Here is a 55,076-nt window from a genome sequence, read left to right on the forward strand (position 1 = left end):
TCATGGTCGCTGACGGGGAACACCAGACGTCCGACAACGGCGTATCAGTGTATATGGTGACTACGAAAACAGGTGACAACATCGTTTTCGCCTTCGCGGAAGACACTTCTGCGGAACTGAAACACGTGATCGATATCGACGGCATCTCCGTTGAGTGGACCGGGCCAGTCTACGCATACATCCAATCCAGTACTTAGTGACAAGACAGGTGCGTCGATCGCACCGGGAGGACCAGAAATGCCTGCTACGCCAAATCAGTCGGATTTGTTCATGAACAGCCCCGCCAGCGATGCTGAAGATATCGGGAACGGCATGCGCCGAAAGATTCTCGGCTATGACAACAACCTGATGCTGGTGAAGGTGTGGTTCGAGAAGGGCGCTGTCGGTCCTGTCCACGCTCACCCTCACACGCAGACGGCGTATGTCGTCGAAGGGAAGTTCGAAGTCTTCGTCGATGGCGAGACACAGGTATTGGAAGCAGGAGGCTGCTTTTTCGTCCCGTCGGGTGCTGGACATGGTGCTATGTGCCTGGAGGCCGGCATTCTGCTCGACATCTTCAGCCCCGCTCGGGAAGACTTCCTCAATGGCGAGGGATACTCGTCATGAAACTTTCGGGCCTAAGATGGTGGGTTGTTGGACTCGTCGCGTTTGCGACTGTTATCAACTATATTGACCGGCAGACATTGAGTGTTCTTTGGCCAGACATCGCAGCGGAGCTGTATCCGGAGAAATCGACAGCACAAGTTGACCAGATTTACGGCTTCATCTCCGTGGTTTTCATATTCTCCTATGCCTTCGGCCAGGCGATCTTCGGCAAGATTTTTGACTGGATCGGCACGCGTCTCGGTTTTGCTTTGTCAATCGGCGTCTGGTCTGTTGCGACAGTGATGCACGCTTTTGCGCGCGGTGTGGTTTCGTTCAGCATTTTCCGCTCCATTCTCGGTATCGCTGAGGCAGGCAACTGGCCTGGCGCGGCCAAAGCCAATGCAGAATGGTTTCCAACCAGGGAAAGGGCTTTTGCCCAAGGCATTTTCAACTCCGGAGCGGCGATCGGCGGGTTGATTTCAATCCCTATTATTGGCTTCCTTTCGATCCACTTCAGCTGGCACATCATCTTTGTTCTTGTCGGCGTGCTGGGCTTCCTTTGGCTCATCCCTTGGTGGGTGCTCGTCAAGTCTCCCCCCAAGAACCACCCTTGGCTGAATGAAAACGAACGCGAATACATCCTGACCGGTCAACTCAATCAGGATATCGACCAGGATGGCGAGCCGGATGACGGTTATGCACCGGGCACCGGAGAAATCCTGAGCCGGAAACAGAGCTGGGGCGTGATCATCGCGTCTGCCGCGATTGATCCGATCTGGTGGCTCTTTATTGTCTGGATTCCGCTTTACCTGAACCGTGTCTATGACATGGAGGTCAAGGAACTCGCGCTCTATGCGTGGGTCCCATATTTCGGCGCCATGCTGGGTGCCTGGTTTGGGGGACTTCTGGCCCAGAACCGCATCCAAGCGGGCTGGACTGTCGATGCCACCCGCAAAATGGTCATTTCCCTCGGGTGCCTAATCATGCTTCCGTCTCTTATGATGCTCGCGGATCCGACGCTGATAGCCTCAGTGTTTGGGATGACCGATCCTGCGACGACGACGCTTGCGACCATCTCAGTCATCATCATGGCGACCATTCTGTTCGGCTTCCAGACTGCTATTGGCAATGTCCAGACACTGCCGAGCGATTTTTACAGCGGTAGGTCCGTGGGCACGCTCTCGGGCTTTGCAGGCATGGCCGCAAAGCTCGGTGCGGCCGGGCTGACCTTCCTGGTTCCAGTCATCACGCAGGGCGACAATTACGCGCCCGTCTTCATCATCGGCGCCGGACTCGCTTTGCTGGCGTTGTTCGCAGTGTGGATTCTCTGTGGACGGATTGAACCGCTCAAGCCACGCGGCGCGCTAACGCGCTAACTTATTATCTAAATATTTCTGGAATTAGGAGTCATGAATATGTCAAAACCCGTCATTGGTTTCATCGGTCTTGGGCTGATGGGCGGCAATATGGTCGAAAACCTGCAGAAGCGGGGTTTCGAAGTCATCGTGATGGATCTCAACAAGGATGCCGTCGCTGCTGTTCTGGCGAGAGGAAATGCGACCGAAGCCAGCTCGCCCAAGGAACTGGCTGAAAAAAGCGACATCGTTGAGCTCTGCGTGACGACGTCCGAAGTGGTCGAGAAACTCGTCTACGGTGCCGATGGTATCCTAGAAGGCATCAAGGATGGCTCTGTCCTCATCGATTTCGGCACGTCCATTCCAGCATCCTCCCAGAAAATCGGCGCGGACCTCGGCAAGAAAGGCGTGGGCATGATTGATGCGCCCCTCGGTCGTACGCCTGCGCACGCCAAGGACGGGCTGCTGAATATCATGGCTGGCGGTGACAAGGCGACGTTCGACAAGTACGAGCCGGTCCTCAAGGAACAGGGCGAAAACGTCTTTTATCTCGGCCCGCTCGGTGCCGGCCACACGACAAAGCTGATCAACAACTTCATGGGCATGACAACCGTCTGCGCCATGTCGCAGGCTTTCGCTGCGGCAAAACTGGCCGGCGTAGACCGCGGTCAGCTCTACGACATAATGTCATCTGGTCCGTCCAATTCGCCGTTCATGAAGTTCTGCAAGAACTACGCGGTCGACGGTGTGAGCGACCTTGGGTTCTCCATCAACAATGCAAACAAGGATCTGCGTTACTTTAACCAGATGGTCTCGGATCTCGGTTCTCGCTCCCTGATTGCCGAAGGCACCTCAAGTAATCTCTCAGCAGCCGTCGAAGCCGGAATGGGCTCAGGTAATGTGCCGGAAATCTTCGACTACTTCGTTGATTTGAAAAGGTAAGCGATTACGAGTTCTGTCCGTTCCAAGATTGTTTTTTGTTTACATCTACACCACACAAGCCGATTTTCGGCAGAACCGCGCATCGAAAGGCATCGACCATGTCAAAGACCATCGTCACACTTGGCGAACTCATGATGCGCTTGAAGCCCCCCGGCAAGTTGCGTCTGCGCCAGGCGCAGGCCTTCGAGGTCTGCCACGGGGGCGCCGAGGCCAATGTCGCCGTATCGCTTGCAGAGTTTGGTCTCGCCTCTCGCTTGGTCACGGGGCTTCCGGAAGGTGAACTCGGAGCGCAAGCGCTCCGGTTCCTCCGGGCCCACGATGTCGATACGAGTCAGGTCATTCGGCGTCCTGGCCGGCTGGGACTTTACTTTATGGAAGAAGGTGCCGATTTTCGCTCCGGGTGCGTGGTGTATGACCGGGCCGGCAGTGTGTTTTCCGAGTTATCCCCCGATGATATTGACTGGAACGCAGCCTTTGACGGAGCAGATTGGTTTCATATCAGCGGCATTACGCCCGCGCTTTCAGATGAGACCCGCCAACTTGCGACTTTTGCCATGGAGGAAGCCCGGAGACGGAATATACATGTTTCGCTCGACCTGAACTATCGCGAACGGTTGTGGGAATATGGTCGATCGGCCATTGAGGTGATGCCAGCTCTTGCTTCGCTGGCCGATACATTGATCGCCGGAAGAGGCGACTGCACCCATTGTCTCGGTGTGGACGGCGAAGGTGAGAATGGCAGTCAGGTGTGGGCGGAATCCCTGACCGAGCAGCTGTTCAGACGGTTCAGCCAGTTAACAAATGCGTCGATCACGCTAAGAAATTCAAAGTCGGCAGAAAATCATAGTTGGAGCGCGCACCTGCGCACGCAGGCTGGCTCCTATTTTTCGCGCACGTACGAAATGACAGCCATCCTAGACCGCGTCGGAACCGGCGACGCTTTTTGTGCCGGGCTGATTTATGGACTGGTCGACGCCCGAAAGCCCAGTGAAGCCCTGGAGTTTGGCGCCGCCGCCAACTGCCTAAAACACTCGATACACGGAGACAGCAACGCAGTCTCTGTCAGTGAAGTCGATGCTCTCGTCTCCACGACACGCTTCGGGCAATTGCGTCGCTGATGGGGTGGTGTCAGTTTAATGCGAACCAGTGCGAACGAGCAGGTCCTAGGCTGCTCTACGGACTCCTGAGAGCGCAGTCGACGCGAAGGAGAGAAGTCTTAGGGATCGCCGCCTTCCCCCACCCCGGTGCATTCAATATCGCCGGCTCAAACCGTCGAGAAATACCCGTACCGCGAACCCGATCGAATGGCGGTGAACCAGTACGTTGGAAGGTCGGTCGTGTTGTCATCTTCCAACGGCCACACCCTGTCGAACGGGGCCGACGTGAATATTACATTTAGCTCTTTGGTGGTGTAGGCTCTTCTGCTCGGTCTGGTAACTGAGCTGGATTCGGTGACCCCCACCGCAGGATTGCTCACTAAGTGTCCTCGAATTACGGCCAGCTGAAGAACAACTTGGATTTGCCTGAGCCGGTCTTTAATGGTTCCTGGGTCAACTTGGCATAATTACTGCCATTGCGGGCTTTTTCGAGCTTCTCCGGAAAACTTAACCGTCTGAGCTCAGATATGGAACCCGACCTGGCTGGTGCTCTTTTCAGGGCATCTCGATACGCCCAGATGTGAGATTTTTGCACCTTAAATATCGGAAGAGACGAACCGGTGAGTTCATGAAACTCAGTCCACGCAACCCGTCTACGCTCCAAAGTCTTTGCTTTCACAGGTGTCGACGAATCCTGTTTGACCTGTTCGTAGACCTCCCAATATTGCTCCAGAGATTTACGCCCCTCCGGCGTTAAAGGTGTATTATCTCCAAGTGCGGGCAATACTGTTGGCTCAGCCTTCAAAAATGGAGACTTTGGTTGAGGAGGTCTTGCTAAGCCGCGAATTTCAGCCAAACCGTGGGTGTACGCATCCGACAGCACACCGGCTGCAGCTTTGAGCATCGCATTGCGAATGGGTGTATCCCTTGGAACGGACGCACTTTTGCTGGTGGTCACATCCAAATAGTGATCGACGAGCCACCCAACTAGCGCTTCAAGTTGCTCGGTATCGGTAGTTGTCAGGGCGCTCCGAAGATCCCCTCAGCGTTGATCGAGGCGACCGCTCTTGCCTGTCTCCGTGCTCAGGAAGCTTTTCGTGATGATTGCAGTTTCCTGTTCATAAGCCACTCGGCAAAAAGCTTTGAAATCATTGGAAGCGACGCCTTCTCTCAGAACGGAAAACGCACCTTCAAACTCCTTGATGCAATCAATGGCTGCTTTGTTGGCATCGTTCTGATCCCGCGTCGAAAGTGACTTGATAATATGAGTTCTGAACCGCTTGCTATTTGGTTTTGGAAAGTAGCTCACGACATCTGAAGGGATCGGATACCTGATCTCAAAGAGTCCATTGGATCTCTCATAAACATAACTCATAGATCGATACCTTCTAGCACGCATAATGAACCCTTCCGACGATCAAGTGACCCCCGGGGAAATGCGTTCTAGCGACACTGAATCGTGTTGAAAAGTGTGTTGAAAATCAGCGATTTTGCATCGCGTAACACATTGTTTTTCAATGGAATTCAAGCCGTGGCAGTCCCTAGGGGAATCGAACCCCTCTTTCCAGGTTGAAAACCTGGCGTCCTAACCGATAGACGAAGGGACCGCACCGGCTCGAAGACAGGCGATATAGCTGCTCATTTCTGACTCGTAAAGCGCTTTGAGGCGGGTTTCTGCAGATAAATCATGCCTCAGCTGCATCACTGACATCCAGCTGTACCCGCCGACGGCCATTCCACTCATCCGCCTTCAATTTTCCAACAACATGGAGCCGCGCATTCGGACGAATTACTTCCCCCAAAGGCTGGTCAGCGCTACGCCAAGCGATGCAATCAAGACGCCCACTGGAGTCTTCGGCGGTGAACTTCAGATGATTTAAGCCAACCTGTCGCACGCCCGTGACATGTACAGATTGCAGCGCGAAAACAGGCTCAGGGGATCCGACACCAAACGGGCCAATACCGGCGATCTGATCAACCAGCGCAGGAGATGCTGCGCCCGGAGACAGGATCGCATCCACGGGCAGTTCCAGTGCCGCAGCACGCTCTGCCGTAAACTTCGCCATATGGCCGACCATCCATGCGTCGAAGGCTGGAATTTGCTCAGGCTCAAGGCTCAGGCCACCCGCCATCGCATGGCCGCCCCCTGACAAGATGACTCCTTCACGCGCCGCAGCTGCAATCGCATCACCAATGTTCACACCGGTTACCGATCGCCCCGATCCCTTAGCGACGGGCCCCAGCCCCTGTCCCCAGCCAATGACTATGCAGGGAAGGTGGAACCGTTCCTTCAGGCGTCCGGCCACGATGCCGATCACGCCGGGATGCCAGCCTTCGCCACCGGCGACCAGGATACCCCGGTCTGGATTACGCTTCAGCGCCTGCTCAGCCTGTGCGGTGGCCTGATCGAGAATCGCCGCTTCGACGGCCTTACGTTCGTCATTAAGTGCGTGCAGCCGCTCGGCCAGCGCAATTGCCTCTGACCGGTCATCCGTAGCCAGAAGTTTCGCGGCGATCCACGGATCACCCACACGACCGCCTGCGTTAAGCCGTGGCCCCAGCATGAATGTAGCGTGGTACACACTGTCCACTTTGCTGATCCCGGATACTTCGGCCAGCGCGCGCAGGCCTTCATTTTGACCGCGGGACAGAATGCTGAGCCCTTGTCGCACGAAGGCTCGGTTTACACCGCGTAGGGGTGACATGTCGCAAAGCGTCCCAAGTGCTGCGAGGTCAAGAAACGACATGATGTCCGGTAGACCTTCCGGAGGCGCAATGCCTCGTTCCCGCGCCAATCGGTTCAATGCGGCAGCAAAAACAAAAACGACGCCCGCCGCAGCGAGATGACCACAACCAGAGTTGCAGTCGGGCCGGTTCGGATTGACCAGTGCAGCCGCTGGAGGGTTATGCCCGGCCATCAAATGGTGATCGATGACGACAATGGGCAGACCGATAGACTCCGCCTCTTCCAGCGCATTGACCGCAGCTGCGCCGCAATCGACGGTAATGACGAGTTCCGCGCCTTTTTCCTTCAAGTGTCGAAAAGCTTCGGGCGAAGGACCATACCCCTCTTCCAGGCGATCCGGCACGTAAAGCCCGAGGTCTTCGCCCCATGCCCGGAAATATCGCGCGAGAATTGCTGAGCTGGTACCGCCATCGACGTCATAGTCAGCAAAGACCGTGACGCGCTTCTTTGCGAGAATCGCGTCGAGCACAATCTCGGCCGCCTTGTCCATGTCTGAGAAACTCGACGGATCAGGAAATGTCTCCCTTAAGGTCGGGGACAGATAAGTCGCCGCTTCGTCTGGCGTCACATCTCTGGTGGCGAGCAACCTGGCCAACAAATCGGATCCACCGACGCTCGGCTGGAGCCGCCGCACCAATGCCTCATCCACAGACGCAAGCGTCCAGAACCGGCCCGTGGCCGATCTCTGCACATCGAATAGCGTCGTATCTTGCTTTAGGGCTGGGTCAGCCATGGGTTCTCCGGGAATCGCTTCCCGGAGATTCTAACGCATCTAGGCTGTCACGGGAAACGCCCGGCTCAGACCTTATGATCGGAGCGCACATAGCGCACCATGCCGTCGAGTGATGTCATGACGAGCGTGTGAGTGTGCACACGACCGTCTGCGGATTTGACGCCGCTGAGCATCGATCCATCGGTCACGCCTGTCGCACAGAATACTGTGTCACCCGAGGCGAGTTCATTCAGGGAGTAAGTGCGGTCGAAGTCGGTAATGCCCGTGCGTTCAGCACGTTTGCGCTCATCATCATTGCGGAACACGAGGCGTCCCAGCATCTGGCCGCCAACACATTTGAGGGCCGCTGCTGCAAGTACGCCTTCGGGCGCGCCACCTTGACCGACGTAGAGATCAATTCCGGTGTGTGGGTTGGTCGTCGCGATTACGCCGGCCACATCGCCATCCGTGATCAGGGCCACGCGCGCGCCAACCGAGCGCAGGCTCTCAATGATGCCTTCATGACGCGGGCGGTCCAGCACACAAGCGGTCATGTCGGTGACATCCATGCCCTTGTGCTTGGCCAGCGCCTGAATGTTCTCGGCAGGTGTCGCATCCAGACTGATAATGCCTTCCGGATAGCCAGGGCCTACAGCAATCTTGTCCATATAGGTGTCTGGCGCATACAGCAGGCCGCCACGCGGCGCGATGGCCAGCACGGCCAGCGCATTGGCCATGGCTTTTGCGGTTAGTGTGGTGCCTTCCAGCGGATCAAGGGCGATGTCGATCTCGGCTCCTTTACCAGTGCCGACTTCTTCCCCGATGTACAGCATGGGCGCTTCGTCGCGTTCACCTTCGCCGATGACCACGCGACCCTGGAAATCAACCTCGTTGAATGCCGTGCGCATCGCATCCACAGCGGCTGCATCGGCTTTCTTCTCATCTCCACGGCCAACCAGTTTGGCGGCGGCTATGGCAGCAGATTCCGTAACACGGACCATGGAATCGGCAAGGCTGGGCGTCAGAACGCTATTTTTCATGAATTCTCAATTCTCCGAACGCGCAAAACATAAAGGCTCTGCGCCTATCTAAAGCAATTAGCTTGCCGACTCGATCCTGATCAGGCGCGGCGGATCAACAGCAATTGCAAATTTTTCCAATCGCGCCAAGGCCGCGTCCATATTTGATCGTTCGCATCGGTGTGTGACAATCGCAATCGGGCTTGCACCAGTATCATCTGCTGAATCTTGAAGCAGCTTGTCGACGGATACGCCTTCAGCGGCCAAAGACTCCGAAAGTGCCGCCAGCGCGCCCGGCTTGTCAGCCAGTCGTACCCGCAGGAAGAACTGGGCCACCTCATCCTTGCGCCCAGTTGTGAAGGGCCGCGCCATGTGGTGTTCTGCGCGTCCAAAGGCCGGACGGATCGCCGGGCGGAACAGCTTTGCGACATCTCCCATCACGGCGCTTGCGGTGGGGCCAGCGCCCGCGCCAGGGCCCGTCAAGGTGACGGCACCCACAGGATCACCTTCGATACGCACCGTGTTCAGGGAGCCATCAATGCGGGCAAGCGGATGCGACACAGGCAAGGCCATTGGCTCAACCCGGCACACAACGCCTTCATCGGTCAAAACACCCTCTGCTATCAACTTGATCCGTAACCCCAGGCGATCGGCTAGGCGCAAATCGAGCAGCTCGACCCCATCTACTCCAGAGACTTCCACCTTGGAGAAGTCGAGGTCAGCAGAGAACGCAATGGCAGAGAGAATCGCTGCCTTGTGCGCGGCATCCATGCCAGAAACATCCAGCGTAGGATCAGCTTCGGCATATCCAAGCTTCTGGGCTTCGGCGAGCACTTCGTCATAAGCGCGGCCCGTTGCCAGCATTTCAGTTGTCAGGAAGTTGCAGGTACCGTTCAGGATACCCGCCACGCGTTTGATTTCGACCCCTGCCAGACTGTCGCGTAACACGCGCACGACTGGAATACCCCCAGCGACAGCGGCCTCGAACAACAGATCGACCTGCTTTTCTTCAGCCAGCTTGGCCAGCGCCATGCCATGCTTGGCCATCAGGGCCTTGTTGGCGGTGACCACCGGCTTACCTGCCTTAAGGGCCTCTTCGACCGCAAACTTCGCCGGGCCGTCAGATCCTCCGATCAATTCAACGAATACGTCGACTTCCGGGTCTTCAGCCAGGGTCGCAGCGTCATCGAACCAGCGATACTTGCTTGTATCGACGGGCCGGTTGCGAGACTGGCTACGCGCGCTCACACCTGCAATCTCAATCTTACCCGGAATGCGCAGGCGCTCCTGCCGCTCAACCAGTTCGATGAGACCACATCCGACGTGGCCCAAACCCGCAATACCTATTCTCAACGGCCCCAATTGGTCACCCTTTCAGTTTGAGTGTCTGACTTTCAGGGGCAGCGCATAGCGGGTTTGGTCGAATGCGTCGAGGGCGCGCGCTACTCTGCCGCGGCGGGCTGGATATCCTTGATCCCGCGGGACTGCAGGAATTTGCGAATATTGCGCGCTGCCTGCCGGATACGCTGCTCATTCTCGACCAGCGCAATCCGGACATGCCCATCGCCTTGCTCCCCAAATCCGGCACCCGGCGCGACGGCCACATGTGCTTCATTGATCAGCTGTAGCGAGAATTCGAGACTACCCATTTCCTTGAGGGGCTCAGGGATCGGAGCCCAGGCAAACATCGAGGCTTTCGGCGACGGGATGGGCCAGCCGGCCCGCGTGAAGCTCTCCACCAGCACGTCGCGGCGTGACCGATAGATCTGGCGAAATTCGTCGACACAATCCTGAGGGCCATCCAGCGCAGCTGCCGCCGCGACCTGGATCGGCGTGTATGCACCGTAGTCGAGATAGGATTTCACGCGCCCCAGTGCGCCAACAAGCTTCTCGTTGCCGGCCACGAAGCCGATCCGCCATCCAGCCATGGAATAGGTCTTCGACATGGTGGTGAATTCAACGGCGATGTCCTTTGCACCATCCACCTGAAGGATCGAAGGGGTCGGCTCGTCAAAATAGATTTCGTTGTAAGCAAGATCGGACAAGACGATCAAATCGTGCTTGCGCGCAAACTTCACGGCTTCCTTGTAGAAGTCGAGATCGCAAACTTCAGCCGTGGGGTTGGAAGGAAAACACAACACCATCGCTGTCGGCGGTGGCACACAATATTTTACGGCCTTGCTGAGATTGGACAGGTACTCTTCCGGCGTGTGCGCAGGAACGCTGCGAATGGATGCCCCGGCGATTATGAATCCGAACGAATGCAGCGGATAGGACGGGTCGGGAGAAAGAATGACATCGCCCGGCGCCGAGATGGCCTGAGCGAGGTTCGCAAACCCCTCCTTGGATCCGAGCGTCACGATGACTTCCCGGTCCATATCGAGGGACACATCGAAGCGACGCTGGTAGTAATTGGTCACAGCGCGGCGCAGGCCCTTGATACCGCGCGAAGCAGAGTAGCCATTCACGTCAGGGCGACGGGCCGTCTCGCACAGTTTGTCGACTATATGCTCTGGCGTTGGCATGTCGGGATTGCCCATACCCAGATCGATAATATCCGCACCTTGCGCGCGCAGCGCCGCCTTGGTGCGGTTCACTTGTTCGAAAACGTATGGGGGAAGTCGGCGGATCTTGTGGAAATCTGTATTCATCTGTTGGCGGCCCGTAGGCCCCTCGTAACTCGTGGAACATCAAAAGCGGATCGTATGGCCTCAATCTCCTCATCCGTCAGGAAGTTGGAGTTGGCCTCAAAGCCCGCAAATCCGCGCCGAACCGATTCCCTGAGGTCTTCGATCTCGGCGGCGGCATTTGCGGGCGCGACCGCTCGCGCGTTTTCCGCAAATACTGCGCGCAACTCAGCGCCGCGCGCTTTCGATGTTTCGAGTGTTTGCCCCGGTGTATTCCCCTTTTCAATTGTCGGAATATCGACAATCTCGGGATAGCCTTCGCCACGAATTTCCACACGGCGCGCATCATACCAGTCCGGTGCCTGGTCGATGGCGGTCCGAACCTTCGAAAACGACCCCGTACATGCTGCCAATAGCAGGCAACATACACTTGTCAGGGGAATCGCCGTGTTTTTCATGGTTAAACTCATTAAATCACAATTATTCCGTAGAATAGTTAGAGGCGGCTAAACAAGGCGATATTGGGACGAATGGTCGACCGCAAGAACAATAAAGACAGCCAGCCACTGCTCGCCGAGATTCTCGCCCAGCAAAACCCCATGCAAATGCAGTCCCTGCTGACCACGCTGGCGCTGGCCAATACCGAATCTCACGCCCTGTTGCTAGATGTCCTGTCAGGATCCGGGCCACTCGGCACTGTGACGAATGGCGACCCTATGGGTGTGGGCGAAGCTTTCCAAGCCGTGGGCCAGGGCTTCGCGAAGAACCCCGTTGCATTGATGAACGCCAACATGCAACTCATGCAGGGTTGGATGGAGCTGTGGCAGGAAATGGCACTGGAAGGCATGACCGGCGCCGCCAATGCGGTCCGGGACAAACGTTTTTCCGACCTTGAATGGGATCGCAATCCCGGCTTCAAATTTATCCGCAAAGCCTATGACCTCAATGCCAAATGGCTGATGGGCTTGGCCGATCATGTGAAAGACGACCTGCCGGACAATATTCACTTGCGCGCAAAATTCTTCAGCCAGCAATTGGCCGACAGTCTCGCGCCGACCAATCATCTCGGCAGCAATCCGCAGGCCCTGCGCACCTTCTTCGAAAGTGGCGGTGAGAGCGTGCTGGCAGGCATCCGGATGGCTCGCGACGATGTAAAAAGGGGCAATGGCAAACTCTACATCACCCAAACTGACGAGACGCCGTTCAAACTCGGCGAGAACATCGCGACGGCGCCCGGTGAAGTTGTTTTCAGGAATGATTTGATCGAACTGATCCAGTACAAACCAACTGGCGAGCAGACCCATGCGCGTCCGTTGCTGATCTTCCCGCCCTGGATCAACAAATTCTACATCCTCGATTTGCGCGAAGAAAACTCGATGATCCGCTGGCTGCTAGACAAGGGCCTGTCAGTCTTTGTCGTCTCGTGGCGCTCGGCCGACGAAGTGACCCGCGACTACACGTGGAACGACTATGTGAAGAATGGCATCTATGCCGCCGTCGAAGCCACGCTTCAGGCGACTGGGCAGAAGGGCCTCAATACAGTCGGGTATTGTATCGGGGGCACCCTACTCTCTTCAGCCCTCGGCCACATGGCTGCCAGCGGCGACGACCGTATCAAGTCAGCCACCTTCTTTGCATCCCAGTCCGATTTCAGCCTAGCCGGAGACCTGAAAGTCTTCACCGACGATAATGGCCGCGCCTATATCGACTCCATCATCGAGGAACATGACGGCATCATGCCTGGAACGATGATGTACGAAACCTTCAACTGGCTACGCCCGATTGATCTGGTCTGGCGCTACGTCATTGACCAGTACATGCTGGGCAAGGAGCCGCGGCCGTTCGATTTGCTGTATTGGAACGCTGACCAGACCAATATTCCGGGCAAGGTACACCGCAGATACCTCAAGGACTGTTACGCAGAGAACAAGCTCGCACGCGGCAAGTTCAAGGTGCTCGGCGAAACAGTGGACCTGCAAAAGGTCGATATCCCGATCATGGTGCAGGCCAGCCGCGACGATCACATCTGCCCCATGGAAAGTGTCTACCGCACCGCCAAGGTATTTGGCGGCAAGACCAATTTCATCCTCGCCGCCTCAGGCCACATCGCCGGCGTAGTGAACCACCCGGATTCCGGAAAATACTGCCATTGGACCAATAATGGCGCGCTGCCAGAAACTGGCGCGGAATGGCTCGAAGGTGCGGAGGAGCATGCAGGCTCCTGGTGGCCGACCTGGTGGGACTGGCTACGGCCGAAGTCCGGTCGCAAAGTCATTGCGAAGCAGCCAAAGGACATGGGCCTCGGCGCTGCGCCGGGCACTTATGCCAGAGTTCGTCTTGAGGATATCAGGCTCAAGTAAGCTCAAGCCGTCAATCCGGCATCCTCGTCCAGCCCCAACGCAATATTGAGGTTCTGAACCGCCGCGCCAGAAGCGCCCTTACCGAGATTGTCAAAACGCGCCACAAGTCGCGCCTCGTCATCCGTGCCGAAGACAAACAGATCGATCCGATTGGTTCCGTTGCAGGCCTCTGGCTCAACACCCTTCAAGGCATCGCAGTCTGCGAGGGAGGCCACACTTACAAATCGCTCGCCTTGATAGGCTGAGGTCAGTGCCGCGTGAATTTGCGCACGGCGTGGCTTACCCGGAATGGCCCAGAGCGGCAGGCCGATTTCAACGATCATACCCTGCGCATAACGCCCCACTGACGGCATGAAGACGGGAGCGTGCTCGAGCCGGGAATATTTCTTCATCTCAGGGGGATGCTTGTGCTTCTGTCCCATCGCATAGATGCGGTGATTGTCTTCAGAGTACGTTTCGGACGCCTCATCCTCGAACTCGGCGATCATGGCCTTGCCGCCGCCAGTATAGCCCGACACAGCAGAGACCACGATGGGCCAAGAGGTTGGCACCAGCCATTTTGAGACCAGCGGACGCAACAGCGCAATCACACCTGTGGGATAGCAGCCTGGATTGGAGATCCGCCGGGACGCCTGGATCGCGGCGCGCTGCCCCTTGTCCATTTCCGGAAATCCGTAAGTCCATCCACTCGCAACCCGGTGCGCTGTAGATGCGTCGATGATCACCGTGTTCGGACTGTTCACGAGGGACACCCCAAGACGCGCTGCATCATCGGGCAAACAGAGGATGACCGCGTCGGATGCATCCATCAGGCGCGCACGCTCGATATTGTCCTTGCGCTTGTCCGGATCAATGGAAATCAGCTCAAGGTCCGTGCGAGCCCACAGTCGCTCGGCAATCTGAAGGCCGGTCGTGCCGGCTTCGCCATCAATGAATACTTTGGGCAGCATAATCTGTGTGTTCCCGATTCCGGACAAAACAAAACGGGCGCTCCGTTTCCGAAGCGCCCGCCTGAATAATGATATTCGGTGTGCGGCCTAGCGCTTCGAGAACTGGAAGCTGCGGCGTGCTTTCGCACGACCATACTTCTTGCGTTCGACAACGCGTGGGTCGCGGGTCATGAAGCCGAATGGCTTCAGCACGGCGCGCAGGCCTGGCTCGTAGTTGACGAGGGCACGCGACAGGCCGTGACGCACAGCGCCTGCCTGACCGGAAAGGCCGGAGCCCTTCACAGTTGCAATGATGTCAAACTCGCCTTCGCGGCCAGCTTCGACCAGTGGCTGAGCAATTACCATGCGCAGCACAGGGCGCGCGAAGTACTGTTCCTGATCGCGACCATTGATCGTGATCTTGCCAGTGCCGGGCTTGATCCAGACGCGGGCGACGGCCTCTTTGCGGCGACCGGTGCCGTAAGCACGGCCCTGAGCGTCGATCTTCGGCTCGATTGGAGCAGCCGGAGCTTCAGCTTCGGTTGCGCCGGACATGGCGCCAAGATCCTGGAGGGAGTTTGCAGTGTCAGTCATGTTGATCAGGCCGCCTTGATGTTCTTGCGGTTCATGGCTTTGAAGTCGACAGTGTCGGGCTTCTGGGCCTCGTGTGGGTGCTCCGCGCCGCCATACACGTGCAGTTTCGAGAACTGCTTACGGGCCAGCGGGCTTTCTTTTGGCATCATCCGCTTCACGGCGAGTTCAAGCGCGCGCTCAGGGAAACGACCATTGAGGATTTTTTCCGGCGTCGTGGACTTGATGCCGCCCGGATAACCGGTGTGGCGATAGTACACTTTGTCCGTCATCTTGCGACCGGTGAATTTCACCTTGTCAGCATTGATAATGACGACGTGATCGCCCGTATCGATGTGAGGTGTAAAGTCAGCACGGTGCTTGCCGCGCAGGCGCTTGGCGACATATGAAGCAAGGCGTCCGACGACGACATCGGTCGCGTCGATCACGACCCAGTTGTGCTCTACGTTGGCTGGTGCGTTATAGGTTTTCATCGCTCTACTAAGAGCCTCTCGCTTTCGGAGTTCATGGAATGCAATTCAAGCGCTGGCGTTTAAGCGCCACTTCCCCGGTTGTCAACGCAGGGCTTGGCCTCGCCCTGCTTTTTACAGCAGTTGGATGCTCGAAGAAAGCCGAAGCCCCCGAAGTACCGGCTTCTGCCTCTGAAATCGCTGCTGGTGTGGAGCTTCCCGCTGTATGGTCCACGCGCCCACTGGAAGGCAAAGTGAACGCTGTGGCGCTCTCCGGAGGCCTCGGAGGCCTGCTGGCAGTCGCCTATGAGCGCGGCGGCCTGCAATTGTTCAATATGAATGGCGAAATTCTGGGGGAACCTGCCAACTTCAGGCTCACTGACCTCGCCAGCGGCCAGAGCGCCACGCTTGGCGGCAGTACGGTGACCATATTCCCGGGAATCACCCGCGAGGGCCAGTTGAAAGCATATCTTTACGGCGAAGGCCTCCTCGCCCCGGCTCAGGTCGACCTGCCCGTTCCAAATACGAGCTCCATTGCCGGCGTTTGCTCCGGTCCGATGCGGGCAGCCGGTATCATGCGAGTGGCTTACTGGACCTCGACCAATGATCGCGTACTTCAGACCGGCATCGTGCGGGAAGAGAATGGCGAGTTTTCCTGGGATGCCAGCGAATCGACCTTCACAGATTTTGGGATCAGGTCCTGCGCCTATACGAGCGACACACTGGTTGCCTCCCCGCGTGCCAAAAGCGCAGCGTCGCTCACACGTGGCGATTTTGATGCCCTGCTCTCCATCGAAGACGGCAGTGGGCTTCAGGTCTCAACAGATTTGGGCATGACCAACACCGAAATCACCGTTCGGGATGGCATTACCGTTATTGCGCCAGATGCACCGGATGCGATGGCCGCCATGGGCACGATGATGAGTGGTGGATATCCAGGCGGTGTGATTGTCATCGCGGGCGAAACCGCCCCGGACCAGCATCAGGCCGTATTCGTCGATCCAAGCCCCCTTACGCTGGACGATTCTCGCTAGACGTCCCACGCGATTGCCAGACAAGACGCACTGCCATCAGCGTAACGATTACGCCAAGACCCTGATGAACCAGAGCCAGGTTCATCGGGGCGGCGTGCACAAGCGTGAGAATTCCCCACACTGCCTGTAGGGTCACGAGCACAGCCAGCCAACGAAATTCCTGTCGCAGTGGCGTGCTCCGGAACGCCCAGGCGGATGCCAATGATCCGGCCCAGATGGCATAGGCCAGAATGCGGTGATTGAATTGCGTTGCAGCGCGGCCTTCAAACAGGCTGCGCGCACCGAGGCCTTCTTCCACATAGTGTGACGGAACGAGCTCTCCCGCCATCAACGGCCAATCATTGTAGGACCGGCCCGCATCAAGGCCGGCAACCAAGGCGCCGGCAGCCATCTGGATGAAAATCGCGACCAGAAGTATTACGGCGATGCTTCGGGTGAGCCCAGCTACCGCCGGTCGGCGCTCTTTGCCAAGATCGTGCCAGAGCCAAGTGACGTAGGCGATAATCAACAGCGCAAGTGTGAAATGGGTCATCAACCGATAAGGCGCGACGTCCACGCGCGTGGTCTCGCCAATGCCGCTGGCCACCATCCACCAGCCTATGGCGCCCTGCAGACCACCGAGTCCGATCAATGCGATCAGATGCCAAGTGAGATGTTTGGTCAGCCAACCGCGAACGGCAAAGACCGCAAAACCCGCAACAGCCACCAAGCCGATCATGCGCCCAAAAAAGCGATGCCCCCACTCCCACCAGAATATTTTCTGGAACTCCGCCATGGACATGCCCTGATTGACGAACTGGTATTCAGCGGTTTGCTGGTATTTCGCGAACTCGGTTTGCCACGCACCTTCTGAGAGCGGCGGCAGCGCACCACTGACCGGATTCCATTCAGTGATGGAAAGGCCGGAATCCGTCAGGCGTGTGGCACCACCAATCAGGATCATGGCATAGACCATCAGACCGACAAGGATCAGCCAGCGGCGGATCCAGGTAGCGGAGGGGCTGACTTTTGACGTTTCGCTCATGCGAGATACATGATCCAAGCAGACGCCCGCGCAAGAGGCGGCAAAGTCGCATGTGCAGTTGAGAGACATACCCATGAGCTATCCGACCAGGAAAATTGTCGCGAGCCTGATCCTGCTGGCCTTCATGGTCTGCTGGATTATCATGGTCGGCTCAGTCGGTCCGATTGTCTCAGGTTGGCCGAAATGGGCTGAAATGCTGTTCTACGTATTCGCAGGAATCGGTTGGATCATCCCGTTCAAGCCGATCTTCGCGTGGATGAATCGCGATGCGCCAAAGCAGGAAGACTAGTCTTCAGGTTTGTTCTTGGTGGCTTCCTTCAACCGCGCCAGCATAACAGCGGGATCGTCAGGTGTATCTGCCTCGTCGGGCTCCGGATAATCGTCCTCCTCGACCGATTCATCCTCCGTCACGCCTAATGGCAATTCACCTGCCTCTCCCGACATCGTTTCGAAAGAGCCTTCGTCGCGATCGGATTCCAGACGGCCCAGCACGGTTTCCCCCCCGATCAATGTCTGGCCAGGCCAAATCAACTGGCCGGCTTTGGCCGGAACATACACATCGCACCAGCCGCCCAGCCGTCGTTTTCCGAACACGCGTCCAAGTCGCATGATATCGCCCGATTCAGCTTCCAATTCCTGACGTGGGCCAAGACCGCCTGTCGCGATGCGCACACCTACCTGCTGTGCACGGCTTTCAAACAACAGGTATGAAATCGCCAATCCGTCTGCATCTGGGCGCATGGCAAATGGGACAGTTTGTTCGCCGTCTTCCGTAATGAGGCTTTCCAGACTGCCAGCAATCGGCGCGTAGAGTCGGTTCGTTGTGGCCGGCGACGAAGATATCCGGATGCGTGTAGTTTCCGCGCCGGCCATGCGCAATTCGCCCGGCGGATCGGCTGGGGTCACTGATACCACCACCCCATCGCACGGCGCCACAATGCCGCTGGCAAGATCTGGCGCGGTTCGCTTGGCCCAGCGCGCCGCCATCAAGGCAGCGATCATCCCGGCAAACCCAACCCAGAAGAGTGGATCCCAGACCCAACTTAGCAACAGGCCGACCAGAAGGGAGGCCAACGCAGCCGCAACGCCCTCCCAATCGAGCCCGCCGGTCATCCAGGGCGTCGTCTTCCGTTCGAGGTCTTCGGTCATGCCCGCCAGCCTTTTCTATTCCGCAGCGAGCGCGATCTCCGCGCTCTTGGCCTGTCTTTCCCACATATCAGCATATTTGCCGCCTTTTGCCAGCAGGTCTGCATGTGTGCCGCGCTCAATCACTCGCCCGGCATCGAGAACGATGATCTCGTCAGCAGATTTCACAGTAGACAGGCGGTGGGCGACCATCAATGTCGTACGCCCCTCGGCGGCATCCTCAAGCGCGTCTTGCACGGCCTCTTCCGTCGCACTGTCCAGCGCTGACGTGGCCTCGTCCAGCACGAGGATGGACGGATCGGCCAGAATCACGCGGGCAATTCCCACGCGCTGCTTCTCACCCCCAGACAGTTTCAAGCCTCGCTCGCCAACGCGTGTTTTCCAACCATCGGGCAGCGATTCGATGAAATCGAGTAATTGCGCCCGGCGCGCAGCATCCCGCAGCTCCTCGTCGCTGGCATCGGGACGAGCGTAAGCGATGTTGGACCGGATCGTGTCATTGAACAGAACAACGTCCTGAGGCACGAGCCCAAGCGCCTTGCGCAGGGATTCCTGTGTCAGCGATCTCACATCATGCCCATCGACCAACACGCTGCCCTGATCGACATCGTAGAAGCGGAACAGGAGCTTAAGCAGCGTCGACTTTCCCGCCCCAGATGTGCCGACAAACGCAACCTTGCGGCCGGGCAGCAAGTCAAAACTGACATCCTGCACGCCAACTGCACGGCCTTCATGATTGAAACCCACATTGCGGAATTCGACATGCCCAGTCGGCTTCGACAATGGCATCGCATCTGGCGCATCCGCCACTTCGGTTTTCATGGCGAGCAGCCCGTAGAGCTTTTCGAGGTCCACCGCGCCTTGCTTGATCTCGCGCCAGGCCCAACCGAGAATATTCAGCGGCGCATAGAGTGACAGCAGCATCAGCATGACGGCTGTCAGGTCGCCGACCAACATGGTTCCCTGAATGACATTCCAGGCCGACAGGACGAGCACCGCCAACAAGCCTGCATTCATTACCACCGCTTGCGTTGCGTTCAGGACGTACATGGACCGGACAGCATCGACATACCGATGATTGTAATTGCGCATCGCGTCGTTGAACCGGCCGGTTTCGCGGCGTTCTGCAGCGAAAGCCTTCACGGTTTCGAAATTTGTCAGAATGTCGACAGAGGTCGCTCGGAAATGCGTGTCGGCTTCATTCATTCGGCGGCGCTGGCGCACGCGCCATTCGGTGATGATTACCGTGGCGATGACATAGATGATGATCGTGAAGACCGCGATCAGGGACAGGCGGTAATCATAAGCGACGCCGAGCGCGATGGAGGCAAGCACCAGCCGCACGAAGGTCGGCCCTATATTGAAGGCGAGGAAGCGAATCAAATAGTCGATGGCACTGGCACCGCGCTCGATGACCCGATTGAGTGCGCCGGTCCGCCGAGTCTGGTGGAAGTTCAGAGAAAGAGACTGCGCATGCCCGAAAGCGTCCACGCTGGCGACGCGTTGTGCGTCCTGACTGACGGGAGAAAACAGCCAGTCGCGCACCTGCGGCATGGCCGCAGCAAGAAAGCGGACACCAATCCCGACCGCGAGCCAATATGCGGCCGCGCCGAAGGCCGCCGCTTCGCCACCTTCCGGAACAGCGCGGTTGATCGCGTGTCCCAGCAGCAAGGGCGAAATCACTTCCAACACCGAAGCAGCGAGTGTGATCAAGATTGCGATCACCATGATTGGCCGCCATTTCGACAGTTCCGGCCGCGCGAGCAGCTTCAGGATTCGCAGAATGGAGGCGCCGATCCCGCCATCAGCGCTTTCGATCTTGTCATGGTCAGCGGCGGCAGCGTGAGGATTCGTCATCGCCCGCATATGGGAACAAAATGACAGATCAGCAAACCCTGCATGTTGCGCCGAACAGCGAAACGTCCTGAAATTGTCACTGGTCGAGGAATACGAGGCCCCATATAGGGCAACGGCACGCCTCGCTGAGGCAGGTATGAAAGGTGAACCCCGCATGACGAATATCAAATCCATCTGCGTTTATTGCGGCGCGTCCGACGATGTTCAGCCGGGCTATATCAAGCTGGCCGAAGAATTGGGCCGCGAATTGGCCAAACGCGATATCCGCCTCGTCTATGGCGGAGGCGGCGTTGGCCTGATGGGGGCCTGCGCGCGATCAGCCCATGAGTCCGCAGGCGATGTGCTGGGCATCATGCCACGCTTCCTGCTCAACAAGGAACGCATCTACGAGGATGTTGAGCATCGCATCGTCAACGATATGCACACCCGTAAACAGATGATGTTTGATGAGTCTGATGCCTTCATCGTTTTGCCAGGTGGTATCGGAACGCTGGAAGAGGCTGTCGAAATCTTGTCCTGGGCACGCCTCGGCCTGCATGCCAAGCCAATGGCCTTCCTCGACGAAGACGGATTCTGGTCGCCCTTCTTCGAACTGATGGAACACATCATCGACGGCAAGTTCACACCGGAAGGCTTCCGTGCATCACTGGTTCACAGCGATACGCCACAACAAGCCATCGACGCGCTGATGGACAAGGTTATCGTCCTGGACAATTAGGCCGGGGACAGGCGCGTTCAGCCCTGAAAGCCTGGAACATCCTCAATCGGTTTCTTGTTGAGATCCATGCCCAACGCCAGAACGATGGTCGAGGCGATGAAGATGGACGAGTACGTCCCGATAAATACGCCCCAGATCAACGCGAAGCTCATGCCGCGCAGGACTGGACCGCCCAGAAAGAAGATCGCCATCAAAGCCAACAGGGTCGTGCCAGAGGTGAGCAAGGTCCGGGATAGCGTGCCATTCAGCGCAAGGTCGATAACCTCCTTGTCGGCCATCTTCTTATACTTGCGCTTCTCTTCACGCACCCGGTCAAACACAACGACCGTGTCGTTCATCGAGTAACCAATGATTGTCAGCAGGGCCGCAATAGTGGTCAGGTTGAATTCCATCTGAAGGAACGCAAACACGCCGAGCGTGATGATCACGTCATGTGCGAGCGCCGCCACGGCGCCGACCGAGAACTGCCACTCGAACCGGAACCAGATATAGACCAGCATCAGCGCAAGGGCTGCAATCAGCGCCGTGATCCCGTCCCTAAACAATTCCTGCGAAACCTTGGGGCCCACCGAGTCGTTGCGGAGTATCTGCTCGTCAGTTATGCCCAGCGCCTCTTTCAGCGTTTCTGTCACCAGTTCGTTGGTCGCGCCCGTTGCGCGTTCGGCCTGGTCGGTGGCAGACAGCGCCTGAAATTCTTCCCCGAGAATGGACGCATCTGCTTCGCCGTATTTCACGACCACGATACTGCGAGCATCGGTGCCGACCGCGCTGTTCACATCGGCGTTGAGTGGCATCGCCTGACGCACACCTTCCACAGTTATTGTGTCCGTCTGCTCCAGCTCCATCACTGTTCCACCGGCAAAGTCGACACCGAAGTTGAGACCCCGCATCGCGAGGAAGAAGATGGAAGATGCAATCAGCACCGCTGAGACAACTGCGCCAATCAGGCGAAGGTTCATGAAGCTCAGATTGGTCTTTTGGGGCCAGTATTTGAGTAGCATATCGTATCTCCTCCGGGCCTAGACCGCGAGCTTCTTGGGACGGAAGGTTTTCAACCACATGACCGTGAACCAGCGGGTCACGACAAAGGCGGTGAACACCGATGTGACAATACCGATGGCCAACGTCACGGCGAAGCCTTTCACCGGTCCTGAACCGAGCAGGTAGAGAATGATGGCGGCGATCAGGGTTGTAACGTTCGCATCGAGAATGGTCGAAAAGGCACGTTCATACCCGGCCTGAACGGCCGTGAGGGGAGAGCGCCCATTGCGTTGTTCTTCGCGGATACGTTCAAACACGAGCACGTTGGCGTCGACCGCCATACCGATGGTCAGGATGATGCCTGCGATACCCGGCAGGGTCAGCGTAGCGCCGAGCCCAGAGAGCGCCCCAAGAATCAGAACGATGTTCGCCGCAAGCGAGCCAACGGCAAAACCTCCCATCAGGCCATAAGCAATGATCATGAAGATCGCCACAAGCGCGAGGCCGATCATGGATGCACGTGTACCGGCGCGAATGGAGTCATGCCCCAGCGTGGCGCTGACCGTGCGCTGATCCAGGAATTGGACCTTGGCTGGCATTTCACCAGCCTCGATGATCGCGGCAAGGTCCTGAGCCTCTTCCTGGGTGAAATCACCCGTGATGCGAACATTGCCGCCGGGGATCGGTTCATTGATGCGCGGCGCTGACATGATCACATCATCCAGAACAATCGCAAAAAGCTTGCCGGAATTGTTGCGGGTCGTGTCGTAGAATTTCCGGGCGCCATTGCTGTTGAGGCGGAACGTAATCTGTGGCCGGTTACCTTCGTCAAAACCTTGCGCTGCGTTGGCAATATCTGCGCCGGTCACTTCCGGAATGTTCCGCACAAGCAGCGCCCCGGTCGTCGGCCCTTCCAGCAAGCGATAGCCCGCGCGCGCCACGCCTGCCTGCGCCGAGGTGATCGCGGATGGGCTGTCATCAACAAGATTGAACGTCATCTTGCCGTCACGGCTGAGCAAATCCTTCAAGCGTTGCGGGTCGGGCTCGCCTGGCGCCTCAAGAATGATCCGGTCATTGCCCTGCGGCGTGATCGAGATTTCGGAAACACCGTCGGGATCGACGCGGCGACGAACGATGGTCATCGTCTTGCCCAGCGCGTCTTTCATCAACGCTTCTTCTGATGCGGCGGGAACCGTGACGAGAATCCGGTCTGTGCCGAGCTGTTCGATTTCGTACGTCTTCGCGCCGCCAATCGCGCCTTCCACATTGCCGTTCAGCTTGCGCATACGACGGAGCGCCTCGTCCATCGGGAAGTTGCCTTCGGCGTCAGGACGCGTCAGCGTAATCTCCAGCTGGCGCCCCTTCACGTCTGGCAGATGGCCAATACGCTCGGACGGCGTCACATTGGTAAACGCGCTGCGCACATCACCGGCAAACACTTCCAGACGGTTGGCAATCACCTCGTCTGGATTGATTTCCATCATCAGGTAAACGCCGCCCTGAAGGTCTAGGCCGAGATTAACGCCCTTTTTGGGCATGAAACCCGGCGCATCATCCATGTTCACGACATTCGGCAGCGCCATGACGACACCCCATGCCAGTGTCAGAAGAACAAGCGCGACCTTCCAAGGTGGAAACTGAAGCATGCGGAATTCCTTGTCATGCGAAGGGCCGCAAGCGGGCCCTGCAGGCCCTTAATCGTTGGCGGCGACAGGCTGGTTCTTGCCACGAACGTCGATCACCATCTGCTTGATGATCTGGACGCGAACGCCTTCGGCCAGTTCGACCGTGACTTCCTCGTCGCCCGCCTTGGTCACCTTGCCGACGATGCCGCCGGACGTGACGATCGTATCGCCCTTCTTGATGTTCTCGATCAGGGCCTTGTGCTTCTTCGCGCGCTGTTGCTGCGGGCGGATCAGCAGGAAGTAGAAGATCAGGATCAGCGGCAGGAACAGTAGCACCTGGCTCATGATGCTCGGACCCGACGCGCTTGGCGCGGCCTGCGCCAAGGCCGGCAGTGTTACAATGGCGGCGCCTGCGGTCAGCGTGGCAAGTCTGGTCAGCATTTGGTTCTCTCCCATAGACCCCTGAAAATGTGTTGCTCCTATAGCTGTGGGCAGTTGCATTGGCAAACAAGCCCTGCAGATGAAACCACTGCAACTATAGCGCCTGGGAACTTCCCGGCACCATAGGCGCCAACTCATGCGACAGGCCGAACCATTCAGTTGTGCCGTCGCGCGCCATCCGCGCAATCTGCTGGCGCCCTTCGTGTTGCATCGGTGTGATCACCAATCCGCCGGGCTTGAGCTGGTCGAACAGAGCCTGGGGGATCGCATCCACTAGCCCCGTGATGAGGACGCGGTCATATGGCCCGCGTTCAGCCCAGCCGAGCAGGCCATCGCCGTAGCGCACCGCAAGATTGTCGAGGCCAAGGCTCACAATCCGTTGGCGCGCATGATCGGTCAGCTTGTTGTACCGCTCGACGCCAAACACATCCGCGGCAAGCTGACCGGCCAATGCGGCGATATATCCAGACCCCATGCCAATCACCAGAAGACGCGCCTTGCGCTCGCGGCCGAGGCCCAGCGCCTGAAGCAATTGCCCGGTCGCCGCCGGGCGCGGGATTGTCTGGCCGCACGGGATGGGCACCACGCAGTCAGCAAAGGCAAGGTCTTTCAGGGCGGGATCATCGACAAAGGCTCCCCGGTCGACCGTTTCCATCGCTCTCAGCACGCCATCATCCGTGACCCCCTCCTGACGCAAGCGCAGGACAAGTCGGGCGGCACGGAATGGATCGGTGATCAGGTCTTCCATAGCTCCCGCAGCGTCCGGAGGAATACTTCATGCGTCAAGTCCACATGAAGCGGGGAGATGGAGACATAGCCGTCATAGATCGCCCGCAAATCGGTGCCAGCATCCGGTTTGGAGAGTTTGCCCTTGTACCCGATCCAGTAATAATCATTGCCGCGCAGGTCTTCGCGGCGGTCGGTATGGATGATCGATTCGTCGCGAAAGCCCTGACGGGTGATCTGGATGCCCTTCACCTCATCGGGCTCAACATCCGGGAAGTTCACATTCATCACCGCATCGCCAGGCCAACCATGCTCGATCAGCGGCTTGATCGCCTTGCTGCCCCAAGCCCGGGCGGTGTCCCAAGGCAGGGAGCCGCGCTCGCGGAAGCTCTGCGACTGGCTGAGGGCGATGGACGGAATGCCGAGCTGCATACCGAACAGCGCCGCCGCGATCGTGCCGGAGAAGCTGGTATCCTCGGCAATGTTCTGGCCGCGATTGACGCCGGACAGCACAAGGTCCGGCTTTTCCGGCATCAGATTGTGCGTCGCCAGCAGGACGCAGTCGGACGGCGTGCCCGCCACGGCCCAGGCCTTGTCGCCCACTTCGCGCGTACGGACCGGATGGGTCAGCGAAATGGCGCGGCCCTTGCCGGACTGTTCCTCTTCCGGCGCGGCGATCCAGACATCGTCAGAAATTTCCCGCGCAATGTCTTCCAGCACAGCAAGGCCCGGCGCGTTGATGCCGTCATCATTGGTCAGCAGGATTCTCATGCCGAAATCACCTCAAGGCCGCCCATGTAGTTGCGCAGGGCTTCCGGGACGGTGATGGAGCCGTCTTCATTCTGATAGTTTTCGAGGATTGCCACGAGCGTGCGGCCGACCGCGAGGCCGGAGCCGTTCAGCGTGTGGACGAATTCGGGCTTGGCGCCAGTTTCCGGTCGATAGCGTGCGCTCATGCGGCGGGCCTGATAGTCGCCGCAATAGGAGCATGAGCTGATTTCGCGATACGTGTCCTGGCTCGGCAACCAGACTTCGAGGTCATAGGTCTTGCGTGCCCCTGCCCCCATATCGCCTGCGCAGAGCAGCATGCGGCGGAATGGCAGGTCGAGCTTTTTCAGGATGGCCTCGGCGCATTCGGTCATGCGCTCGAGTTCGGCCAGCCCCTCTTCCTCATTCGCGACGACCGAGACCATCTCGACCTTGTTGAACTGGTGCAACCGGATCATGCCCTTCGTGTCGCGTCCCGCGCTACCCGCTTCAGAGCGGAAGCAAGGCGTATGAGCGGTGAACCGTTTCGGCAGTTCGCCGGGCTCGATGATGCTGTCGCGGACAATGTTTGTCAGCGGAACTTCAGCGGTGGGGATGAGGTAAAATTTCGACTCGAGTTTCTCTACTTCAGCCAAAATTTCGGCGTGTTTCGCACCATACCGATCAATCAGGTATGCCATGGTTTTTGAATCGATACCCGTGACTTTGAACAAGTCTTCGTCGAACTTTGGCAACTGCCCTGTGCCAACGAGCGCCTGATCTTTGACTAGCAGCGGCGGCGAGCATTCCGTGTACCCATGCTCTTCGGTTTGCACGTCCAGCATGAAAGCGGCAAGCGCACGCTCGAAGCGCGCGAGCTTGCCTTTCAGCAAAACAAAACGTGCGCCGCTCATCTTGGCCGCAGTTTCGAAATCCATCATGCCGAGGGCTTCGCCGAGATCGGCATGGTCCTTCACCTCGAAATCATAGGTTTTCGGCTCGCCCCAGCGGGCCTGCTCGACATTGCCGTCCTCGTCCTGGCCTTCGGGCACTTCGGCCAGCGGAATGTTCGGCAGGCCATAGAGCAGATCGTCGAGCAGCTTGCGGGCGGCTTCTTCCTGTTCGCCCGCCGCTTCAATCGTGTCCTTGGCGTCGGCCACGACCTTGCGCAGGCGCTCGAACTCCGCCTCATCGCCCGAGGCTTTGGCCCGGCCAATCAGCTTGGAGGTCTCGTTGCGCAGCTTTTCCGCTTCCTGCTTGTCCGTGACAGCCGTGCGCAGGGCCGCGTCATGCGCGTGAATATCGTCCACCACATTGCCAAGCTCTGGCTTCTTCCGGTTCCAGGCGGCGCGGAAAGCCTCGGGGTTTTCGCGGATGGCGCGGATGTCGAACATGTGCGTGGTCCTGTCTGATCAGTCGGTCATTGCTCTAATCCGCGCCGGGCCTGCCTGCAACCGGGGGATATGCTTAGGCATTTTGGGAAATTGGGACGTGGAGCCGCACCCAGCACTCATCGTGGGCCTGCTCGGGGAAATCGCCGCACAATTTCTTATTCCCTCGCAGCATCCTCTTCGGCCTGCTTCTTCTCGATCAGTTTCACGCACCAGATGGAGATTTCGTAGAGCATCAGGACTGGAACGGTCAGCAGTATCTGCGAGATTACATCGGGCGGGGTGAAGAAGGCCGCGAAGCAGAGAATGCCGACAATGGCATATTTCCGACCCTTGGCGAGCGCGTCAGAGGAAACGATCCCGATCCGCCCCAGCAGGCTGAGGATCACCGGCAGCTGGAACGACAGGCCAAAGGCCAGCATCAACGCCATTACCAGCGAGAGATATTCCGATACGCGGGGCAATAATTTGATGGTTGCGACCGTGCTGTCGATATTCTCCTGCGACACCGAGAACCGCGCCAGCATGGGCAGCATCAGGAAATAGACAAACGCCGCGCCGAGCGTGAACAGCAAGGGTGCAAAGACCAGATACGGCCAGAAGGCCCCGCGCTCATTCTTGTAAAGGCCCGGTGCCACGAACTGGTAGACCTGCCAGGCGATAAACGGGAAGGACAGGAAAATGCCGGCGAATACGGCGAGTTTCAGCTTGGCAAAGAAGAACTCCATCGGGCCAGTAAAGATCAACTCCAGCGGCGCCCCGCGAATGCCTTCGGCCACGCGCGCAAATGGCGCCAGCAGGAAGTCATAGATCGGCTCGGCGAAGAAGAAGCAGACAATCGAGGCGACCGACAGCGCCAGCAAAGCCTTGATCAGGCGCGCGCGCAGCTCGACCAGATGCTCCAGCAGCGGAGCCCGGCTCGCCTCGACTTCATCATCGGTGAAGTCTGGCTGTTCGTCCTTCGGCGGCACGTGGGTCACGCAGCATCATCCCCGGTTTTCGGCGAGGCCGGTGGTGTTGCTGGCTGGGAATTCGGCTCAGACGCTGTTTCCACTGCCGGCGCGGCGGGTTTGGGCGGCGGGCTCTTTTCCATGACCGCAGAATTCACGTCCGCCTCAAAGGCGGCCAAATCGTCCTGCGCCTTCTGCATCGTGTTGTCTTTCTTCAGATCTTCGATCTCTTTGCGGAGCTCGTCGAGTTCGCTCTGGCGGGCAATATCTTCGAAGGCAGCCTGGAATTCACGTGCCATGGCGCGGCCCTTGCCGACGAACTGGCCAACCCGGCGCATCATCATGGGCAGATCCTTGGGGCCGACAATGATCAGCGCCGCAAGGCCCAACAACAGGAGTTCGGAAAACCCGATTCCGGGCAGCATGCTAAGCGCCCTCCACTCGGCAGCTTATGACGAGGCCTTCGTCTCGTCTTTCTTCGGGGTGACGTTGACCATGTCGTCATTGTCGACGGATTTGGTCTCTTCCTCATCCTTCAGGCCCTTGCGAAAGGCCCCGATACCCTTGGCCATGTCGCCCATGATGGAGGAGATGCGACCACGTCCACCGAACAGAAGGAGGGCAACGACCACGACGATCAGCAATTGAATCCAGCTTGGCGACATGCCTCTCTCCTTCAAGAATTCCCTGAATATATACAGCAGCTCACGCTGGAACAATGGAACGAAGCTGCTAAAGAACAGCCATGCGTATCGCCACATGGAATGTCAACTCGATCAAGGCACGGCTTCCCACAGTGTTGGAAGTCCTCGACGCCATCAATTGCGACGTCGTCTGCCTCCAGGAAATCAAGTGCGAGACCGACGCGTTTCCCTATCTGGAACTGGAGGAACGCGGCTGGAATTGCGCTGTTCTCGGCCAGAAAAGCTATAATGGCGTCGCCCTGCTCTCCAAGCACGAGATTGAAGACGTGACCAAAGGGTTGCCAACGATCGAAGACGAACAGGCGCGCTATATCGAGGCGCTGATCCTCAGCGACACCCCAATCCGTGTGGGCGGTTTATACCTGCCGAATGGAAACCCTGCCCCCGGCCCGAAGTATGACTACAAGATGGAATGGATGGACGCGCTGGAACGGCATGCGCGTGAGCTGCTCAAGCTGGACGAAGCCTTCGTCCTCTGCGGCGACTATAATTGCATCCCCACACCTGCCGATTGCTGGGACGAAACCGTCTGGCAGGACGACGCACTCGCCCTGCCCCAGACGCGCGCAGAATTCCGGAAACTGAAATATCTGGGTCTGGCGGATTCTTTTGAACTGACCGATAATCGTGCACACCAGTACACGTTCTGGGATTATCAGGGCGGCGCTTTCAAAAAGGATCACGGCATCCGGATCGACCATCTGCTCTGCTCGCCCCAGGCTTGCGACAGACTCCAATCGGTAGAGATCTATCGCAAGGCCCGCGAGCTCGAGAAACCTTCAGACCATGTGCCGGTCATCGGCGTCTTCGAAGACTAGCGCTTATTTCGCACGGTCAATGTCGTCGGCCCAGGCTGCCAGCCAGAACGTTGCCGCCTGCCAGTTGATCGCCACTTCGTTCAGCTCATACGCGTCTACGTGGTCGGCGTAGCAGGTCTGGGCCTGGCATTCGTCAATAATGGCCCTGGAAACCGGACCAGCAGGATTGGTGTTGTTCGGTCCACCCGACACAGCGCCCGGAGGCGGAAGCGGGAATCCCCGATACTGTGCGCCGGCCCAATGACGGTGATGCGGAGCCTTGAAGGCATTCTCACCATGGCCGGAAATGTACGAGATATCGCGGGGGTTTCGGCCAAGGATGTAATCCAACAGGTCCAACGCGCCATCGCGATACTGAACGTTGCCGGTCATGTCGTAGGCAGTGCCAAGAATAAGACCGCGATTGGCCAGAGTTCCAACCGATCCCCACGGCCAGACACCGCGATTGAGGGGGATCTGGTATCCTTCAAACCGAATTTGAGTGAGGTACGCATCTGCCGTCTGCAGCAAACCTTCAGCCGCCTCATTCCGCAGGGATTCGTCCGGAGCAACACGCGCCAACGACAGAATACCGAGGCCCATCGTGTCGCCCCAGTTGGGCTCCTGAAGGCCGCTGACTGGCCATGCGTCCAGCTCGCCCTGATAGGTCTTCAGGTCATCGGCATAGGCGGTTTCGCCTGTAGTGACGTACATTTCAGCGGCGGCCCAATAGAACTCACCTCGAATATCAGTCGAGCCGTAGGGCCCTGTGCCGGGGAAATTTCCATAGGCATATGCATCTGGAATCCGCTGCGCCGCGGCATAGGCGCGCTTGGCTGCCGCGAGGCATTTGTCGGCATACGCATCATCGACGCCGCGGAACACACGGGCACACTGCGCGCCAACGGCCGCCACATGCAGGGTCGCCGCCGTGGAGGGTGCGAACAGGGCACGGGGGCCAGTGTTTTTGTGAGGCATCATCGGCAGCGATGGCCACTCGGTATTACCTGATTTGTGATGCACCATACCGGATACATCCGTCATCTTCGGTGCCTTGGTCTGCCACTTGCCTTTCATGTTGCCCTGGACAATGGCGGCTTCTGAGCCGTCAGGCGCCTGCATGGCGAGCATGTAGTCGAGATTGTAGCGCGCCTCATCCAACAGGTCATTCAGGCCGTTACCGGATTCCGGAATGTTCGTCGCGCCATCCTCAAATCCGGATGTGCCGCGCTCATAGGCATTCAGCAACGTCCAGACGCTGATGCCGCTATTCACCACATATTTGCTCTGGTCACCGGCATCATACCACCCGCCGGAGACATCCAGCGTATAGTCACAGCGGGGCCAGCTGATCTTGTACATGTCCTTGCCATGGAAACAGGTCAGCACTTCTTTTTCGTGTCCGGCCGGACGCGCCCACTGCTCGCCGCCAGCATGCTCGGATTCAATCGGAACGCCGGCACGGTTGTGGTAGAAGTATCTCAACGTATCGTATTTGAGGTCGCGGAAGATATCTTCCGAAACGTCAAATGGATGGCTCTTTCCAACACCCTCCACAACCAGCACGAGGTTGGTCGCTGGCGTGCGTAGTCCGCTGGTCACAACCAGTTGGACGTTGGCGCCGGAGCCGCTGTCAAATCCGTAGGGAATTGTGCGCCCCTGCTCGACCACAACCCCATTCGGCGCAACGATCTGCCATTCAAGGGTTTCGGTGAGATCGGTTTCGGCGACGCCGACAAAATTATATCCGGGGCGAATGCCGGTCTGGGTCGCACGAACCGGCCCGCGCGGCGCGTTGAACGCTGCCAGATATTCCTGCTGTTTCGGCGTCACCACGCTGGCGCCGCTGGCCATGCCAGCTTCCTCAGGCACGGGAACCGACGAACACCCGGCCAACAGTGCGGCCGATGCCATCGCGGCCAGACTTGCTTTGCGGAGGTTGAACATAAGTTTCTTCCCTTTACTGCGCCTTCTTTGGGCTTCAGCTTGCAATAATAGGGCCAAACAACCTCGATCGCGAGACCTAAATAGGGGCGGTGAAGTCAGTTCACCGAGCCATAATCCGCGCCCGCCTCGCTGAAATAGGCACGCCAGAACGCCTTAACGTCGGCCATGGGCAGGTCATAGATCTGACGTGGCACGATACGGGCAACGACATCGACGTTTTCCAGAGCCGGACTCATCTTGGCCAGATCTGAGTCCAGATAGGCCTCATAATCGGCACCAAGGCGGTAAAAGCTGAACCCTTCCGAATGCTGCATCAGGTCGGAGACCAGCACGATCCGGCGATTGGTTTCACCAGCCTGGAAATCGGCGCGGTCGGCGATCGAGTACACAGCTTCAACGAGCGGGGAACTCGGCTGGCGCGTGTCGGTCAGTGCTGCTTCAACATTCTCCAAAAGCGGCGCATAGAACTGGGTCTGCCAAGTTTGCTCGATCATTTTCGGGTTCTGGAAGATCGGGTTGGCCTCTGCAGCGCTCCCCGACGAACACGCATAGTAAACAAGCTTTGGATCATAAGGGCTTGCCGCGTTCGGCGTCATGACCGTCAAACGTCCGTATTTGGGCAGGGCGCGGGCTTCAGCGTCCACGAACTCATAGACCCAATCCAGATCATTCGGATTGAACGGGTCCGACTGGTCGATCAGGATGATCGTATGGGCCGGGTCCTTGCGGTCCATACGGCAGCTGGAATCAGCCATCAGGGATGGCGGCTGATTGAACGCCACAACGGCGAACAAGGCAAATACGACACCCAGCATCAGCGCAATCATTCCACGCCAGAACCATGGGCCTTTGTCACTTCTGCGACGTGGCATCCCTTATGTCTCCTTCTAGGCCCGGCGAGCCTGGTCCACGGGAACATGCGTAGATCCCTTGGCCTCGCGGACTTTGCCGATTTCGTCAGCAACTTTCTTCTCGATTGAGGACAGGCCTTTCTGGACCTGCTGGATGTGCTGTTCAAGCCATTCGCGGGTCTGGTTCAGCGCTTTGATATTGTTGTCAATCGCTGCAATCGCCTTGTTCGCCTGATCCCGCTCCTTGGAATAGTCGAACGGCGGCAATTGTGGTGTGACGATTTCACTAAAATATTCCGGGCACGGGGCCTGATCACCCAGACGGTCACGATTGGCGTTGCGCGCACGGCGATGGGCCTGACGATAGGCGACTTTCAGGCTGCGCTCCTGATCGGCGGCGCGGGCTGCAATCGCAGACGCATAATCGCGGCGGGTTTCGAGCAGGTTCATGGCCTTTTCGATCTCACGCTTGGCTGAGACGTGGCGGGATTGCTGAGTTTCAAACCACAGACGGCAGCTAGAGAAGTAATCGGACAGATCATCCCGCACGCCATTACGAACTTCTTGGCGACGCTCATAGGCGCGGCGCTCCTTGCGCCAGACACGGCCATAGCCAGGGTAGCGATCGGAAATTCGGTCATAGCCTTCATACACAGCCAGCCCGAACACAGCGAGCCCCATGAAGAGCAGGCCAAGGGCGAGGAAGCTTTCCAGGCCAAAGATGTTCGGGAACATCGACATGACGACGTCGCCGGGCGCAATCGAGAACATTGAGAAGGTTCCGAGCGTCCCCGCCTCTGTCGCCGCAAGCAGTCCCGTTTCGACTGCGTCGCGAAAATGCGCGACAAAGAAATTGAGGAAGATGCCGGCCAGGACGAAGACCATCGCTATGGTACCGCCCATGATCTTCGCCGGAAGCGCCGGATGGTTCAGATAACGCAGGCCAAAGAAGCCTGCGATCACGCCAAACACGACATTTACCGAAGACACGCCGAAGGCAATCATCAGGCCGCCCATCAGGCCATTGGACTGCGCGTCCTTGAACAGAAGTGCGTTGAAACCGCCCTCAAGGATCATGATGAAGATCAGGATCGCAACAGCTTGTTCGATGTTCTTCTTGATGTCCGGCGTGCGATCCCCGATCCGGTCTCCATGACGCAGTTTGAATTGCTGAAGCTCGATGATTGCTGCCGAATGCGTCTCCTTCGCATCATGCACATCGTCCAGCTCGTAGTGACGGTATTCGTTCTCTTCGGACTTGATCGCCTCGCGCAGCTGGTCCGGATAAATATCTATCGGCGTATAGTCGCTGATGTAATTGCGCACCGACGCCGCCGTCGTGGTCAGCCATGTCCCGAGACCGCGGCGCACGTCTTCTGCGCGTTCAGCGATCTGCTGCTCGCATTCACTCCACTGATCAGGGGTCGACGCATCAGACGCCGGGAGGCCGTCGCGGCCGTCCTTCTTCGCTGTCACCTTCGTGAATTGGCGATTCAGCCCCAAATACCCTTGGGCGCGCTTGCCCTTCAGCCCATGATCGGAAAGGTCGTTGCGGATTTCCAGCGGCTTGACTTTGCTCTGGCAACCAACATCTGCGCCCCAGCGCACAGCATTTTTCGACATGCTACATCCTCTTAACAGCTCAAGGCTTTTCATTAACTTTCGCGAAGATGGGCTGCCTTGGTTACTGAAGCGTGAAAGCTGAAGCAGGAAGTGCGGATCGTAATGTTTTTACGTGCGTTGGTGCTTGCGGCTCAGCTCACGAAAATGTAACAGAATAACCATGCGCGTCCGGCCGTCTCATACACACCGTTTGGCATTCCTCGCAGCCCTGTTCGTTTTCGTTCAGGCGCTGGCGCTGGGGCATGCCGCGGCGCATGCCGACCAGCCGCACGATCACTACGGGGTTACTTGCGACCTGACTGCTGTGGCGAGCATTCAAATCGTACTGCCGGATGTGCCGGCCAGTCCGTATATTTACGCAATCGAAACCAAGGTCACCGAGCCGCAATTTTCGCAGCCAACATGGACCCGGCCGCCCGGCCGCGCCCCACCGCCGCGAAGTCCGCCTTCCCTTCAGCAATAGCGACCAATTCTGCCGCCTGCGGGTGGCATTCCCTATTGTCTGAAGGACTCCCGGAACATGAAATCCCATATCTCCCGCCGCGTCGTTGCGGCATCGCTAATGCTGGGCGTCAGCCCCCTTGCCTTCGCTCAGGACGCCCCCGAGACACTTGATACGGTCATTGTGACCGGCGTCGGCCCTCAACGGGACACCGACGAAATGGTCGGTAACGTCACCGCGATCAATCGCGGAGAAATCATCGAGAAGCTCTCCGGCACACTCGGCGACACACTGGCTGGAGAAGCCGGTGTGTCCACGACCTTTTTCGGGCAAGGCGCGAGCCGCCCGGTCTTGCGGGGTCTTGGCGCTGAGCGCGTCCTGGTTCTGACGAATGGAATCGGCGCGCTCGATGCCTCTGCCGCCTCGCCGGACCATCAGGTCGCAACTGATGGTATCGACGCCGAGAAGATTGAAATCCTGCGCGGTCCGGCGGCTTTGGCCTATGGCGGCCAGGCAATTGGCGGCGTCGTCAATGTCATTGACGGCCTGATCGTCGAAAGCCTGCCGGATGAACCGGTGTCATTTGAGGGCTTCGCCGCGAACAATAGTGTGAATGAAGGTACAGAGGCGGGCGGAAAGGCACGCTTTGCGACGGGCCCGCTTGTGCTGACACTATCAGCCTCTGCACGTGACTTCGGTGACTACGATATTCCGGGCTTTGCCGAATCTTCTGCTGCACGCGCGGCTGAAGAAGCCGAGCATGAAGAAGAGAGCGAAGAGGAACACGAAGAGCACGAGGAGCATGAAGAAGTCCGCGACACGATGGAAAACTCCTTCCTTCAGTCTGAAACCTACTCAGCCGGCATCTCGTGGGTTGGCGAAGACGCATTCCTCGGCTTCGCCCTGCGTCAGCAAATGTCGAGCTATGGCGTTTCAGGCCACGAACATGATGAGCATGAGGAAGAAGAGCACGACGATGAGGACCATGAGGAAGAGGAAAGCCACGAGGCAGAATCCCCGTTTATCGATCTGGAACAGACCCGTTATGATATTCGGGGTGGCGCGAAGCTGGATGCGGGCCCTCTGACCCGTATCTCGGGGAATTTGTCCTATGCTGACTATGAGCATGTCGAATTCGAAGGCCCAGGCGAACCCGGAACGAAGTTCACGACGGAGGGGACGGAAGGACGCTTGGAGCTCGGTCATCAATTTGGTGAGATCGAGGGTGCAGCCGGTGTCCAATTCCTCGATAAGGACTTCAGCGCAGATGGGGACGAAGCCTTCCTGACTCCCACTTCAACGAAGACGTTCGGTGCCTTCGTGTTCGAGACCTTGCAATTGGACGATTATTCGGTTCTGGAAGGGGGGCTTCGCTTCGACAGTACCGAGCTCGACAATGATGTTCAGGGCGAACGGAGCTTCGATCTGTTCAGCGCATCCGCTGGTGGCCACAGACATGTGGCATCAGGCTGGTGGATCGGCGGTCAGGTCAGCTATACTGAGCGCGCACCAAATGAAAGCGAACTGTTCGCTGATGGTCCACACCTTGCGACGAGCCAGTATCAAATCGGTGACTCCTCACTCGACAAGGAGAAAGGCACGAATATCGAAGCCTCGCTCCGCTGGGAAAATGATCTCTTCAGCATCAGCGGCAACGTTTTTCATGCGGACTTCGACGGCTTCATCTATCTGACGCCGGGCGTCGCGATAGAAGATGGACTGGAAGTTGATGAGCTGGATGAACTTCCGGTCTTCCTGTTCCAGCAACAGGGCGCGAAGTTCACAGGTGCAGAGATTGAGGCTGAAGCTCGGTTCCCGGAGGGTCTGCTCGGTGCCAGCTGGGTGACCTCGGCCAGCCTGGATATTGTTGAAGGCGAACTGAATGATGGCAACAACGTGCCTTATCTGCCGCCGCTCACATTCCATGCGGCCCTGGACGCTGATTGGGGTCTCTGGTCTGCTGGCTGGACCCTGACGGCGGCAGCCGACCAGGATGATCCAGGTGCAGGTATTCTGCCTACCGATGGCTACGTAACGACGGGCCTGCGCGCGGCAATTGATCTGGCTGAAGCTGGCTTTGGCAAGGATGGCACACAGCTGTTCGTGGAAGGCCGCAACCTGACAGACGAGGAAGTGCGGTATTCGACGTCAGTTCTGAAGGATGCGGTTCCGGCACCGGGCCGCAACATTCGCATGGGGATCAGGGTCTCATTCTAAAACCGGATCAGGCCTGATTTGCCCAAGCGCAAGTCAGGCCGTTTCCTGCCCAAGAAACGCGGAAAGAATCGCCTGATCCACCACCGTGCGCACATGCAGTGGCTCGAATGGCTTCGGGATCAGATAAGAGGGCTCGTTGTCCTGCCCCTGTAGCAACATTTCCGGATAGGCGGTGATGTAGATGACCGGCACTTCGGAATTCATGTTCGCGAAGATTTCCTTCACAGCGTCAATTCCAACGGATCCGTCGGCGAGGCGCAAATCTGACAGGATCAGTCCAAACGTCTGTTCTGCTGCCAGTTCGACCGCCTCGGTCTGCGTCGTTGCAATTCCGACGACTTCATGGCCAGCCTCTTTGACGATCTGCGACAATTGATAGGAAATCATCGACTCGTCTTCGATGATCAGGACAGTTGTACTGACCTCATTGGCGATATTTGTTTCCGCTTCCCTGAGCATGTCTTCGATATCAGTGATCGTCACGGCCAGAATTCGGGCGGCTTCCTGAACGGAAAAGCCCTCCACAACCGTCAACAACAGCGCGCGCCGCTGAAGTGTGGTCATGGCATTCATGATCTTGGCAATACCAGTCTCGTCGGACAGTTCAGAAACGCTCTTGCTGATCGATTTGTCGAGCTCGGCAAACAGGTCTGCCTTCTGGAACTTGAGGTCGGGAGCGACCGAGATCCGGAAGATCAACGACTCGATCATATCCTCAACAGCTTCGTCGCCGTTCTGCTGTTCTCCCATCAGTCCGCGCGCATAGCGCCGCAGATAAGGCAGTTCAGATGATATCAAGTCTGAGAGCATCGCGCTTTCGTCCCCCTTGTTCGATGGCGTCCTAAACTGGACACAACGGATGGCCAACCCGCCTTAACCATCGTGTTCGGCACAAATGCATAACCGAGCCTTAAGAACAATATATGTCGCTGATTCCCGGCGGTGCCACTCTCGCGTGCTTTTTCCGTCATCCACTCGCCATTTCTGCAGTGTTTTCAACACAACCCAGATCACAGCGATTGAGTTGTGGGCGCTCCCACAAGCTTGTTGTTCCGAGGCAGCCGGCCCTCACTCAGCGACGTCCGCGCCTCGCGTTCTGCTGCATTTACTACAGGATGAGCCCCACTCACCAGCATCTGCGTCGCGCAGGGTCAAGTTTTAGCAGTTCCAGCTGTCATTCAAGCGCCTGAGAGAGCCGGTTCACTCCCAAAGCGTAAGCCACCAAGGGTTGCGAGCGGGCTCATCCTGGAAGGGTCAACACCATCCGATAGCCTTTGGGGCCCGGTCCGTTTTCTAACGTCGCGCCGATCTGGCTGGCTGACGCTTTCATGATGCGCTTACCGAGCCCGCTGGCGGATGTCTTGGCGGCGGTCGATTCCGGGTTTGCGTCGCCATTGTCCTCGCAGGTGATTTCGAGCGTGCCGTCCGCCAGGGACTTGCCGGAAATGGCGACATGGCCGGACTGGCTGTCGACAAAGGCGTGCTTGATGGAATTGGCCACGAACTCGCTGACGATAACAGCGATGGAACTGGCCACCGAGGTCGAGATGGCAACCGGCGATGCCTCGCAGGAAATGCTGACATTGTCTGGCGCGGAATCCTGCAGCAGGCTGGCAATTTCCTTGAGGAAGTCATCCATCATGACGGCATCATCCAGCGGCGAGTCATGCAGCATCTGGTGGAGCGCAGCGGTGGCTTCGATGCGGCGGCCGATGGCGTCAAAGGCGTCAGCCATATCCTCGCCCCGTTCCGCGCGGCCCTTGTAGACCCGCACGAGCGAGGCGACGGATTGGAGGGAGTTCTTGACGCGGTGGTCGATCTCGTTGCGCTGGACTTTCTGCTCCCTCAGCGCGAGGCGCAGATCCAGTTCGCGCATCACCTGGCGGGCAAGCGTGTGAAGGGCAGCCTTCTGGAAATCATTCAGCGCATTGGGCTTGTTGTCCAGCACGCAGAGCGTTCCGATTGGCATGCCGTTCTTCGCCTTGAGCAGCGCGCCGGCATAGAAGCGCAAGCCATCTGCGGGCATGCAGAGTTCATTGTCGGCCGTGCGGGGATCCTTGTGGGTGTCGTTGATCTCGACAAAATCGGAGCTGAGCACGACGTGCGAGCAGATCGAGGTGACCAGCGGGGTTTCGCGCGCGCCAATGCCGACTTCGGCCTTGAACCATTGGCGGTCTTCATCGATCAGATTGACCACCGAGATCGGCACATTGCAGATCTTCGAGGCCAGTTCCACGATCTCATCGAAATCCGTCTCGCGCGGCGTATCGAGGATTTCATACTTGCGAAGGGTTTCCAGCCGGAGCGCTTGTTGAGGGTGCGGGGCGGCTTTCATGCAGCAGATATTCCAGTTCGTGTTGCGGGACTGGCACCTACTATAGCCGAAACTTCAAAAAAAACAGCCTTAAGTGCGCCCCGCCGCACCGGGCGGATCGGGGGCCATGCGCCAACAGAGGCGACGCCCGTGAAGGCGCTTGGAGGTCAGGATGGAAATGTCGGGAGGAAAAGGCCGGGTCAGGTGTCCGGCAAAGGCAATATGGCGCCGTACGTGTCCATAACTGGTCCATAAACGGCCCAAGAGTGGACGCATCCATCGCGCCATTGTCCGGGCCCTTTCGCGCGGCACGCGGCGGGGCTGGCATCCAGCAATTTCCCGCTCAGCGCAGCATGCAGGGCGCGCGAAGGCTCCGCCCCCGGCAATGGCGCGCGTTTGCGACCTGACAAATCGTCCGACAGGGCCAGGATGGTCACCCTGCCCCGCGCGTCCACGCCCCACAGCATTTGCGAGCCCGGCCCGCCCGCGCGCCGGAACCATGCCTTCAGGCGCTGGATACGCCAGAAGATCAATGGCCAGACCGGGTAGAGATACCAGGGCAGGTTCTGAATGGGGGAGAACAGCGAGCAGTCCATCACCGCCTATTCTACCTCCGTCCACAGAGGGGGAGGACAAGTTTATTTTCGGGGCAATGCCTGCGGCAGGATGGGCTGATTTGAGGGGGGACAGGATTGCGCTCCGTCAGCTACCAATCTTGTCATCCCGCAAAATCTGCAGGATTCATCCGGGATCCGGATGCGGGCTTGACCGCAACCAGTCATCCTTCGACTTCGCTCAGGATGAGTCCATCAGGCATCGCCCGCCCTATAGCGCTCATGCTGAGCGAAGTCGAAGCATCAGCGCGGGCGGGTCGGCGCGGCTCAGCCGGAGGCGCGAAACCCCGCCGCGTGGACACGCCTTACATTCGCTGCAATGCGCGCCTATCTGACTCCCATGCCGCTGCGCCATTCCGGGTGCACCTGCCCGGCAAGTCCCTCTGCAATGACTGTTTCTGCCCGGATCGCCGGCGCCCGGTTTCCTGCGCCGCACCAAATGGCGCAAGCCAAAGGAGACCCTCATGGCCAAAGGTCAGAAGAAGTCGAACAAGGAAATCCGCAAGCCCAAAGCGGAAAAGCCCAAGACCAATGCGTCGAACCCGACGCTGAAAGCCGACTCCATGCTGGGCGTCGAGAAGAAGAAGCGCTGACGCCTTCGCCGCAGATCTGAATGCGCGACGGCCGGGCGTATCCTCACGCCTGGCCGCGTGCGCTCAAACGGCTCAGCTAGCGCGACCATCCACGCGCCAGTCCGGGAAGCGGCGAGCCCTTCCGGTGAACATCAGGCAGACTTCATTGCCCGCCGGGTCGCGCAGCCGTGCCTCGCGCCAGCCCCAGGATTCGTCAGTCGGTGGACTGTCAAAGACAAGCCCCTGCGCTTTCAACGCTTCGACATGCGCATCCAGCGCGTCGGCGGAGGGATGGTCGAAATAGATCACCGTGCCGGAGCCCGCAGACGCGCCGACCGGCGGGCTGACCGTATGGAGCGACAGGGTCGCGCCGCTGCCATCTGGGCTCTCGAATCGGGCATAGCGCGGCGGAGCCTCCACAATCTGCACCATGCCCAGCGCCTCATAAAAAGCAACGCTGGCGGAGTAATCGAGGCAGGGTATGGTAATCTGGTTGAGGATCATGGACGGGCCTTTCATGCGCATGCTGAGAGTAAGGCCGTGTTGTAATTGCTCAACCTAGGTTGAGGTCAACTGGCTGATCTTTTGTCGGTTACACCTGAACGTACCCTTCCTTGCCGAGCGCTCATGCTGAGCGAAGTCGAGGCACGAGCGCGGGATTGCGAAAACTGGGTCCCGCATGTTTGCTGCGCAAATTCCGGGATGACTAGTAACGAGCAGTGCGAGGCCAATGCATTACTAGACGAACCTCGCCTACACTTCGCTTCCAAGCTGTCTAAAAAGCCGCTTGCAATCGCCGATGGTCTCAACGGTTGTAAAAGCCGGCGGTCTTACTTCAAACTCGTCGCAAAGCTTATCCGCCAATGCCTTAGACGCTTCAATCAACGATTCAATTTCATTGAGCGTGATACCTGCTTCCTTAAATGCATCGTCAAAATCCAATCGTGAATCACGATGAGCAAAAGCCTTATTGCGCAGGGTGCTAACCTTACTTGAAACTACGTGAGTGCCCTCAAGCACTTGCGTGAGTTCCGCGTGTTTAACATGATGAATCCGGGACTTCACACGTTCTAACACAGACTGGAAACACACACTTTTATTCGTTTTCTCGAACAACGCGCCCAGTTCAACAATGAGCACATACCTCAAAATGTGCCCTTGGAATCGAAAGAACCAAAAGTATTCATTCATCTGATCGATTATCTGCGGACGATAATCGCTACCTTCAATAAATTTGTACAAGTCGAAATACGCGCGCGATCGTTCGATCAGGCGCGCTAGGATATCTACTTGTCTTTCTAACTGGATCAACCGACCTCACAACGGAATATTATCGTGCTTCTTCCAGGGGTTTTCCAGCTGCTTGTTGGCCAGGGCCCGGAGGGATTTGGCGACTCGGCGGCGGGTTGAGTGCGGCATGATGATATCGTCGATATAGCCCTTGCGCGCGGCGACGTAGGGATTTGCGAAATTGTCCTCATACATCTTGGTGTGCGCAGCGATCTTTTCCTCGTCGCCAAGATCCTTGCGGAAGATGATCTCGACCGCGCCCTTGGCGCCCATCACGGCGATCTCGGCCGTCGGCCAGGCATAGTTCACATCGCCGCGCAGATGCTTGGAGCTCATCACGTCATACGCGCCGCCATAGGCCTTGCGGGTGATGACGGTGACCTTGGGCACAGTCGCCTCGGCATAGGCGAACAGAAGTTTCGCGCCATGCTTGATGAGGCCGCCATATTCCTGCTTGGTGCCCGGCATGAAGCCCGGCACGTCCACGAAGGTGACAACCGGAATGTTGAAACAGTCGCAGAAGCGGACAAAGCGCGACGCCTTGCGGGAGGCGTCAATGTCCAGAACGCCAGCCAGCGTCATCGGCTGGTTGGCGACAAAGCCGACCGTGGAGCCCTCAATGCGGCCGAAGCCACAGAGAATGTTGGCGCCGAATTTCGGGCTGATCTCGAAGAAGTCGCCTTCATCGGCCACTTTCTCGATCAGCTCGCGCATGTCGTAGGGCGAGTTCGGGTTGGGCGGGATCAGCGTGTCGAGGCTGTCTTCCACGCGCTCGGCGGAATCATAGACGGTGCGGACCGGCGGGTCTTCGCGGTTCGATCCGGGCAGGAAGTCGATCAGGCGGCGCATCTGGACCAGCGCCTCGATGTCATTCTCGAACGCGCCATCGACCACGCCGGACTTGGCCGCATGAACGGATGCCCCGCCGAGGGATTCGTGGGTGACTTCCTCGTTCGTCACGGTCTTCACCACGTCCGGGCCGGTGACGTACATGTAAGACGTGTCCTTCACCATGAAGATGAAGTCGGTCAACGCAGGCGAATAGACGTCGCCGCCGGCGCAGGGGCCCATGATGACGGAGATTTGGGGGATCACGCCGGACGAGAGGACGTTTTCCATGAAGATGTCGGCATAGCCGGCGAGGCTGTCGACGCCTTCCTGGATGCGCGCGCCGCCCGCATCGAAGATGCCGACCACTGGCGCGCCATTCATCACGGCGGCCTTCTGGACCTTCACGATCTTGGCGGCATGGGTTTTCGACAGGGAGCCGCCGAAGACGGTGAAGTCTTTCGAGAAGACATAGACGAGGCGGCCATTGATGGTGCCCTGGCCGGTGACAACGCCGTCGCCGGGGATCTTCTGCTCATCCATGCCGAAATCGGAGCACTGGTGCTCAACGAACATGTCGTATTCTTCGAAGCTGCCTTCATCCAGCAGCACTTCGATACGCTCCCGCGCGCTGAGCTTGCCTTTGGCGTGCTGGCGTTCGATTCTTGCAGCGCCACCGCCCTGACGGGCCTCTTCGCGTTTGGCTTCCAGCGCTTCGATCACGTCCTTCATGGGGCTCTCCCGGCCTTCTGTTTCTGTTTACTCCCCCGTGATTATACGGCAGCGCAACAAAGGCAAGTGCGGCGTTAGGCCCTTGAAAACGCAAACGCCCCGGATGTCTGGTCCGGGGCGCCGCGGCAGGGCGATCATTCTGGTCGGCCCGCCGCCAGGGGTGCCGTTGCGTCAGTAGCCGTAGCGGCTGTGGCCGTTCTGGCCGCGATTGCGCGCCTGACCCGTTTGCGGAATACCGTCAAGCCGGGCGACCTGTCCCCGCCGAACGAGACAGGTGACGTCGCGTTCCCGCTCGCGGCGGCGGTTCTCGAATTCCACATCATCAAAGCGGATGCGGAAGCCGTTCGGGCCGATCTGCTGGATTCGGCGGTCATCATCGAAATCGACATCGTGGAAGCCGGCCCGCCATGCCGTGCGACTGATCGCGGCGCGGCAGGCCTGAACGGCGTTGCGACGCAGCTGGCGTTCCTGCCGGAGCGACTGGCCCCATTGATTGGCGCGATACCGGCCATGACGGCCCGTCGGGGCATTGTGGCCGATTTGGATCGACAGGCCTGTCGCACCAAGCCGGGTCTCAAGTTGGGCGATGCTGCCCCGGGCCGGGTCGGCCATTGCGGGGGCGGCGATGAGGGCGGACGCAGCAAGGGCAACGGCAGCCACTCGGACATTCATGATTTTCTTCATCATGTGCCGAGCAGACCACGCGCCACAGGAACACGGCCTGAGCGCGGCGTTCATCGCAGGTTTCGCTGCGGTTCATCTTCGTTCAACTGCGGGTGCGCGCTGTTGCACAGGGCGATCAGCCGAGGCCGACGAGCCAGGTTTCCAGCGCCTTGGCCTCGATGCGGCGCAGCGCCGTGGCGGCCTTGGCTTCATCGTCTTCGCCCCAGTGCTGGGCCTGCCAGGCCTCGTCAATGCGGGCGACCTCGAACGCGTCGGTCGCCGTCAGTTCGCCCTCGACCACGGCCATGGCGAGCACGGCAGACCCGTAAAGGCCGCATCCGAACAGGAGGCCTGTCAGGGCAAAGTCATCAAGACCGAGCGCATAGGTCCGCGCCGCTTCCAGCGAAGCATCCGGCTGGGGCGAGGCAATGATGCCTTCGACCGGCACGAGGATCACATCCAGCGCCTGTCCGGCCCAGGCGCGCAGCGGGGCCCAATGGGCCTCTTCCAGCTCAGCCAGTTCCTCGGGCTCCTCGGCGATGTGACAGACAAGATCGGTCTCGCAATAGCGGGCCAGTTCATCCGCCATCTCGTAACGGGTCTCCGGCACACGATCGATCGCAACATTGGCAAGCCGCGTGAGGTGCATCGACATCAGGTCGATCTCTGCGTCCTGCGCATTCCATTCAGCGGCAACCGCCTTGGCCAGCTTTTCCGTCGGCAGCTTCAGGGCGACGCGCGCAGGCGTCTTGATGGAGCGGCCATCCAGTTCCACGGTCCAGCCGCCGGGGATCTGCTCCGGCTTGGCACTCTCGTAGAAGCGTTTCGGCTTCGGGGTCTCTTGGGTCTCGGTCTCGTCAGTCATGGCCGGGCATGTACGCCCATGAGGGCGGGTTTCCAAGAGGGGAAGTGCTACAGGGCCGGCTCAAACGCCAGCAGGCTTTTGCGGAGCGTGTCGAACTCATGGTGGATTTCGTGGGCGCCGACTTCTTCGAGTTCGTGGGCGGCGCCGAAGCCCCAGCTGACGCCGTGCGTGTAGACGCCTGCCGCACGGCCCATGGAAATGTCGTGGATGGCATCGCCGATCATGAGGCTTTCATGCGGCGCGCAGCCGAGGGCCCCCATTGCCTGTTCCACCATGTGCGGATGCGGCTTGCCGGGGCCGTCATCGGCGCACCAGACCGTATCAAAGAAATGCTGGATATCGTGTGCCCCGAAAAGGCTTTCGATGCCCTTGTGAGTCTTGCCGGTCGCCATCGCGATGAGCCAGCCTTCCTCGCGCAGCATTTCGAGCGTTTCCAGCGCGCCATCATAAAGCGGCTGGGTGAAATCTGGCCGGGCCCGAGCGCGAACCCAGGACTCGCGATAATCATTCACCAGCCGGTCGATCTCGGCGGCATTGGCGTCTGGCGCAAGCTGGCCGCAGGCTTCATGCAGGCTGAGCCCGACAATTCGGCGCGTCGCATCATATTCCGGCGGCGTCAGGGCCGACAGGGTGAAGGCCTCAACCATGATTTCATGAATTGAGGTTCGGCTGTCGACGAGTGTTCCGTCCACGTCCCATATGGCAAGCTTCAAACCCGACATCAGATGAACGGTGCCAATGGGTCTTTGCCAGCTTCCTGTTCGAGGAAGCCGAGGGATTCAAAAGTCTGCTTCATGTGCGGCGGCAGCGGCGCGACGATCTTGATCGGCTTGCCAGTCTGGCGCGGTATGATGAGGCTGCGCGCGTGAAGGTGCATGCCGGGCGCAAGGCCCTGCGGCACTTCGCGGCGGGACTGGTATTTGAAGTCCCCGAGAATGGACGTATTCATTTCCAGCATATGAAAGCGCAGCTGGTGCATGCGGCCTGTTTCCGGCTTCAGCGCCACCCACGCTGCTTTCTGCCCTGCCGTGGAGATCACCGCATAGTCCGTGATCGAATGACGTGCGCCCTCGACGCCCTGCGCCGAACGGAACATGCGTTCGCGGTCCGCGTCGCGGCGGCCACGGGCCTTGGGATGGATGACGCGGTAGCCGTCTTCTTCGTTCTCGTCCTCAATGCCCTTCACCATCCAGCAACGTATCTGGCCAAAGGGCGGGTTGGGAACACCAACGGTAATGGCCCAATAAACCTTGCTCATGTCGCGGCTACGGAACTTCTCCGACAGCTGCGCGGCGGCCTTCGGATATTTGGCCAGCAGCAGCACACCGCTCGTATCCTTGTCGAGCCGGTGGACAAGGACCGGGCGATGCTCGCCATCGCCCAGCGCGGCCAGCATGCCATCAATATGGCGGCCCTGCCCTGATCCGCCCTGCACGGCGATGCCGGCAGGCTTGTTGATGGCGATCATCTCGTTATCTTCGTAGAGGATCAGGTCGCGGATGAATTGGCGGTCCTCCTCGGAAACGCGCTCGGCCTTTTTCTGCGCCGGACGGGTCGCGTCCGCGTCCATGATCGGCAGGCGCACCTGCTGGCCGGTCTCAAGGCGCGTATTGGCCTTGGCGCGCGAGCCATCGACGCGGATCTGCCCCGTGCGGAGCATCTTCTCGATCTGGCCCTGCGTGACCGGCACGCGGCGCTTGACCCAGCGATCAAGCCGGGTGCCGGATTCCTTGTCGGAAACCGTTTCAGTAACAATCTGGCCGCTCATGCGAATACCTTTCGGGCAATCAAAAGTCCTATGAACAGCGCGATCACGCCCAGTATCAATGAGAGCCCCGCATAGGTGCCTGCTTTCAGGGTTTCGCCCTTGCGCAGGAATTCCGCCACTTCCAGCGAGAATGCCGAGAAGGTGGTAAAGCCGCCGAGCAATCCTGTCGCCAGGAACAGCCGGGTCGTCTGGTGCAGCCCTTCGGCCTTCAGCGCCAGCCAACCGACCAGGAGGCCCATCAGCAGGCTGCCCAGCAGATTCACGGCGAATGTGCCATGCGGCCAGCCAGACGGCAGGTGGCGCACGGCCATAAGGCCGACCCCATGCCGGAGCGACGCGCCAATGGCGCCGCCTGCTGCAACTGCGAGAAATCCGTTCATGGCGGCCTTCTATCTTCAACCGGCCCGCTTAGCCAGTGCCGCATGACTCCGGCGCGGAAACGATTGCAGCTTGACTAATCGGCCCGGACCCGCCGAATGTTAGCGCTAAAATAAAGAACATCGTAGGGAGCCAATCATGAAAAACCGTATCGCCGCGAGCCTTGCCGGCCTTTTGTTCTGCCTGGGATCAGCCGCCGCCCAGGCCACACTTGATGTGGATCTCGACGCCCCGACCCACACAATCGCGCCGGAAATTTACGGCCAGTTCCTCGAACATGTCGGCACACAGCCCTATGGCGGGATCTGGGTGGGCCCCGACAGTGACATCCCCAACACCGATGGCATTCGCGATGATGTCTTCGATGCGCTGAAGGCGCTGAACGTGCCGGTCGTGCGCTGGCCCGGCGGCTGCTTCGCTGATCTCTATCATTGGCGCGACGGCATCGGCCCGCGGGCTGACCGCCCGGCACGGGTCAACATGGTCTGGGGCGGTACAGCGGAAAGCAATGAATTCGGCACGCATGAATTCTTTGAATTTGCCGAACGGCTGGGCGCGAAGACCTATCTCAATCTGAACCTCGGCACCGGCACGGCCAAGGAAGGCGCCGACTGGCTGGAATATCTCACGGCCGAAAGCGGAGACCGCGCCGAGGAACGCCGCGCAAACGGCCGCGATGCGCCATGGAAAGTCGACTATCTGTCCATCGGAAACGAGACCTGGGGCTGCGGCGGGGCCATCACGGCGGGCGCTTATGCCGATCTCTACGCGCAATTTGCGAGCTTTGCGAAAACGGCCGGCGACCAGCCGGTGCGCATCATCTCCGGCGCGCATGACGCAAACCCGGAATATGCCGACACAATCCTGGAACATCCCTATATCGCCGATCTGGCCGAAGGCATCTCCCTGCATGTCTACACCCTGCCCACCGGCGACTGGGGCAAGAAGGGCGCCGCGACCGGCTTCCCGGAGGCGGAATGGGCTTCGACGATGAAGCGCACCCTGCGCATGGCGGACGTGATCGAGGACCAGAAGGCCATTCTCAAGAAACACGATCTGCCCGCTGACGCATTCGGCCTGTACGTGGATGAGTGGGGCATGTGGGTGGACCAGGATGAGGCGACCGATCCGCCCGCGCTTTACCAGCAGGGCAGCATTCGTGACGCCATCGTGGCCGGCCTGAACCTCAACCTGTTCCATGCGCATGCCGACGTCGTGAAGATGACAAACATCGCCCAGATGGTGAATGTCCTGCAGGCAATGATCCTGACTGACGGGCCGGACATGGTGCTGACGCCCACCTATCATGTGTTTGACATGTACCAGCCCTTCATGAGCGCCGAAGCGCTGGAAATGAATCTTCAGTCACCGGACTATGTGTTTGGGGATGTTACGGTGCCGGCCATCAGCGCCAGCGCCGCGCGGACGGAGGATAGCCGCATCGTGCTGGCCCTGGTGAATGCGTCTGCCCATGACGACCATCTGGTCGATGCGAGCGCTTTCGGCGCCAGCAAGGCCACCGGCCGTATCCTGCAGGGAGAGGAGATGGATTCCCACAACACGTTCGACGGGCCGGACCGGGTGCAGCCGGCCCCCTATATTGTGGACGGTACTGCGGATGATCTTGTCCTCTCCATTCCGGCGCGCTCTGTCGTGGTGGTGACGCTCGACTAGGAACCAACGCATGGGCGCTTCGCCCTCTTGCGCGGCCGCCATTTCAGGATCAGATAGGTGTACGGTCGCGGGTGTAGCTCAATGGTAGAGCAGCAGCTTCCCAAGCTGACGACGAGGGTTCGATTCCCTTCACCCGCTCCAATGAAAAAAGCCGGCCCCTGAAGGGACCGGCTTTCTTCGTATCTGGAGAGGGTGCGCAGCTTAGAACAGTGAGACCGCGGGGCCTTTGAGCGTGTAGCGGTCCTTGCCGAGCGCCATGTCGATGGTCAGATAGCCTGACTGGCCCTTCAACTCGCTGGCCGGGACGCTATCGCCGATGCCCTTGGCGAGCACATTGCCGGACGTGGAGACAACCGACCAGCCAAGTGGCTCAGCGCGGGATTCCGCGAAGACGGCCTTGAGGTCAGTCTTGCCGTTCACCTGGGTCGGCATCGGAGCCTGCAGCGTCCCTTCAACACGGGAGAACAGCTGGACCAAATAGATCCGGCCATTGGCGCGCACAGCCGCCACACCGGTATGGTCGAACTCGCCGCGCTTGAGATTGGCCTTGTTGGCGGGGTCTGCCATCAGGGCACGATAGGCTTCTTCAGGCGTAGCCGAGTCATCCACAATGGCCATATTGGCGCCGAATGCCCCCACGAGGTGGGTGCGGTCCAGCAGGCGGACCCGGTCGAGATGACTGCGTCCTTCCATGTCCTCGTGGGCCACATAGCCCCGAACCGCCATGTCATAGGCATGGATACGTGCAGCTTCGTTCAGCGTCGCAAGGTTCGTCAGGCTCGCCTTGCCCGCATCGCTGCGGTCAGCGGCCGCGAACTGACCAAGCTGGCCTTGCATGAACGTATCCGGCGTGACGCCATTGAGGCCCTCAAAACAGGCTTCGGTTTCAGTCTGGAATGCAGCAGGCTGCAGGCCGAGACCATCCGACAGGTCACAAGCCTGTTGGGCATTCGCAGTCAGTCCCAGCGCCGCAAGCGCCAGAGCGGAGATTGACATATATCTGTATTGTTTCTGTAACATAAGTGTCACAATACCGTGTGTGACAGATTTGCGTCAAGTAATGACACTTTTACGTATCTTATCTGTATGCTACTCGGAGGCGTCTTGCCGGAAGGCCCTGCAATCACTCAGCATCCGGCTGGCACGCCCGCAAACCCGCCACAGGAATCACGGTCTCCCAACCTCCATCATTCAGTAGCTTGATGCGGCCAGTTGAGATTTTTTGCCCGCCCTCCACCATCTCGCCGGGCGTGATTCGCAGGGACATCGTCTCGCCTTCGATGGTCGTGTAATCCATTTCGGTCATGAATTGTCCGAACAAGGTCCCGCCCTGGCGGACCAGAGCCATGGTCTGCTGGGTTTCAGACAGCATGGTTTCGGCCGTCTGACTACCTGCCTTGGAGAAGTAGATGAAGCGTCGCGGCGCGCCCTGGGTCCACAGGAACAGCGCGCACTCGCCATCCGCAAGATCCTGCGCTGGTAAATTGCCTGCCTCGGGAACCTCCGGCGCCGGCGGAACGGGCCGCTTCTTGTCGCCGCTCGCACATGCCGCCAGCAGCAGCGCCCCCGCGACAATCGCAATTACCTGCCTCATGGCCTTGTCTCCATTCTGTTCATGGACCGCGTGTAGACCAGCGCACCATTCCGGTCTGTAAATCCCGCAGCCAGCAAGGCAGCGCGCAATTCATCATCAAAATTGGTCAGTTCCAATTCAAACCCATCCTGTGCAACAGCCTTGAGGACAATGCGTGTGCCGTCCCCCGCATCCCCAGACAATTGCGCAGTCAACCGGGTATCCGTGCACGTCAGCGGACCGCTGAGGACGGGCCAGTCCCGGCCAAACGATGCCGCGGCAAGGCGGGCCACATCGCTCGTCACATTCCCCGCCGCCGCCTCGCACCGGTCGCCAGACAATTTCACAGAGCCGTTCGAGAGTCGGAGGCTGCTGCCGAGCTGCGCAATAACAGGATCGGCGCCAACCTGCTCCGTTAGCGGAATATTCAAGGACACTTCTTCCGCCACAACAGACGATCCGGATGCCTTGATCCTGCCCCGCCCCTGGCCAAACGGCCCGCTCCACGACACATCATGCGACGGGCCGCCTGTCACGAAACGCAAAACATCGGAATCGAGATTGACCGCACCGAGCGGCGTGCCGCGCCATGACAGGCCGGTGACCTGACCATGCCAAACCGACCCACGCGCCTGCTGCCAGCTGACGCCGCGATCCGCGATACCTGACTGGCGCAAGGCAAAGGACAGGGGCGCGAAAGCGATCAGACCGCCAATCAGCGTGATGACGAAGAGCGCGACAAAGAGAAATCCTGTCCGCATCATGACCCGCCTCCCGCAAACTCAAAACTTGCCCGCACATAGCCAGCCTCCTCGGCGAACATGGTCACGCGTTCAGGCACGGCGCCATAGCGCATGTCCGCATCGGCCAGCCAGGCATAGACCAGAGTCGGCACCGTCCGCTCAAACTGCAGGATCAGTCGGCCGTCATCTGCGGTCTGCAACCGCGACACGGACAGGCCTCTCGCATTGGCAAGCTGCAACAGATCCGAACGTAAGTTCTGACTGGAGGCGCGGGCGGCAGTGGCACCGGCCACGCGCGTCGTTTGTGAGGTGAGCTCCGCCGAGACCACGTCGAGCTGCCGACTGGCGGCTTCCAGAGCCAATTTCGAGTCCGCCTTTGCAGCCATCAGGGGCCGCACGATCGCGAATTGCAGGAGCGCGACAATCACGAGCAGGAGTGCCACGCCGATCAATCCCCGCTCTCGTCCGGTGCGGCTGTTCCAGTATCCCATCATGACCGGCCTCCAATCGACAGATCGCCCACAACCCGTCCATCCTCAAGGCGCGTATCCCCCAAGCTGACCTGCAGGCCGGTGGCCTCAATCGCCGTCTTCAGATCCAGGTCAGCTCCAAAGGCCGGATATGTCAGCGTGGCGCGGAGCTCACCGATGGCGCGGTCATAGCGCAAGCTGACCAAATTCGCTCCGCTGACACTCTCCACCGCTCCGTATAGCGCCGCACTGGTCTGCTGGAAGCTGGGCGCGGCGACGCTGGTCGCTGACCCGGTGCGCGAGCGCAAGGCGGCGGCAGGATTGGACGGCACCTGCTGGCCCGGGAAAGCGGCGGCATATTGCGCGCGGGATTCCGCATCCAGCGCCGTCGTCAGATTCTTCATCGTATGCACCGACAGCGCCGTCTGCGCGCCCCATGCCACAAACAGGGTGGCTGCAAGCGCCGCGGGCAAGCGAAACTGTTTCAGGGAGATGCCGGTTTCAGAGGCGCGGGCATATGTGCCCTGCCGGAGATCGGTCAGGCGCGGCGCCGCCTCGGCCCAGAGCGCCAGTTCGGTCAGGGACTCTGCGCGGCGGGGAGCGGCGTTTGCCTCCGTGCCCTTGAGGAGCGCCGACATGACATCACTCGGCCAGTCATTGTCGAACGCAACGGGACTTCCCTCGACGGTCAGCAATTGATAGCGACCGAAATCGACCTGTTCGGTTGGCGGCAACAGGGACAGATCCGGCACAATCCGGGCCGATCCGAGGCCGGCCGCCTCAAGCTGGTCCAGCCAATGCTGCATGACTGTGTGCGACACGGCATAGACTATCCGGAACCCCGCATCGTCCTGATCCGCAGATACGGCGACGTGAACGGACTCGACCGGCACGGCGAGATCATCCTCGATCGCAAACGTCGCAAGGCGCGTCAGTTCTACCGGCCGCCGGGCCGCCGCACGCACCCGGTGCGCTGTCACTTCGGTTCCGGGAACGAAGACGACAACATCCGCACCAGATGGAATGCCTGCGCCCTCCGGTACGGGCTCCAGACCGGACGGACCGCTCCGCACGAACCGCCAGTTTTCGCCGTCCCTCGGGATTTCCGTGTAAAGTCTCGGGCGCATCAGCCAGATCTCCTGTTTGAGCCCTGTAGGACATAAATGCCATCGGTGCCACGCCCATAGGTCGCATCGATGCGAATCGTGCCCGTGTCGGAGGCAATCGAAATGGCAGCCCCAATCCGATCGGAGCGTATCGACAGCGCGCTATCCCGGCGCAATTCCGGCGCGATACTGGCCACATCCCGCGACAGGAGGAATTCACCAACATTCAGCCATCCCCCTTCCGGGCGCGACAGGATCAGTTGTTCGGCTTCGCTTGTGGACAACTCGTCGGAGAAGCGCGCTGCCAGCAGTGGCGCCTGAGCCGCTGTCAGCGTGTTGATGTTCAGCGGTGCATCATCCGACCTTGAACGGACGCAGACCAGGTTCGAAATCTCGTTCATTACATCCGGAGTGAAGCCGTCGATCGCGCGCAGGTCGCTGATAGAGACGAGCCGCTGTCCCGGCGTCCGATGAGGGATTGCCCGGCCTCCATACGCGCCATCTTCGGCGCCGGAGGCGCGGGGACTGGTATCCGCGTCCATCCAGTCGGACAGCGAATCCACCAGATGCTGCGCCTCGCTGTTGAACAGGCCTGCGCCCTCAAGCATGCGGTGGAGTTGGTCGGGGGACACGCTCCCGGCGGAGGCTTCACCGTCCCCCAGCGAAAGCGCATTCAGATTCAGGCAATTCGTGGCCTCGTAAAACCGGACGGAAATTGTCCCACGCGAATACGCAAATACAATCGGCTCACGGAACAACAGGGAGTCTGGCGTCAAGGCTCCGTCTGTCTTTGCCAGGGCCTCGTTCACAAATGCCTCACCCACAGACAAGGCCCCGCGTGTTGCCCAGAAGCTGTCGGCCCGGCTGGCCGAGACTCGCGAAACGCTGACAGACCGCGCCAGCGCATCGGTCGCCGCGAGCGCCGCTGTCGACATCAGGACGATGATGAGCAAGACGCTGAGCAGGGTCGCGCCGCGCTCATGATCGGAACGGTGCGAGCGTTTCATCCTGCGCCCCCAACAAGGAAAAGCTGGCGCAACTCATCGCCTTCTCCGAACACGAAAGTCAGCTCGACCAGATCCGGTAGCGTGTCTGATTGGCCCGGCCAGTCCAGTTGCCAACTGGTGCCGGTCAGAAAGCGCAGACCGACGCTGTCGAGGTCTTCGGCAATCACGCGATCTGCATAGGGCGTGTTGTAGACCGGATCAGGGCGCAGCCAGGCGCGGCGAACAAGGCTTCCGTCGGTCAGGAAGTATTCCACCCGTTGCAGGTCGCCCCGTGGCTCGACCTTACCGGGATTGATCCAGCCAGCCCGGGTGAAGGCCAGCAAGGGCTCCAGTGTGGAGAATCCGCCGCTGAAGGCCTTGGGAGCATCGAGCCCATTGGGCGGTTGGGTCAGGCGCAGGGTCGCAGTGGCGAGGTCATCCCGCAGCAGGCTATGGGCCGTATCCTGATCGCGAACCATCTCTGTGCGGGCCTCCACCATCTGGCCGGACCGCAAGGTCTGGATCAACAGGGTCGATCCCGCCACCATGAGCAGCGAGGTCACGGCGAGCGCCACCAACATTTCGATCAAGGTGAACCCGGCCGACTTGCTCATGATGTCGGCACCCGCATCAGGGTCTGACGGTTCACGAGTTGCTGGCCCGTTTCGGCATCGCCTATTGTCACGGACACGGAAAACAGGCCTTCCCGTCCGGTGGCGCTGATCGTGCGCATCCAGGTCAGCCTGCGCCCGCGCTGCGTGCTTTCCCCGGTGTTCACACCCGGCGGAATGGCTCCGGGGCGTACGAGCGCCTCGGCCATCAGATTGTCCGCTTCGACAGTGGCAAGGAACCGCTGGTCCACATGGCGCGCGCCAACAAGGGTTTCGTTCCCGAGATGCGCCAGCGACATGGCAGCAATACTGAACACGCCGAGCGCAACCAGCACTTCGACCAGCGTGAAGCCTTGCTGTGAACGCGGAGACGTCATGTCAGCGCTCCACCTCGACCATGCCGGACGACGACACGGTCAGGACACGCCGGTCCGTGCCCTCGATCAGGGTCAGCGGCTGCGCTGACACGATGCCGGTCGCGTCGGCCACGATGTGCGGCCAATCCTTCGGATCACTCTCCTGAAGCCCCCGGCGCGATGTTGAGACAGAGATCGCCAGAGGGGATGGCAATGTGTGCGCCGATCGCGGCAGCGCGACCCAGCGACTGTCACGCCAGGCTTCGGCCGCATATTCATCTTCCCCCAGGCGGATGGCGCGCACCTCGCCCGAGGCGATGGCCTCGTCTGCCAGACGGTCAATGGCCAGCTCCAGCCGCGCCACTTCCCGGTCAAGACGGGACGGCTGGCGGGGCAGCGTCATGACGATTGCGGCGCTGGCCAGCGCCAGAATGAAGAGCGCAACCAGAACCTCAACCAAAGACATGCCGGATTGAGAGGACAGGATTGGCGTCATCAGCTTGCGGGATCCCAGTTCCCGATATCGTCGTCCGTTCCGGCTTGTCCATCCGGACCAGTGGAGAAGACGTCATAGGCGCTGCCCGACCGTGTGCCAGGGAAAGCGTACTCGTATTCATTGCCCCAGGGATCAGTCCGCATGCGTTTGATATAGCCTCCGGGGCGGTACTGCGCGGCCTGTGCACCGGTGGGCGCCGTGCTCAGCGCCGCCAGGCCCTGATCTGCGGAAGGGTATCCGTACATGTCGAGATTATACATATCGAGCGCGCTTTCGAGCGCCGCAATGTCGGAATGCGCCTTGCCGATGCGGGACTGGTCGGTCGCCGGGGCGACATTCACGACGATCAGCGTGGCGAGCAGGCCCATGATGAAAACCACCACCATGAGTTCCACGAGCGAGAA

Annotated in this window: 60 protein-coding genes and 2 tRNA genes (1 of these 62 running past the window's edge); 15 read left to right on the forward strand and 47 right to left on the reverse strand. The window is 59.1% G+C overall.

Annotated features, from left to right (window positions below):
- The 5 genes from B3527_RS04790 to B3527_RS04810 form a co-directional block, all read left to right on the forward strand.
- Window positions 1-197, forward strand: a 197-nt coding sequence (locus tag B3527_RS04790) for a hypothetical protein (RefSeq protein WP_290478704.1), incomplete at its 5' end; no start/stop codon positions are given.
- A gap of 40 nt (window positions 198-237) precedes the next feature.
- Window positions 238-606, forward strand: a complete 369-nt coding sequence (locus B3527_RS04795) for a cupin domain-containing protein (protein ID WP_290478705.1) — start codon at window positions 238-240, stop codon at window positions 604-606.
- A complete protein-coding gene (locus B3527_RS04800; RefSeq protein ID WP_290478706.1) occupies window positions 603-1,961 on the forward strand; it encodes an MFS transporter in 1,359 nt (452 codons plus the stop codon). The genes B3527_RS04795 and B3527_RS04800 overlap by 4 nt, the downstream gene beginning before the upstream one ends.
- Before the next feature lie 39 nt (window positions 1,962-2,000).
- A complete protein-coding gene (locus B3527_RS04805) occupies window positions 2,001-2,882 on the forward strand; it encodes an NAD(P)-dependent oxidoreductase (RefSeq protein WP_290478707.1) in 882 nt (293 codons plus the stop codon).
- 98 nt (window positions 2,883-2,980) lie between these two features.
- Window positions 2,981-4,000 (forward strand): sugar kinase, encoded by a 1,020-nt coding sequence (locus B3527_RS04810; RefSeq protein WP_290478708.1) that lies wholly within the window; start codon window positions 2,981-2,983, stop codon window positions 3,998-4,000.
- Window positions 4,001-4,373: 373 nt separating this feature from the next.
- On the opposite strand, the gene B3527_RS04815 is transcribed toward B3527_RS04810, so the two are convergent.
- From B3527_RS04815 to B3527_RS04850, 8 genes are all read right to left on the reverse strand, one after another.
- A complete protein-coding gene (locus tag B3527_RS04815) occupies window positions 4,374-4,937 on the reverse strand; it encodes a hypothetical protein (protein WP_290480957.1) in 564 nt (187 codons plus the stop codon).
- Between the two features lie 84 nt (window positions 4,938-5,021).
- On the reverse strand, window positions 5,022-5,354 hold the full coding sequence (locus B3527_RS04820) for a DUF6538 domain-containing protein (protein ID WP_290478710.1): 333 nt from the start codon (window positions 5,352-5,354) through the stop codon (window positions 5,022-5,024).
- 157 nt (window positions 5,355-5,511) lie between these two features.
- Window positions 5,512-5,586: transfer RNA gene (locus B3527_RS04825), tRNA-Glu, on the reverse strand.
- 78 nt (window positions 5,587-5,664) lie between these two features.
- On the reverse strand, window positions 5,665-7,458 hold the full coding sequence (gene recJ, locus B3527_RS04830) for a single-stranded-DNA-specific exonuclease RecJ (RefSeq protein WP_290478711.1): 1,794 nt from the start codon (window positions 7,456-7,458) through the stop codon (window positions 5,665-5,667).
- A 65-nt stretch (window positions 7,459-7,523) separates the two neighbouring features.
- Window positions 7,524-8,477, reverse strand: a complete 954-nt coding sequence (glpX, locus tag B3527_RS04835; RefSeq protein WP_256434926.1) for a class II fructose-bisphosphatase — start codon at window positions 8,475-8,477, stop codon at window positions 7,524-7,526.
- Window positions 8,478-8,534: 57 nt separating this feature from the next.
- Window positions 8,535-9,788 carry a homoserine dehydrogenase gene (locus tag B3527_RS04840; RefSeq protein WP_242517329.1) on the reverse strand — a complete coding sequence of 418 codons (1,254 nt, stop codon included), beginning with the start codon at window positions 9,786-9,788 and terminating at the stop codon, window positions 8,535-8,537.
- A 110-nt stretch (window positions 9,789-9,898) separates the two neighbouring features.
- The gene (locus B3527_RS04845) at window positions 9,899-11,107 is read right to left on the reverse strand and encodes an LL-diaminopimelate aminotransferase (RefSeq protein ID WP_034811572.1); all 1,209 of its coding nucleotides are present in this window, start codon (window positions 11,105-11,107) and stop codon (window positions 9,899-9,901) included.
- Window positions 11,104-11,541, reverse strand: coding sequence for a hypothetical protein (locus B3527_RS04850; protein ID WP_156947805.1), 438 nt, complete (start codon window positions 11,539-11,541; stop codon window positions 11,104-11,106). The genes B3527_RS04845 and B3527_RS04850 overlap by 4 nt, the downstream gene beginning before the upstream one ends.
- A 72-nt stretch (window positions 11,542-11,613) precedes the next feature.
- Between B3527_RS04850 and B3527_RS04855 the strand changes: the two genes are divergently transcribed.
- The gene (locus tag B3527_RS04855) at window positions 11,614-13,443 is read left to right on the forward strand and encodes a PHA/PHB synthase family protein (protein WP_290478713.1); all 1,830 of its coding nucleotides are present in this window, start codon (window positions 11,614-11,616) and stop codon (window positions 13,441-13,443) included.
- A gap of 2 nt (window positions 13,444-13,445) precedes the next feature.
- Here B3527_RS04855 and argC read toward each other — a convergent pair whose 3' ends face one another.
- The 3 genes from argC to rplM form a co-directional block, all read right to left on the reverse strand.
- A complete protein-coding gene (gene argC / locus B3527_RS04860) occupies window positions 13,446-14,393 on the reverse strand; it encodes an N-acetyl-gamma-glutamyl-phosphate reductase (protein ID WP_290478714.1) in 948 nt (315 codons plus the stop codon).
- Window positions 14,394-14,480: 87 nt separating this feature from the next.
- Window positions 14,481-14,927: a 30S ribosomal protein S9 gene (gene rpsI, locus B3527_RS04865; protein ID WP_233347546.1), complete on the reverse strand. Its 447-nt coding sequence runs from the start codon at window positions 14,925-14,927 to the stop codon at window positions 14,481-14,483.
- Window positions 14,928-14,971: 44 nt separating this feature from the next.
- Window positions 14,972-15,436: a 50S ribosomal protein L13 gene (rplM, locus tag B3527_RS04870; RefSeq protein ID WP_034811561.1), complete on the reverse strand. Its 465-nt coding sequence runs from the start codon at window positions 15,434-15,436 to the stop codon at window positions 14,972-14,974.
- A gap of 38 nt (window positions 15,437-15,474) precedes the next feature.
- Between rplM and B3527_RS04875 the strand changes: the two genes are divergently transcribed.
- Complete coding sequence (locus B3527_RS04875; RefSeq protein ID WP_290478715.1) at window positions 15,475-16,446, forward strand: hypothetical protein; 972 nt, start codon at window positions 15,475-15,477, stop codon at window positions 16,444-16,446.
- Here the strand turns inward: B3527_RS04875 and B3527_RS04880 are convergent.
- Window positions 16,424-17,470 carry a COX15/CtaA family protein gene (locus tag B3527_RS04880; protein WP_290478716.1) on the reverse strand — a complete coding sequence of 349 codons (1,047 nt, stop codon included), beginning with the start codon at window positions 17,468-17,470 and terminating at the stop codon, window positions 16,424-16,426. The two genes, B3527_RS04875 and B3527_RS04880, sit on opposite strands and share 23 nt — an antisense overlap.
- 73 nt (window positions 17,471-17,543) lie before the next feature.
- Here B3527_RS04880 and B3527_RS04885 point away from each other — a divergent pair, with 73 nt between their 5' ends.
- Window positions 17,544-17,759 (forward strand): DUF2842 domain-containing protein, encoded by a 216-nt coding sequence (locus B3527_RS04885; protein ID WP_206990786.1) that lies wholly within the window; start codon window positions 17,544-17,546, stop codon window positions 17,757-17,759.
- Here B3527_RS04885 and B3527_RS04890 read toward each other — a convergent pair.
- The gene (locus tag B3527_RS04890) at window positions 17,756-18,619 is read right to left on the reverse strand and encodes a phosphatidylserine decarboxylase (RefSeq protein ID WP_290478717.1); all 864 of its coding nucleotides are present in this window, start codon (window positions 18,617-18,619) and stop codon (window positions 17,756-17,758) included. The two genes, B3527_RS04885 and B3527_RS04890, sit on opposite strands and share 4 nt — an antisense overlap.
- Before the next feature lie 15 nt (window positions 18,620-18,634).
- Window positions 18,635-20,473, reverse strand: a complete 1,839-nt coding sequence (locus B3527_RS04895; protein WP_290478718.1) for an ABCB family ABC transporter ATP-binding protein/permease — start codon at window positions 20,471-20,473, stop codon at window positions 18,635-18,637.
- Window positions 20,474-20,627: 154 nt separating this feature from the next.
- Between B3527_RS04895 and B3527_RS04900 the strand changes: the two genes are divergently transcribed.
- Complete coding sequence (locus B3527_RS04900; RefSeq protein ID WP_206990789.1) at window positions 20,628-21,191, forward strand: TIGR00730 family Rossman fold protein; 564 nt, start codon at window positions 20,628-20,630, stop codon at window positions 21,189-21,191.
- Between the two features lie 17 nt (window positions 21,192-21,208).
- On the opposite strand, the gene secF is transcribed toward B3527_RS04900, so the two are convergent.
- The 9 genes from secF to tatA all read right to left on the reverse strand — a co-directional run bounded on the left by secF (window position 21,209) and on the right by tatA (window position 28,717).
- A complete protein-coding gene (gene secF / locus B3527_RS04905) occupies window positions 21,209-22,192 on the reverse strand; it encodes a protein translocase subunit SecF (protein ID WP_290478719.1) in 984 nt (327 codons plus the stop codon).
- A gap of 18 nt (window positions 22,193-22,210) precedes the next feature.
- Window positions 22,211-23,818, reverse strand: a complete 1,608-nt coding sequence (gene secD, locus B3527_RS04910) for a protein translocase subunit SecD (protein ID WP_206990791.1) — start codon at window positions 23,816-23,818, stop codon at window positions 22,211-22,213.
- 48 nt (window positions 23,819-23,866) lie between these two features.
- Window positions 23,867-24,238 carry a preprotein translocase subunit YajC gene (yajC, locus tag B3527_RS04915; RefSeq protein ID WP_051607524.1) on the reverse strand — a complete coding sequence of 124 codons (372 nt, stop codon included), beginning with the start codon at window positions 24,236-24,238 and terminating at the stop codon, window positions 23,867-23,869.
- 94 nt (window positions 24,239-24,332) lie between these two features.
- Entirely contained in the window at window positions 24,333-24,986 is a 654-nt protein-coding gene (locus tag B3527_RS04920) for a protein-L-isoaspartate(D-aspartate) O-methyltransferase (RefSeq protein ID WP_290478720.1), read from the reverse strand.
- A complete protein-coding gene (surE, locus tag B3527_RS04925; protein WP_206990793.1) occupies window positions 24,974-25,735 on the reverse strand; it encodes a 5'/3'-nucleotidase SurE in 762 nt (253 codons plus the stop codon). Before surE ends, B3527_RS04920 begins: the two co-directional genes overlap by 13 nt.
- The gene (gene serS / locus B3527_RS04930; protein WP_290478721.1) at window positions 25,732-27,105 is read right to left on the reverse strand and encodes a serine--tRNA ligase; all 1,374 of its coding nucleotides are present in this window, start codon (window positions 27,103-27,105) and stop codon (window positions 25,732-25,734) included. The genes surE and serS overlap by 4 nt, the downstream gene beginning before the upstream one ends.
- A 155-nt stretch (window positions 27,106-27,260) precedes the next feature.
- Window positions 27,261-28,082 (reverse strand): twin-arginine translocase subunit TatC, encoded by an 822-nt coding sequence (gene tatC, locus B3527_RS04935; protein ID WP_156947804.1) that lies wholly within the window; start codon window positions 28,080-28,082, stop codon window positions 27,261-27,263.
- On the reverse strand, window positions 28,079-28,477 hold the full coding sequence (tatB, locus tag B3527_RS16895) for a Sec-independent protein translocase protein TatB (RefSeq protein ID WP_290478722.1): 399 nt from the start codon (window positions 28,475-28,477) through the stop codon (window positions 28,079-28,081). The genes tatC and tatB overlap by 4 nt, the downstream gene beginning before the upstream one ends.
- Window positions 28,478-28,501: 24 nt before the next feature.
- Window positions 28,502-28,717 (reverse strand): twin-arginine translocase TatA/TatE family subunit, encoded by a 216-nt coding sequence (gene tatA, locus B3527_RS04945; protein WP_034811537.1) that lies wholly within the window; start codon window positions 28,715-28,717, stop codon window positions 28,502-28,504.
- A gap of 80 nt (window positions 28,718-28,797) precedes the next feature.
- On the opposite strand from tatA, the gene B3527_RS04950 reads away from it, so the two are divergent.
- A complete protein-coding gene (locus B3527_RS04950; protein ID WP_290478723.1) occupies window positions 28,798-29,574 on the forward strand; it encodes an exodeoxyribonuclease III in 777 nt (258 codons plus the stop codon).
- 3 nt (window positions 29,575-29,577) lie between these two features.
- On the opposite strand, the gene B3527_RS04955 is transcribed toward B3527_RS04950, so the two are convergent.
- The 3 genes from B3527_RS04955 to B3527_RS04965 all read right to left on the reverse strand — a co-directional run bounded on the left by B3527_RS04955 (window position 29,578) and on the right by B3527_RS04965 (window position 33,974).
- Window positions 29,578-31,500 carry a glycoside hydrolase family 9 protein gene (locus B3527_RS04955; protein WP_290478724.1) on the reverse strand — a complete coding sequence of 641 codons (1,923 nt, stop codon included), beginning with the start codon at window positions 31,498-31,500 and terminating at the stop codon, window positions 29,578-29,580.
- A gap of 95 nt (window positions 31,501-31,595) precedes the next feature.
- The gene (locus B3527_RS04960) at window positions 31,596-32,372 is read right to left on the reverse strand and encodes a hypothetical protein (protein WP_156947803.1); all 777 of its coding nucleotides are present in this window, start codon (window positions 32,370-32,372) and stop codon (window positions 31,596-31,598) included.
- Window positions 32,373-32,387: 15 nt separating this feature from the next.
- A complete protein-coding gene (locus B3527_RS04965; RefSeq protein ID WP_206990799.1) occupies window positions 32,388-33,974 on the reverse strand; it encodes a hypothetical protein in 1,587 nt (528 codons plus the stop codon).
- 160 nt (window positions 33,975-34,134) lie between these two features.
- Between B3527_RS04965 and B3527_RS04970 the strand changes: the two genes are divergently transcribed.
- Complete coding sequence (locus B3527_RS04970; RefSeq protein WP_290478725.1) at window positions 34,135-34,437, forward strand: hypothetical protein; 303 nt, start codon at window positions 34,135-34,137, stop codon at window positions 34,435-34,437.
- Window positions 34,438-34,494: 57 nt separating this feature from the next.
- Window positions 34,495-36,633, forward strand: coding sequence for a TonB-dependent receptor (locus tag B3527_RS04975; RefSeq protein WP_290478726.1), 2,139 nt, complete (start codon window positions 34,495-34,497; stop codon window positions 36,631-36,633).
- A 33-nt stretch (window positions 36,634-36,666) separates the two neighbouring features.
- Here the strand turns inward: B3527_RS04975 and B3527_RS04980 are convergent, their stop codons facing one another.
- From B3527_RS04980 to B3527_RS04990, 3 genes are all read right to left on the reverse strand, one after another.
- The gene (locus B3527_RS04980; protein WP_206990802.1) at window positions 36,667-37,443 is read right to left on the reverse strand and encodes a PhyR family response regulator anti-anti-sigma factor; all 777 of its coding nucleotides are present in this window, start codon (window positions 37,441-37,443) and stop codon (window positions 36,667-36,669) included.
- Window positions 37,444-37,873: 430 nt separating this feature from the next.
- Window positions 37,874-38,968 (reverse strand): histidine kinase dimerization/phosphoacceptor domain -containing protein, encoded by a 1,095-nt coding sequence (locus tag B3527_RS04985; RefSeq protein ID WP_290478727.1) that lies wholly within the window; start codon window positions 38,966-38,968, stop codon window positions 37,874-37,876.
- 179 nt (window positions 38,969-39,147) lie between these two features.
- Window positions 39,148-39,543, reverse strand: coding sequence for a hypothetical protein (locus tag B3527_RS04990; RefSeq protein WP_290478728.1), 396 nt, complete (start codon window positions 39,541-39,543; stop codon window positions 39,148-39,150).
- Window positions 39,544-40,025: 482 nt separating this feature from the next.
- Between B3527_RS04990 and B3527_RS04995 the strand changes: the two genes are divergently transcribed.
- Window positions 40,026-40,154: a hypothetical protein gene (locus B3527_RS04995; RefSeq protein WP_255341991.1), complete on the forward strand. Its 129-nt coding sequence runs from the start codon at window positions 40,026-40,028 to the stop codon at window positions 40,152-40,154.
- 72 nt (window positions 40,155-40,226) lie between these two features.
- Here the strand turns inward: B3527_RS04995 and B3527_RS05000 are convergent, their stop codons facing one another.
- The 8 genes from B3527_RS05000 to crcB all read right to left on the reverse strand — a co-directional run bounded on the left by B3527_RS05000 (window position 40,227) and on the right by crcB (window position 46,659).
- Window positions 40,227-40,637: a VOC family protein gene (locus B3527_RS05000; RefSeq protein WP_206990805.1), complete on the reverse strand. Its 411-nt coding sequence runs from the start codon at window positions 40,635-40,637 to the stop codon at window positions 40,227-40,229.
- A 249-nt stretch (window positions 40,638-40,886) separates the two neighbouring features.
- Entirely contained in the window at window positions 40,887-41,444 is a 558-nt protein-coding gene (locus tag B3527_RS05005) for a hypothetical protein (protein WP_290478729.1), read from the reverse strand.
- 6 nt (window positions 41,445-41,450) lie between these two features.
- The gene (locus B3527_RS05010; protein WP_290480705.1) at window positions 41,451-42,983 is read right to left on the reverse strand and encodes an acyl-CoA carboxylase subunit beta; all 1,533 of its coding nucleotides are present in this window, start codon (window positions 42,981-42,983) and stop codon (window positions 41,451-41,453) included.
- Between the two features lie 171 nt (window positions 42,984-43,154).
- Window positions 43,155-43,670 (reverse strand): hypothetical protein, encoded by a 516-nt coding sequence (locus tag B3527_RS05015; RefSeq protein WP_206990807.1) that lies wholly within the window; start codon window positions 43,668-43,670, stop codon window positions 43,155-43,157.
- Between the two features lie 112 nt (window positions 43,671-43,782).
- The gene (locus tag B3527_RS05020; protein ID WP_206990808.1) at window positions 43,783-44,511 is read right to left on the reverse strand and encodes an ATP12 family chaperone protein; all 729 of its coding nucleotides are present in this window, start codon (window positions 44,509-44,511) and stop codon (window positions 43,783-43,785) included.
- A 47-nt stretch (window positions 44,512-44,558) separates the two neighbouring features.
- Window positions 44,559-45,233, reverse strand: a complete 675-nt coding sequence (locus B3527_RS05025; protein ID WP_290478732.1) for an HAD-IA family hydrolase — start codon at window positions 45,231-45,233, stop codon at window positions 44,559-44,561.
- On the reverse strand, window positions 45,233-46,279 hold the full coding sequence (locus tag B3527_RS05030) for an RluA family pseudouridine synthase (protein ID WP_290478733.1): 1,047 nt from the start codon (window positions 46,277-46,279) through the stop codon (window positions 45,233-45,235). Before B3527_RS05030 ends, B3527_RS05025 begins: the two co-directional genes overlap by 1 nt.
- Window positions 46,276-46,659, reverse strand: coding sequence for a fluoride efflux transporter CrcB (gene crcB / locus B3527_RS05035; RefSeq protein WP_290478734.1), 384 nt, complete (start codon window positions 46,657-46,659; stop codon window positions 46,276-46,278). The genes B3527_RS05030 and crcB overlap by 4 nt, the downstream gene beginning before the upstream one ends.
- A 136-nt stretch (window positions 46,660-46,795) precedes the next feature.
- On the opposite strand from crcB, the gene B3527_RS05040 reads away from it, so the two are divergent.
- A complete protein-coding gene (locus B3527_RS05040; protein ID WP_290478735.1) occupies window positions 46,796-48,331 on the forward strand; it encodes an alpha-N-arabinofuranosidase in 1,536 nt (511 codons plus the stop codon).
- A 67-nt stretch (window positions 48,332-48,398) separates the two neighbouring features.
- Window positions 48,399-48,472 (forward strand) — tRNA-Gly (locus tag B3527_RS05045).
- A 60-nt stretch (window positions 48,473-48,532) separates the two neighbouring features.
- Here B3527_RS05045 and B3527_RS05050 read toward each other — a convergent pair.
- The 10 genes from B3527_RS05050 to gspG form a co-directional block, all read right to left on the reverse strand.
- Window positions 48,533-49,327, reverse strand: coding sequence for a CAP domain-containing protein (locus B3527_RS05050; RefSeq protein WP_290478736.1), 795 nt, complete (start codon window positions 49,325-49,327; stop codon window positions 48,533-48,535).
- Window positions 49,328-49,454: 127 nt separating this feature from the next.
- A complete protein-coding gene (locus B3527_RS05055) occupies window positions 49,455-49,925 on the reverse strand; it encodes a hypothetical protein (RefSeq protein ID WP_290478737.1) in 471 nt (156 codons plus the stop codon).
- A complete protein-coding gene (gspN, locus tag B3527_RS05060) occupies window positions 49,922-50,668 on the reverse strand; it encodes a type II secretion system protein N (protein ID WP_290478738.1) in 747 nt (248 codons plus the stop codon). The genes B3527_RS05055 and gspN overlap by 4 nt, the downstream gene beginning before the upstream one ends.
- A complete protein-coding gene (gene gspM / locus B3527_RS05065) occupies window positions 50,665-51,141 on the reverse strand; it encodes a type II secretion system protein GspM (RefSeq protein WP_206990819.1) in 477 nt (158 codons plus the stop codon). The genes gspN and gspM overlap by 4 nt, the downstream gene beginning before the upstream one ends.
- Complete coding sequence (gspL, locus tag B3527_RS05070) at window positions 51,138-52,244, reverse strand: type II secretion system protein GspL (RefSeq protein ID WP_290478739.1); 1,107 nt, start codon at window positions 52,242-52,244, stop codon at window positions 51,138-51,140. Before gspL ends, gspM begins: the two co-directional genes overlap by 4 nt.
- Window positions 52,244-53,230: a type II secretion system minor pseudopilin GspK gene (gene gspK, locus B3527_RS05075; RefSeq protein WP_290478740.1), complete on the reverse strand. Its 987-nt coding sequence runs from the start codon at window positions 53,228-53,230 to the stop codon at window positions 52,244-52,246. The genes gspL and gspK overlap by 1 nt, the downstream gene beginning before the upstream one ends.
- Window positions 53,227-53,823: a type II secretion system minor pseudopilin GspJ gene (gene gspJ / locus B3527_RS05080; protein ID WP_290478741.1), complete on the reverse strand. Its 597-nt coding sequence runs from the start codon at window positions 53,821-53,823 to the stop codon at window positions 53,227-53,229. The genes gspK and gspJ overlap by 4 nt, the downstream gene beginning before the upstream one ends.
- A complete protein-coding gene (gene gspI / locus B3527_RS05085; RefSeq protein WP_206990823.1) occupies window positions 53,820-54,197 on the reverse strand; it encodes a type II secretion system minor pseudopilin GspI in 378 nt (125 codons plus the stop codon). The genes gspJ and gspI overlap by 4 nt, the downstream gene beginning before the upstream one ends.
- A gap of 1 nt (window position 54,198) precedes the next feature.
- On the reverse strand, window positions 54,199-54,672 hold the full coding sequence (locus B3527_RS05090) for a PulJ/GspJ family protein (protein ID WP_206990824.1): 474 nt from the start codon (window positions 54,670-54,672) through the stop codon (window positions 54,199-54,201).
- A protein-coding gene (gene gspG, locus B3527_RS05095; RefSeq protein WP_206990825.1) for a type II secretion system major pseudopilin GspG crosses the window boundary here: on the reverse strand, window positions 54,672-55,076 show its 3' portion. The gene runs 54 nt beyond the window's last position; 405 of the gene's 459 nt are visible here — the last part of the coding sequence; the start codon falls outside the window, past its right edge; the stop codon is at window positions 54,672-54,674. The genes B3527_RS05090 and gspG overlap by 1 nt, the downstream gene beginning before the upstream one ends.

The organism is Hyphomonas sp. UBA4505 (assembly GCF_002388685.1).
Lineage (GTDB): Bacteria > Pseudomonadota > Alphaproteobacteria > Caulobacterales > Hyphomonadaceae > Hyphomonas.

Excerpts from the sequence above, each read along its gene's own strand:
- B3527_RS04795 (WP_290478705.1), top strand. The coding sequence starts at position 238 with ATGCCTGCTACGCCAAATCAGTCGGATTTGTTCATGAACAGCCCCGCC.
- B3527_RS04800 (WP_290478706.1), top strand. The coding sequence starts at position 603 with ATGAAACTTTCGGGCCTAAGATGGTGGGTTGTTGGACTCGTCGCGTTT.
- B3527_RS04805 (WP_290478707.1), top strand. The coding sequence starts at position 2,001 with ATGTCAAAACCCGTCATTGGTTTCATCGGTCTTGGGCTGATGGGCGGC.
- B3527_RS04810 (WP_290478708.1), top strand. The coding sequence starts at position 2,981 with ATGTCAAAGACCATCGTCACACTTGGCGAACTCATGATGCGCTTGAAG.
- B3527_RS04820 (WP_290478710.1), bottom strand. The coding sequence starts at position 5,354 with ATGAGTTATGTTTATGAGAGATCCAATGGACTCTTTGAGATCAGGTAT.
- recJ (WP_290478711.1), bottom strand. The coding sequence starts at position 7,458 with ATGGCTGACCCAGCCCTAAAGCAAGATACGACGCTATTCGATGTGCAG.
- glpX (WP_256434926.1), bottom strand. The coding sequence starts at position 8,477 with ATGAAAAATAGCGTTCTGACGCCCAGCCTTGCCGATTCCATGGTCCGT.
- B3527_RS04845 (WP_034811572.1), bottom strand. The coding sequence starts at position 11,107 with ATGAATACAGATTTCCACAAGATCCGCCGACTTCCCCCATACGTTTTC.
- B3527_RS04850 (WP_156947805.1), bottom strand. The coding sequence starts at position 11,541 with ATGAAAAACACGGCGATTCCCCTGACAAGTGTATGTTGCCTGCTATTG.
- B3527_RS04855 (WP_290478713.1), top strand. The coding sequence starts at position 11,614 with ATGGTCGACCGCAAGAACAATAAAGACAGCCAGCCACTGCTCGCCGAG.
- argC (WP_290478714.1), bottom strand. The coding sequence starts at position 14,393 with ATGCTGCCCAAAGTATTCATTGATGGCGAAGCCGGCACGACCGGCCTT.
- rpsI (WP_233347546.1), bottom strand. The coding sequence starts at position 14,927 with ATGTCCGGCGCAACCGAAGCTGAAGCTCCGGCTGCTCCAATCGAGCCG.
- rplM (WP_034811561.1), bottom strand. The coding sequence starts at position 15,436 with ATGAAAACCTATAACGCACCAGCCAACGTAGAGCACAACTGGGTCGTG.
- B3527_RS04875 (WP_290478715.1), top strand. The coding sequence starts at position 15,475 with ATGCAATTCAAGCGCTGGCGTTTAAGCGCCACTTCCCCGGTTGTCAAC.
- B3527_RS04880 (WP_290478716.1), bottom strand. The coding sequence starts at position 17,470 with ATGAGCGAAACGTCAAAAGTCAGCCCCTCCGCTACCTGGATCCGCCGC.
- B3527_RS04885 (WP_206990786.1), top strand. The coding sequence starts at position 17,544 with ATGAGCTATCCGACCAGGAAAATTGTCGCGAGCCTGATCCTGCTGGCC.
- B3527_RS04890 (WP_290478717.1), bottom strand. The coding sequence starts at position 18,619 with ATGACCGAAGACCTCGAACGGAAGACGACGCCCTGGATGACCGGCGGG.
- B3527_RS04895 (WP_290478718.1), bottom strand. The coding sequence starts at position 20,473 with ATGACGAATCCTCACGCTGCCGCCGCTGACCATGACAAGATCGAAAGC.
- B3527_RS04900 (WP_206990789.1), top strand. The coding sequence starts at position 20,628 with ATGACGAATATCAAATCCATCTGCGTTTATTGCGGCGCGTCCGACGAT.
- secF (WP_290478719.1), bottom strand. The coding sequence starts at position 22,192 with ATGCTACTCAAATACTGGCCCCAAAAGACCAATCTGAGCTTCATGAAC.
- secD (WP_206990791.1), bottom strand. The coding sequence starts at position 23,818 with ATGCTTCAGTTTCCACCTTGGAAGGTCGCGCTTGTTCTTCTGACACTG.
- yajC (WP_051607524.1), bottom strand. The coding sequence starts at position 24,238 with ATGCTGACCAGACTTGCCACGCTGACCGCAGGCGCCGCCATTGTAACA.
- B3527_RS04920 (WP_290478720.1), bottom strand. The coding sequence starts at position 24,986 with ATGGAAGACCTGATCACCGATCCATTCCGTGCCGCCCGACTTGTCCTG.
- surE (WP_206990793.1), bottom strand. The coding sequence starts at position 25,735 with ATGAGAATCCTGCTGACCAATGATGACGGCATCAACGCGCCGGGCCTT.
- serS (WP_290478721.1), bottom strand. The coding sequence starts at position 27,105 with ATGTTCGACATCCGCGCCATCCGCGAAAACCCCGAGGCTTTCCGCGCC.
- tatB (WP_290478722.1), bottom strand. The coding sequence starts at position 28,477 with ATGCTGCCCGGAATCGGGTTTTCCGAACTCCTGTTGTTGGGCCTTGCG.
- tatA (WP_034811537.1), bottom strand. The coding sequence starts at position 28,717 with ATGTCGCCAAGCTGGATTCAATTGCTGATCGTCGTGGTCGTTGCCCTC.
- B3527_RS04950 (WP_290478723.1), top strand. The coding sequence starts at position 28,798 with ATGCGTATCGCCACATGGAATGTCAACTCGATCAAGGCACGGCTTCCC.
- B3527_RS04955 (WP_290478724.1), bottom strand. The coding sequence starts at position 31,500 with ATGTTCAACCTCCGCAAAGCAAGTCTGGCCGCGATGGCATCGGCCGCA.
- B3527_RS04960 (WP_156947803.1), bottom strand. The coding sequence starts at position 32,372 with ATGCCACGTCGCAGAAGTGACAAAGGCCCATGGTTCTGGCGTGGAATG.
- B3527_RS04965 (WP_206990799.1), bottom strand. The coding sequence starts at position 33,974 with ATGTCGAAAAATGCTGTGCGCTGGGGCGCAGATGTTGGTTGCCAGAGC.
- B3527_RS04970 (WP_290478725.1), top strand. The coding sequence starts at position 34,135 with ATGCGCGTCCGGCCGTCTCATACACACCGTTTGGCATTCCTCGCAGCC.
- B3527_RS04975 (WP_290478726.1), top strand. The coding sequence starts at position 34,495 with ATGAAATCCCATATCTCCCGCCGCGTCGTTGCGGCATCGCTAATGCTG.
- B3527_RS04980 (WP_206990802.1), bottom strand. The coding sequence starts at position 37,443 with ATGCTCTCAGACTTGATATCATCTGAACTGCCTTATCTGCGGCGCTAT.
- B3527_RS04985 (WP_290478727.1), bottom strand. The coding sequence starts at position 38,968 with ATGAAAGCCGCCCCGCACCCTCAACAAGCGCTCCGGCTGGAAACCCTT.
- B3527_RS04990 (WP_290478728.1), bottom strand. The coding sequence starts at position 39,543 with ATGGACTGCTCGCTGTTCTCCCCCATTCAGAACCTGCCCTGGTATCTC.
- B3527_RS04995 (WP_255341991.1), top strand. The coding sequence starts at position 40,026 with ATGGCCAAAGGTCAGAAGAAGTCGAACAAGGAAATCCGCAAGCCCAAA.
- B3527_RS05000 (WP_206990805.1), bottom strand. The coding sequence starts at position 40,637 with ATGATCCTCAACCAGATTACCATACCCTGCCTCGATTACTCCGCCAGC.
- B3527_RS05010 (WP_290480705.1), bottom strand. The coding sequence starts at position 42,983 with ATGAAGGACGTGATCGAAGCGCTGGAAGCCAAACGCGAAGAGGCCCGT.
- B3527_RS05015 (WP_206990807.1), bottom strand. The coding sequence starts at position 43,670 with ATGATGAAGAAAATCATGAATGTCCGAGTGGCTGCCGTTGCCCTTGCT.
- B3527_RS05020 (WP_206990808.1), bottom strand. The coding sequence starts at position 44,511 with ATGACTGACGAGACCGAGACCCAAGAGACCCCGAAGCCGAAACGCTTC.
- B3527_RS05025 (WP_290478732.1), bottom strand. The coding sequence starts at position 45,233 with ATGTCGGGTTTGAAGCTTGCCATATGGGACGTGGACGGAACACTCGTC.
- B3527_RS05030 (WP_290478733.1), bottom strand. The coding sequence starts at position 46,279 with ATGAGCGGCCAGATTGTTACTGAAACGGTTTCCGACAAGGAATCCGGC.
- crcB (WP_290478734.1), bottom strand. The coding sequence starts at position 46,659 with ATGAACGGATTTCTCGCAGTTGCAGCAGGCGGCGCCATTGGCGCGTCG.
- B3527_RS05040 (WP_290478735.1), top strand. The coding sequence starts at position 46,796 with ATGAAAAACCGTATCGCCGCGAGCCTTGCCGGCCTTTTGTTCTGCCTG.
- B3527_RS05050 (WP_290478736.1), bottom strand. The coding sequence starts at position 49,327 with ATGTCAATCTCCGCTCTGGCGCTTGCGGCGCTGGGACTGACTGCGAAT.
- B3527_RS05055 (WP_290478737.1), bottom strand. The coding sequence starts at position 49,925 with ATGAGGCAGGTAATTGCGATTGTCGCGGGGGCGCTGCTGCTGGCGGCA.
- gspN (WP_290478738.1), bottom strand. The coding sequence starts at position 50,668 with ATGATGCGGACAGGATTTCTCTTTGTCGCGCTCTTCGTCATCACGCTG.
- gspM (WP_206990819.1), bottom strand. The coding sequence starts at position 51,141 with ATGATGGGATACTGGAACAGCCGCACCGGACGAGAGCGGGGATTGATC.
- gspL (WP_290478739.1), bottom strand. The coding sequence starts at position 52,244 with ATGCGCCCGAGACTTTACACGGAAATCCCGAGGGACGGCGAAAACTGG.
- gspK (WP_290478740.1), bottom strand. The coding sequence starts at position 53,230 with ATGAAACGCTCGCACCGTTCCGATCATGAGCGCGGCGCGACCCTGCTC.
- gspJ (WP_290478741.1), bottom strand. The coding sequence starts at position 53,823 with ATGAGCAAGTCGGCCGGGTTCACCTTGATCGAAATGTTGGTGGCGCTC.
- gspI (WP_206990823.1), bottom strand. The coding sequence starts at position 54,197 with ATGACGTCTCCGCGTTCACAGCAAGGCTTCACGCTGGTCGAAGTGCTG.
- B3527_RS05090 (WP_206990824.1), bottom strand. The coding sequence starts at position 54,672 with ATGACGCCAATCCTGTCCTCTCAATCCGGCATGTCTTTGGTTGAGGTT.